At 66.9% G+C, this 55833-nt stretch carries 58 protein-coding genes and 5 tRNA genes (2 of these 63 cut by a window edge); 32 read left to right on the forward strand and 31 right to left on the reverse strand.

Going from position 1 to position 55833, the window contains the following annotated elements; all coding sequences use genetic code 11:
• Positions 1-520 carry the start of a methylmalonyl-CoA mutase family protein gene (locus AC5Y6X_RS03500; RefSeq protein WP_499984553.1) on the reverse strand. Its footprint begins 1058 nt before the window's first position, so the window shows 520 of its 1578 coding nt (coding positions 1-520); the start codon lies at positions 518-520; the stop codon falls past the left edge of the window.
• A 151-nt stretch (positions 521-671) separates the two neighbouring features.
• On the opposite strand from AC5Y6X_RS03500, the gene AC5Y6X_RS03505 reads away from it, so the two are divergent.
• The gene (locus AC5Y6X_RS03505) at positions 672-2210 is read left to right on the forward strand and encodes an amidase (RefSeq protein WP_499984555.1); all 1539 of its coding nucleotides are present in this window, start codon (positions 672-674) and stop codon (positions 2208-2210) included.
• A gap of 2 nt (positions 2211-2212) precedes the next feature.
• Here AC5Y6X_RS03505 and AC5Y6X_RS03510 read toward each other — a convergent pair whose 3' ends face one another.
• The 5 genes from AC5Y6X_RS03510 to AC5Y6X_RS03530 form a co-directional block, all read right to left on the reverse strand.
• Positions 2213-3025, reverse strand: coding sequence for a class I SAM-dependent methyltransferase (locus tag AC5Y6X_RS03510; protein WP_499984557.1), 813 nt, complete (start codon positions 3023-3025; stop codon positions 2213-2215).
• Positions 3026-3052: 27 nt separating this feature from the next.
• Positions 3053-3754 carry a M15 family metallopeptidase gene (locus AC5Y6X_RS03515; RefSeq protein WP_499984558.1) on the reverse strand — a complete coding sequence of 234 codons (702 nt, stop codon included), beginning with the start codon at positions 3752-3754 and terminating at the stop codon, positions 3053-3055.
• A 249-nt stretch (positions 3755-4003) separates the two neighbouring features.
• A complete protein-coding gene (locus tag AC5Y6X_RS03520) occupies positions 4004-4435 on the reverse strand; it encodes a type II toxin-antitoxin system VapC family toxin (RefSeq protein ID WP_324673760.1) in 432 nt (143 codons plus the stop codon).
• On the reverse strand, positions 4422-4679 hold the full coding sequence (locus AC5Y6X_RS03525; protein WP_324673759.1) for a ribbon-helix-helix protein, CopG family: 258 nt from the start codon (positions 4677-4679) through the stop codon (positions 4422-4424). Before AC5Y6X_RS03525 ends, AC5Y6X_RS03520 begins: the two co-directional genes overlap by 14 nt.
• Positions 4680-4936: 257 nt before the next feature.
• Positions 4937-5004: transfer RNA gene (locus tag AC5Y6X_RS03530), tRNA-Phe, on the reverse strand.
• 302 nt (positions 5005-5306) lie between these two features.
• Between AC5Y6X_RS03530 and AC5Y6X_RS03535 the strand changes: the two genes are divergently transcribed.
• Entirely contained in the window at positions 5307-6680 is a 1374-nt protein-coding gene (locus tag AC5Y6X_RS03535; RefSeq protein WP_224097131.1) for a rolling circle replication-associated protein, read from the forward strand.
• 59 nt (positions 6681-6739) lie between these two features.
• Positions 6740-7051, forward strand: coding sequence for a hypothetical protein (locus AC5Y6X_RS03540; protein ID WP_131806047.1), 312 nt, complete (start codon positions 6740-6742; stop codon positions 7049-7051).
• 57 nt (positions 7052-7108) lie between these two features.
• On the opposite strand, the gene AC5Y6X_RS03545 is transcribed toward AC5Y6X_RS03540, so the two are convergent.
• Positions 7109-7690, reverse strand: coding sequence for a TetR/AcrR family transcriptional regulator (locus AC5Y6X_RS03545; protein ID WP_014710943.1), 582 nt, complete (start codon positions 7688-7690; stop codon positions 7109-7111).
• Between the two features lie 83 nt (positions 7691-7773).
• Here AC5Y6X_RS03545 and AC5Y6X_RS03550 point away from each other — a divergent pair, with 83 nt between their 5' ends.
• Positions 7774-8967: a cytochrome P450 gene (locus AC5Y6X_RS03550; RefSeq protein ID WP_014710942.1), complete on the forward strand. Its 1194-nt coding sequence runs from the start codon at positions 7774-7776 to the stop codon at positions 8965-8967.
• 58 nt (positions 8968-9025) lie between these two features.
• Here AC5Y6X_RS03550 and AC5Y6X_RS03555 read toward each other — a convergent pair whose 3' ends face one another.
• Entirely contained in the window at positions 9026-9661 is a 636-nt protein-coding gene (locus tag AC5Y6X_RS03555) for a TetR/AcrR family transcriptional regulator (RefSeq protein ID WP_014710941.1), read from the reverse strand.
• A gap of 796 nt (positions 9662-10457) precedes the next feature.
• Between AC5Y6X_RS03555 and AC5Y6X_RS03560 the strand changes: the two genes are divergently transcribed.
• Positions 10458-13544: an MMPL/RND family transporter gene (locus AC5Y6X_RS03560; protein WP_024636820.1), complete on the forward strand. Its 3087-nt coding sequence runs from the start codon at positions 10458-10460 to the stop codon at positions 13542-13544.
• Positions 13541-14437, forward strand: coding sequence for an alpha/beta fold hydrolase (locus AC5Y6X_RS03565; RefSeq protein WP_014710939.1), 897 nt, complete (start codon positions 13541-13543; stop codon positions 14435-14437). The genes AC5Y6X_RS03560 and AC5Y6X_RS03565 overlap by 4 nt, the downstream gene beginning before the upstream one ends.
• A 28-nt stretch (positions 14438-14465) precedes the next feature.
• Here the strand turns inward: AC5Y6X_RS03565 and AC5Y6X_RS03570 are convergent, their stop codons facing one another.
• On the reverse strand, positions 14466-14912 hold the full coding sequence (locus tag AC5Y6X_RS03570) for a DUF6188 family protein (protein ID WP_014710938.1): 447 nt from the start codon (positions 14910-14912) through the stop codon (positions 14466-14468).
• Positions 14913-15176: 264 nt separating this feature from the next.
• On the opposite strand from AC5Y6X_RS03570, the gene AC5Y6X_RS03575 reads away from it, so the two are divergent.
• Positions 15177-16745, forward strand: coding sequence for a hypothetical protein (locus AC5Y6X_RS03575; protein WP_224097130.1), 1569 nt, complete (start codon positions 15177-15179; stop codon positions 16743-16745).
• A 7-nt stretch (positions 16746-16752) separates the two neighbouring features.
• Here AC5Y6X_RS03575 and AC5Y6X_RS03580 read toward each other — a convergent pair whose 3' ends face one another.
• Positions 16753-17184: an NUDIX hydrolase gene (locus AC5Y6X_RS03580; RefSeq protein ID WP_008263949.1), complete on the reverse strand. Its 432-nt coding sequence runs from the start codon at positions 17182-17184 to the stop codon at positions 16753-16755.
• A 79-nt stretch (positions 17185-17263) separates the two neighbouring features.
• On the opposite strand from AC5Y6X_RS03580, the gene AC5Y6X_RS03585 reads away from it, so the two are divergent.
• From AC5Y6X_RS03585 to AC5Y6X_RS03605, 5 genes are all read left to right on the forward strand, one after another.
• A complete protein-coding gene (locus AC5Y6X_RS03585; protein WP_020821582.1) occupies positions 17264-18058 on the forward strand; it encodes a GntR family transcriptional regulator in 795 nt (264 codons plus the stop codon).
• A gap of 99 nt (positions 18059-18157) precedes the next feature.
• On the forward strand, positions 18158-18580 hold the full coding sequence (locus AC5Y6X_RS03590; RefSeq protein ID WP_008263947.1) for a hypothetical protein: 423 nt from the start codon (positions 18158-18160) through the stop codon (positions 18578-18580).
• Positions 18577-19923, forward strand: coding sequence for a hypothetical protein (locus AC5Y6X_RS03595; protein ID WP_020821580.1), 1347 nt, complete (start codon positions 18577-18579; stop codon positions 19921-19923). The genes AC5Y6X_RS03590 and AC5Y6X_RS03595 overlap by 4 nt, the downstream gene beginning before the upstream one ends.
• A gap of 10 nt (positions 19924-19933) precedes the next feature.
• The gene (locus AC5Y6X_RS03600) at positions 19934-20167 is read left to right on the forward strand and encodes a helix-turn-helix transcriptional regulator (RefSeq protein WP_008263943.1); all 234 of its coding nucleotides are present in this window, start codon (positions 19934-19936) and stop codon (positions 20165-20167) included.
• A complete protein-coding gene (locus tag AC5Y6X_RS03605) occupies positions 20168-21325 on the forward strand; it encodes a tyrosine-type recombinase/integrase (RefSeq protein ID WP_008263933.1) in 1158 nt (385 codons plus the stop codon).
• Positions 21326-21357: 32 nt separating this feature from the next.
• Here AC5Y6X_RS03605 and AC5Y6X_RS03610 read toward each other — a convergent pair.
• The 3 genes from AC5Y6X_RS03610 to AC5Y6X_RS03620 form a co-directional block, all read right to left on the reverse strand.
• A tRNA-Phe gene (locus tag AC5Y6X_RS03610) sits at positions 21358-21434 on the reverse strand.
• A 26-nt stretch (positions 21435-21460) separates the two neighbouring features.
• A tRNA-Asp gene (locus AC5Y6X_RS03615) sits at positions 21461-21537 on the reverse strand.
• Positions 21538-21568: 31 nt separating this feature from the next.
• Positions 21569-21642, reverse strand: a tRNA-Glu gene (locus AC5Y6X_RS03620).
• A 147-nt stretch (positions 21643-21789) separates the two neighbouring features.
• On the opposite strand from AC5Y6X_RS03620, the gene AC5Y6X_RS03625 reads away from it, so the two are divergent.
• Positions 21790-21862 (forward strand) — tRNA-Lys (locus AC5Y6X_RS03625).
• Between the two features lie 91 nt (positions 21863-21953).
• Complete coding sequence (locus tag AC5Y6X_RS03630; RefSeq protein ID WP_499984566.1) at positions 21954-22763, forward strand: TIGR04255 family protein; 810 nt, start codon at positions 21954-21956, stop codon at positions 22761-22763.
• On the opposite strand, the gene AC5Y6X_RS03635 is transcribed toward AC5Y6X_RS03630, so the two are convergent.
• Complete coding sequence (locus AC5Y6X_RS03635; protein WP_499984570.1) at positions 22760-23659, reverse strand: SAM-dependent methyltransferase; 900 nt, start codon at positions 23657-23659, stop codon at positions 22760-22762. The genes AC5Y6X_RS03630 and AC5Y6X_RS03635 overlap by 4 nt on opposite strands.
• 85 nt (positions 23660-23744) lie before the next feature.
• On the opposite strand from AC5Y6X_RS03635, the gene AC5Y6X_RS03640 reads away from it, so the two are divergent.
• Positions 23745-24245 (forward strand): nucleoside deaminase, encoded by a 501-nt coding sequence (locus tag AC5Y6X_RS03640; protein WP_499984572.1) that lies wholly within the window; start codon positions 23745-23747, stop codon positions 24243-24245.
• A 35-nt stretch (positions 24246-24280) separates the two neighbouring features.
• Positions 24281-24658: an ArsR/SmtB family transcription factor gene (locus AC5Y6X_RS03645; protein WP_499984575.1), complete on the forward strand. Its 378-nt coding sequence runs from the start codon at positions 24281-24283 to the stop codon at positions 24656-24658.
• A 43-nt stretch (positions 24659-24701) separates the two neighbouring features.
• On the opposite strand, the gene AC5Y6X_RS03650 is transcribed toward AC5Y6X_RS03645, so the two are convergent.
• On the reverse strand, positions 24702-25736 hold the full coding sequence (locus AC5Y6X_RS03650) for an oxygenase MpaB family protein (protein ID WP_499985217.1): 1035 nt from the start codon (positions 25734-25736) through the stop codon (positions 24702-24704).
• Between the two features lie 67 nt (positions 25737-25803).
• Between AC5Y6X_RS03650 and AC5Y6X_RS03655 the strand changes: the two genes are divergently transcribed.
• From AC5Y6X_RS03655 to phoU, 5 genes are all read left to right on the forward strand, one after another.
• Positions 25804-26418 (forward strand): TetR/AcrR family transcriptional regulator, encoded by a 615-nt coding sequence (locus AC5Y6X_RS03655; protein WP_499984578.1) that lies wholly within the window; start codon positions 25804-25806, stop codon positions 26416-26418.
• 115 nt (positions 26419-26533) lie between these two features.
• A complete protein-coding gene (locus AC5Y6X_RS03660) occupies positions 26534-27556 on the forward strand; it encodes an acyl-ACP desaturase (protein ID WP_324673725.1) in 1023 nt (340 codons plus the stop codon).
• A 7-nt stretch (positions 27557-27563) separates the two neighbouring features.
• Positions 27564-28697, forward strand: a complete 1134-nt coding sequence (gene dusB / locus AC5Y6X_RS03665; protein WP_499984583.1) for a tRNA dihydrouridine synthase DusB — start codon at positions 27564-27566, stop codon at positions 28695-28697.
• A gap of 168 nt (positions 28698-28865) precedes the next feature.
• Positions 28866-30875: an LCP family glycopolymer transferase gene (locus AC5Y6X_RS03670; RefSeq protein WP_499984587.1), complete on the forward strand. Its 2010-nt coding sequence runs from the start codon at positions 28866-28868 to the stop codon at positions 30873-30875.
• A gap of 58 nt (positions 30876-30933) precedes the next feature.
• Positions 30934-31623 (forward strand): phosphate signaling complex protein PhoU, encoded by a 690-nt coding sequence (phoU, locus tag AC5Y6X_RS03675; protein ID WP_324673719.1) that lies wholly within the window; start codon positions 30934-30936, stop codon positions 31621-31623.
• On the opposite strand, the gene pstB is transcribed toward phoU, so the two are convergent.
• The 6 genes from pstB to AC5Y6X_RS03705 all read right to left on the reverse strand — a co-directional run bounded on the left by pstB (position 31599) and on the right by AC5Y6X_RS03705 (position 37336).
• Positions 31599-32375 (reverse strand): phosphate ABC transporter ATP-binding protein PstB, encoded by a 777-nt coding sequence (gene pstB, locus AC5Y6X_RS03680; RefSeq protein ID WP_324673717.1) that lies wholly within the window; start codon positions 32373-32375, stop codon positions 31599-31601. The genes phoU and pstB overlap by 25 nt on opposite strands.
• 13 nt (positions 32376-32388) lie before the next feature.
• On the reverse strand, positions 32389-33303 hold the full coding sequence (pstA, locus tag AC5Y6X_RS03685; RefSeq protein ID WP_499984595.1) for a phosphate ABC transporter permease PstA: 915 nt from the start codon (positions 33301-33303) through the stop codon (positions 32389-32391).
• Positions 33300-34337, reverse strand: coding sequence for a phosphate ABC transporter permease subunit PstC (pstC, locus tag AC5Y6X_RS03690; RefSeq protein ID WP_499984596.1), 1038 nt, complete (start codon positions 34335-34337; stop codon positions 33300-33302). Before pstC ends, pstA begins: the two co-directional genes overlap by 4 nt.
• 43 nt (positions 34338-34380) lie before the next feature.
• On the reverse strand, positions 34381-35478 hold the full coding sequence (gene pstS, locus AC5Y6X_RS03695; protein ID WP_499985219.1) for a phosphate ABC transporter substrate-binding protein PstS: 1098 nt from the start codon (positions 35476-35478) through the stop codon (positions 34381-34383).
• Between the two features lie 131 nt (positions 35479-35609).
• The gene (mshD, locus tag AC5Y6X_RS03700; RefSeq protein ID WP_499984597.1) at positions 35610-36554 is read right to left on the reverse strand and encodes a mycothiol synthase; all 945 of its coding nucleotides are present in this window, start codon (positions 36552-36554) and stop codon (positions 35610-35612) included.
• Positions 36551-37336, reverse strand: coding sequence for a winged helix-turn-helix transcriptional regulator (locus tag AC5Y6X_RS03705; RefSeq protein WP_499985221.1), 786 nt, complete (start codon positions 37334-37336; stop codon positions 36551-36553). Before AC5Y6X_RS03705 ends, mshD begins: the two co-directional genes overlap by 4 nt.
• A 196-nt stretch (positions 37337-37532) precedes the next feature.
• Between AC5Y6X_RS03705 and lmeA the strand changes: the two genes are divergently transcribed.
• The 7 genes from lmeA (at position 37533) to AC5Y6X_RS03740 (ending at position 41446) form a co-directional block, all read left to right on the forward strand.
• Positions 37533-38342, forward strand: coding sequence for a mannan chain length control protein LmeA (gene lmeA, locus AC5Y6X_RS03710; protein WP_499985222.1), 810 nt, complete (start codon positions 37533-37535; stop codon positions 38340-38342).
• Entirely contained in the window at positions 38339-38761 is a 423-nt protein-coding gene (locus tag AC5Y6X_RS03715; RefSeq protein WP_499984599.1) for a thioredoxin family protein, read from the forward strand. The genes lmeA and AC5Y6X_RS03715 overlap by 4 nt, the downstream gene beginning before the upstream one ends.
• 5 nt (positions 38762-38766) lie before the next feature.
• On the forward strand, positions 38767-38880 hold the full coding sequence (locus AC5Y6X_RS03720) for an Ms5788A family Cys-rich leader peptide (protein WP_369805001.1): 114 nt from the start codon (positions 38767-38769) through the stop codon (positions 38878-38880).
• A gap of 97 nt (positions 38881-38977) precedes the next feature.
• A complete protein-coding gene (locus tag AC5Y6X_RS03725; RefSeq protein ID WP_499984600.1) occupies positions 38978-39457 on the forward strand; it encodes a DUF4395 domain-containing protein in 480 nt (159 codons plus the stop codon).
• A 31-nt stretch (positions 39458-39488) separates the two neighbouring features.
• Complete coding sequence (locus tag AC5Y6X_RS03730; RefSeq protein ID WP_499984602.1) at positions 39489-40322, forward strand: sulfurtransferase; 834 nt, start codon at positions 39489-39491, stop codon at positions 40320-40322.
• 1 nt (position 40323) lies between these two features.
• Positions 40324-40626: a DUF1416 domain-containing protein gene (locus AC5Y6X_RS03735; protein WP_499984603.1), complete on the forward strand. Its 303-nt coding sequence runs from the start codon at positions 40324-40326 to the stop codon at positions 40624-40626.
• A gap of 151 nt (positions 40627-40777) precedes the next feature.
• Positions 40778-41446, forward strand: coding sequence for a heme-binding beta-barrel domain-containing protein (locus tag AC5Y6X_RS03740; protein WP_499984605.1), 669 nt, complete (start codon positions 40778-40780; stop codon positions 41444-41446).
• Positions 41447-41929: 483 nt separating this feature from the next.
• On the opposite strand, the gene AC5Y6X_RS03745 is transcribed toward AC5Y6X_RS03740, so the two are convergent.
• The gene (locus tag AC5Y6X_RS03745) at positions 41930-42793 is read right to left on the reverse strand and encodes an aminodeoxychorismate lyase (RefSeq protein WP_499985224.1); all 864 of its coding nucleotides are present in this window, start codon (positions 42791-42793) and stop codon (positions 41930-41932) included.
• Positions 42794-42860: 67 nt separating this feature from the next.
• On the opposite strand from AC5Y6X_RS03745, the gene ygfZ reads away from it, so the two are divergent.
• Positions 42861-43955, forward strand: a complete 1095-nt coding sequence (gene ygfZ / locus AC5Y6X_RS03750) for a CAF17-like 4Fe-4S cluster assembly/insertion protein YgfZ (RefSeq protein ID WP_499984607.1) — start codon at positions 42861-42863, stop codon at positions 43953-43955.
• Between the two features lie 148 nt (positions 43956-44103).
• Complete coding sequence (locus AC5Y6X_RS03755; RefSeq protein WP_324673690.1) at positions 44104-44298, forward strand: DUF3073 domain-containing protein; 195 nt, start codon at positions 44104-44106, stop codon at positions 44296-44298.
• Positions 44299-44318: 20 nt separating this feature from the next.
• Here AC5Y6X_RS03755 and purM read toward each other — a convergent pair whose 3' ends face one another.
• From purM to AC5Y6X_RS03800, 9 genes are all read right to left on the reverse strand, one after another.
• The gene (purM, locus tag AC5Y6X_RS03760; protein WP_499984608.1) at positions 44319-45413 is read right to left on the reverse strand and encodes a phosphoribosylformylglycinamidine cyclo-ligase; all 1095 of its coding nucleotides are present in this window, start codon (positions 45411-45413) and stop codon (positions 44319-44321) included.
• Between the two features lie 48 nt (positions 45414-45461).
• Positions 45462-46997, reverse strand: a complete 1536-nt coding sequence (gene purF, locus AC5Y6X_RS03765; RefSeq protein WP_324673687.1) for an amidophosphoribosyltransferase — start codon at positions 46995-46997, stop codon at positions 45462-45464.
• 138 nt (positions 46998-47135) lie between these two features.
• Positions 47136-47525 carry a sterol carrier family protein gene (locus tag AC5Y6X_RS03770; protein ID WP_499984612.1) on the reverse strand — a complete coding sequence of 130 codons (390 nt, stop codon included), beginning with the start codon at positions 47523-47525 and terminating at the stop codon, positions 47136-47138.
• Positions 47526-47579: 54 nt separating this feature from the next.
• The gene (locus AC5Y6X_RS03775) at positions 47580-48221 is read right to left on the reverse strand and encodes an Rv0804 family intramembrane glutamic endopeptidase (protein WP_499984615.1); all 642 of its coding nucleotides are present in this window, start codon (positions 48219-48221) and stop codon (positions 47580-47582) included.
• A gap of 39 nt (positions 48222-48260) precedes the next feature.
• Complete coding sequence (gene purL, locus AC5Y6X_RS03780; RefSeq protein ID WP_499984617.1) at positions 48261-50540, reverse strand: phosphoribosylformylglycinamidine synthase subunit PurL; 2280 nt, start codon at positions 50538-50540, stop codon at positions 48261-48263.
• A gap of 31 nt (positions 50541-50571) precedes the next feature.
• Complete coding sequence (locus AC5Y6X_RS03785) at positions 50572-51687, reverse strand: Rv3169 family protein (RefSeq protein WP_499984619.1); 1116 nt, start codon at positions 51685-51687, stop codon at positions 50572-50574.
• 26 nt (positions 51688-51713) lie between these two features.
• On the reverse strand, positions 51714-52481 hold the full coding sequence (locus AC5Y6X_RS03790) for an SDR family NAD(P)-dependent oxidoreductase (RefSeq protein WP_499984621.1): 768 nt from the start codon (positions 52479-52481) through the stop codon (positions 51714-51716).
• A 34-nt stretch (positions 52482-52515) separates the two neighbouring features.
• A complete protein-coding gene (locus tag AC5Y6X_RS03795; RefSeq protein WP_499984625.1) occupies positions 52516-52863 on the reverse strand; it encodes a VOC family protein in 348 nt (115 codons plus the stop codon).
• A gap of 11 nt (positions 52864-52874) precedes the next feature.
• Positions 52875-54131, reverse strand: a complete 1257-nt coding sequence (locus tag AC5Y6X_RS03800; RefSeq protein ID WP_499984628.1) for a M18 family aminopeptidase — start codon at positions 54129-54131, stop codon at positions 52875-52877.
• A gap of 107 nt (positions 54132-54238) precedes the next feature.
• Between AC5Y6X_RS03800 and AC5Y6X_RS03805 the strand changes: the two genes are divergently transcribed.
• Together AC5Y6X_RS03805 and AC5Y6X_RS03810 are read left to right on the forward strand one after the other, a co-directional pair.
• Positions 54239-55258: a Dyp-type peroxidase gene (locus tag AC5Y6X_RS03805; RefSeq protein WP_499984630.1), complete on the forward strand. Its 1020-nt coding sequence runs from the start codon at positions 54239-54241 to the stop codon at positions 55256-55258.
• On the forward strand, positions 55258-55833 hold the 5' portion of the coding sequence (locus AC5Y6X_RS03810) for a family 1 encapsulin nanocompartment shell protein (RefSeq protein ID WP_499985226.1). 222 nt of this gene lie beyond the right edge of the window; only the first 576 of its 798 coding nucleotides appear in the window; the start codon lies at positions 55258-55260; the stop codon falls past the right edge of the window. Before AC5Y6X_RS03805 ends, AC5Y6X_RS03810 begins: the two co-directional genes overlap by 1 nt.

The raw sequence follows: 55833 nt of genomic DNA on the forward strand, positions 1-55833 counted from the left end.
AGGTCCCGCGGGAGGCGTACTCCTTGAGGATGTCGTTCTGGATGGTCCCGGTGAGCTTCGCTCGCGGTATCCCCTTCCGCTCGGCCGCCGCGACATAGAATGCCAGCAGGATCGCCGCCGTGCCGTTGATCGTCATGCTCGTGCTGATCTTGTCCAGCGGGATGCCGTCGAACAGGATCTCGGCGTCGGCCAGCGAGTCCACCGCGACGCCGACCCGCCCGACCTCCTCGCCGAACTCGGGGTCGTCGGAGTCGTAGCCGCACTGGGTGGGCAGGTCGAGCGCGACCGACAGCCCCGTCCCCCCTTGTTCGAGCAGGTATCGGTACCGGCGATTGGATTCCTCGGCGGTGCCGAACCCGGAGTACTGCCGAAACGTCCACAACTTGCCCCGGTAGCCGGACGCGAAGTTGCCGCGCGTGAAGGGGAACTGCCCGGGCGGTGGAGGTTCCGCGCTGATATCCGCCGGCCCGTAGACGGGGCGCAGCGGGATGCCCGATGGGGTCTGTGCCGCGTTATCCATCGATGAATAACGTACTTGCAAAAAAAGAGAATGCCAATACCACCATGTTGACCTGGACAAACGGGTGTACGTGCGGCGGGTTGTCCGCCGCGGATCGCTGGGTGCACTCTAAGCTGCTGGGCGCGAGGGCCGAAACGACGCGGAGGTCGACATGACGGTTTCCAGGCCATCGGCGGCGGATATCGACGCCGCGGCCGACCACTTCAGCTTCCACCTCGACGCCGGTGCCCGACGGGAGTATCTGGCGGTGGTGGACCACATGCTGAGGTCCTACGACGCCGTCGACGAGCTGTACGACACGTTCGCGCGCCCGCGGGCCCCGGAGCGCGCCTACCGGTTCCCGGCGCCGGGCGAAAACCCGCTCGGCGCCTGGTATGTCACCGCCGAGATCGCCTCCGGTTCCGACGGGCCGCTGGCGGGCAGGACGGTGGCGGTCAAGGACAACATCGCGGTCGCCGGCATCCCGATGATGAACGGATCGCGCGCGGTGGAGGGTTTCGTCCCGAGCCGCGACGCGACCGTCGTCGAGCGGCTGCTCGCCGCCGGGGCGACCATCGCGGGCAAGAGCGTCTGCGAGGACCTGTGCGCCTCGGGGTCCAGCTTCACCTCCGCCTCCGGCCCGGTGCGCAACCCGTGGGACACCGCCCGGGAAACCGGCGGGTCGTCCAGTGGCAGCGCAGCACTCGTTGCCGCCGGCGCGGTCGACCTGGCCCTCGGCGGCGACCAGGGCGGGTCGATCCGGATCCCGGCGGCGCTGTGCGGGGTCGTCGGGCACAAGCCGACCCACGGGCTGCTGCCCTACACCGGCGCATTCCCGATCGAGCGGACCATCGATCACCTCGGTCCCCTGACTCGCACCGTCGCCGACGCCGCGCTTCTGCTCACGGTGCTCGCCGGGCCCGACGGCCACGACCCACGCCAGCGCGTGGAGGCGGCCACGGTCGACTACGGCGCCACGCTGACCGGTGACGTGGCCGGGCTGCGGGTGGGCATCGTCACCGAGGGCTTCGGGCAGCCCGGCTCGATGCCGGAGGTGGACGACCTGGTGCGGACGGCCGCGCAGCGGTTCACCGAGATCGGTTGCGCCGTCGGCGAAATCAGCGTGCCCTGGCACCGCCACGCCATCGACGTCTTCACCGTCATCTTCACCGACGGCACCACCTACCAGATGCTGGACGGCAACGCGTACGGCCTCGGCGCGGACGGGCTGTACGACCCGGAACTCATGGCGCACTTCGCAAAACGGCGCATCGCGACGGCCGATCAGTGCGCCAACACGGTCAAGGCGACGGCGCTGTGCGGGCATTACGGCCTGAGAACACTTGGCGGCGTGTCCTATGCGAAGGCGCGCAATCTGCTGCCCCGCGTGCGGGCCGCCTACGATGCGGCGCTCGACCAATACGACGTGCTGGCGATGCCCACCGTGCCCGGTACGGCCGACACGCTGCCGACGGGCGACCCGCAGGACGTCGCGCTGCTGGGGCGCGCCCTCGGCAAGGCGTACAACACCGCGCCCATCGACATCACGGGCCACCCCGCGATCTCGGTGCCCGCCGGTCTGGTCGGCGGGCTACCCGTCGGAATGATGCTCGTGGGCAAGCGATTCGACGACGCGACCGTGCTGCGGGTGGCCGACGCGTTCGAATCCCTCTGCGGCGGTTTCCCCGAGGCCCCGGCCACTGAAGCGTAAGGCTATGCCCGGCAAAGGATTTCACCGTGCGGGATCGCCAACCAGCCGTCCGGGGCCGCGGCCCAGGCCCGCCACGCCGCGGAGATCTCTTCGAGCTGCGCGGCGGTCGCGAGGCCCAGCTGCAACAGGTCGCGCGCCAGGTCGGAATGCAGGATCCGGTCGGCCCACATCCCGCCCCACCAGTCGCGGGTCTCGGCCGTCGCGTAGCACCACAGGCTGCCCGTCGGCGTGACGTCATCGAATCCCGCCTCGAGGGCCCACGACAACAGCCGCCGGCCCGCATCCGGTTCGCCGCCGTTGGCGCGAGCCACCCGCCCGTAGAGGTCGCGCCAAAGGTCCAGTGCCGGCAGCCGCGGAAACCAGATGAATCCGGCGTAGTCGGCATCGCGGGCCGCCACCGTTCCGCCCGGGCGGCACACCCTGCGCGCCTCGCGCAGCGCGGCTACCGGATCCGCGACGTGCTGCAGCACCTGGTGAGCGTGAACGACATCGAATGTGTCGTCGGCAAAGTCGAGGTTGTGCACGTCGGCGGTGGCGAACGAGACGTTGGACAAGCCGCGCCGCTCGGCCTCGGCGCGCGCGACGTCGAGCACGCCGGCGGATTGGTCGACGGCCGTCACCGGGCCCGGCGCGACCCGGGCGGCGAGGTCCGCGGTGATCGTCCCGGGCCCGCAGCCGATGTCGAGCACCGATGATCCCGGCATCAGGTGGGGCAGCAGGTAGGCCGCGGAGTCCTCCGCCGTGCGGCGCTGATGACCGCGCAGCACCGATTCGTGATGCCCGTGCGTGTAGGTGGCGGGACGCCCGTCGCTCATGGTGTCGAAGCTTACTGGCGGTGATCGCTAGTCGACCGGGACGTTGAGGATCGGGCGGTCGGCGCCGGCGCCGGGACCGTCGAAATGCCACCACTCCCCGGAGTACGGGGTCAAACCGCCATACTTCATGGCGTCCCGCAGCCGCGCCCGGTTCGCCTGGGCGTCGGCGCTTACCCCCTGGGTGGCGAAAGCCGTTGCGCGCGGGGAGAAGTCGTCGAAGTCGGTGCCCATGTCGGCCAGGCACAGCCCGTCGGCTTGCCGCTCGGGCGGGCACTGCTGTTGCACGCTGGTGAAGGCCACATCGACCGAACGCCCCGACTCGTGGCTGTGCGCATACGGGCCCGGACGGGCGACCCAGGCCGGGTTGGGGACCACGTTGAACATCCTGACCTGAACGTCGTGTGGCCGGTAACAGTCCCAGAACACCATCAGATGGCCCTGGGGACGCAGCGCGGTCGCGGCCGTCGCGAGGCCCGAGGCCATGGATTGGTGCACGAGGCACCGGGCGTCGGACGGATACAACTGGGTGTGGGTGAAGTTGTTCGTGGTCGCGTAGCGCAGGTCGATCACGGCATCGGGAACCACGGTCCGAACGTCGACGAATCCGGCCGCACGCGCCGCGTCGCTGACCGGCGGCACGTTGGGGTCGGCCTGCGCGGCCGCGGCACCCGAAACCGCGACCAGACCCGCCGCGGACACGAACAGACAGAACCGCCGCAAGCGACACATTCGACCATTGTCCCGGTTGGCTACTTCCGGATCGCATGAGCCACACCGATCACTGCGAAACTTCCGCTGAGTGCTTCTGCAAAGCGCCCGGCGGCCTGGCATTGCGCCCACTGCCGCCTTCGTCCGCTGAACGCCTGACATCCGCGGGGTAGGGAGTGCTGGATTTCGCTGCGCCCCAAGTGCTTTGCGTGCGCCGCGCGGCGCGCCGGCAGGTACACGATTCCGCTACACTGGCCCGGTCCACTACTGCTAGAGATCGAGTGGGTGGCTCCACCGGAGACGTTGGAAGCGGGCGAATCCGCGGTCGGCACTGATCCAGGTCGCGTTGTTCTCAAGCGCATAGGCGGCGAGATAGGCGTCGGTGATGTCGTTGCCGCGCGCGTCGATGTCTCCCGCAAGCCGGCGAAACAGCGGCCAATGGCGCTCGCCGGGGCGAAGCTGTACGGCGGCAGGGGCCGTTAGCAGCGCGTCGATGGCCTGCCATACCTCCGGCGAGCTGGTCGGCTTGTTGAAAATCCGACGGGCGGTCATTACTCGCGCGAAGCCGCTGAGGACGGCGTCGGGCAGGCCAAGCGGTTCATCCTCGTTGGCGAGCCGCTCCAGTAACGGCCGGTACTTCGCATGCTCAGGAAGGTCCGCCCGGTGCGCATAGACGAGGACATTCACGTCAACGCAGAGCATCGAACGGCACGCCCTCGTCCATCGCCTCCGCGATCGCAGCGTTAGAGGTGAGATCCACGCCGGGGCGAAGTCCTCCCGCTCCCGTCGGCCGGACCGTGTACCTACGCCCGGACGCGCGGTCCGCCGGGTTGAGGCCGCGTCGGACCGCGTCCTCGAGGACGGCGGCCACGGTCCGTCCCGAGCGGGCGGCCCTCGCCTTCACCTCGCGGTACAGGTCGTCGTCGATGCGGATCGTCGTCCTCACGTTGGCATCTTAGCATCAGTGTCTGATGTTAAGACGCGTCGAGGAGGCATCAACACCTGAAGCGAGCACGCAAGGTCAGCGCAAGTAATTAAGTAGTAGTCCTGCCGAGTTCCGCGGCGGCCGAATGCGCTCAGGGCACAACCGTTGGATGGCGTACGAGACTAGGTAGTTCCCAAGCCCTTCGGTGCCGGCGTTTTCCGCACGCGTCGATGCGCGACCGCCTGGCGCGCGAGGGAATCGGCGGAGGTCCGTGATCGTGGTGGCCAGGGGCGGGATCGAACCGCCGACCTTCCGCTTTTCAGGTGGATGGAACGGCCGCTGGCCTGCGGTTTAATGACTCCCATACGTCAAATACGCCGCGCTGAGCGCGTCTGACGCAGGCTGCTCGTCCGGCGATCGGACACAGACCGGACACGGTGACAGCACTCCCGACAAGGGACCCTTCATCGCCCGTCACTCAGTGATGCGCGCTGGGGGCTCCCGGGGAGCAGGTACCCGATGCCCGGCATCACGAGGTCGAGCGCGCATTCAACGAGCTCGATTGCGGAGCGACTCACCCTTCGGCCGGACACAACCCGAACGGCCAGCCGGAACACGGACGGAGCGGCGGACGCCGGTAGACCGCGAGTGCCCGAGGCCGGCAAGGCCGCAGGGCGCGAGAGCGGTAGCGGTCGGTCGGACGGCGGGAGCGGCGTAGACCGTGTTCCGGCTGGGACCAACGGGCTTGTTATATGCGCCAAAAGTGTCCGCGACACCGTCGACGGCATTGTTGATGCGGAACTGTCGGCCTCGGATGCCTTGGGGCTGCGGTTCCCGAGGCCCAACATGGTGGCCTCGGCAGCGGCGCTGTTCGAACCGGCCGAACCATGGGCGCATGGACGGGACCGGCTGGATGTCGAACCTGAGTGCGGGCGATTCCGGATCACGATCGGCCCGGGCGTCGTCCGTCTCGGCTGGACCAATCCCGTTCGCGCGGAGAAGGCATCTGAGCGGACCGTGGGCCAGCACATGCAGGACGTAGCGGGCGAGGTAGACCGCATAAAGGCCGGTCGTGATGTGCCTGACCCGTCGGGCCGTGCGATCACCGAATGGTCCCGCAAGTCGCGTGCGGCGATGTGCCGCACCTTCGCCGAGCTGGACTACACGCCGATGGTGGAAAGCGGACGGGTACCCGCGATGGTCACGCTGACCTACCCCGGCGACTGGGAATCGGTCGCACCCGATGGAGCCAGCGTAAAGCGACATATGATGCTGTGGCGCAAACGATTTCAGCGCGAATGGGGTGAACCAGCGCGCTACATCTGGAAGATGGAATTTCAACGCCGCGGCGCACCACACATTCACCTATGGATGGCTCCCCCGTATACCGTCGGTCGATCAGGCCGTAGGTTCAGCGAATGGTTGTCGCAGGAATGGGCGGAAGTCGTCGCCCATCCCGACCCTGAACAACGCACACGCCACTTGCGCGCCGGTACGGCTATCGACAGCCTCAACGGATTGCGTGCTTGCGACCCCAAACGCTTGGCGATCTACTTCACGAAGCACTCATCACCGAATAGATTGGGCGACAAGGAATACCAGCACATCGTTCCGGAGGCCTGGCGGCGGCCGGGCCGCGGACCGGGTCGCTTTTGGGGGGTCCACGGGTTGGAACGAGCAACCGCAGTCGTTGAGATCGCCCAGGACGCATACCTGACGGCCCGAAGGATCATCCGTCGGTGGTCTCGCTCACAGGCCATTCATAGCGATTGCACCCACTGCTTCCCCACCGCACTCGTTCCGCGAATGACCCGCGTCGCAGTTCAACGAACAAACTCCAAGACTGGCAAAGTACGCCACCGCAACGTCTGTCGGAGGCGACTTCTCTGCCGCCAAGGCGGCTTCGCGGGTGGCTACGCCCTTGTGAACGACGGACCAGCGTTCGCATCCCAGCTCGCGGCAGCGTTATCGGCGGATCGGGCGAAGGCGGTGCGCGACGAACAACTCGCGGGCCGTAAGTGATCTAACGCAATTCACCTCTGACCGTCGCATTGCAGCAACCGGCTACATACGCTTAGCACGTGACCATCGAACTGTCGCCGCGCCTGCCGGATGGTGAGCGGCCGAGGAATCATCAGGAATTGGCCGCTGAGCAGATGGACCTGGACAACGTGATCAACGAGCTACTCCTGCGGCTGGAGGATCATAAATATCGTTGGGAGCTTTATGAATTCGGACTTTCCGACACTGAAGAGCGACGTCAGGTGCACACAGTCATTGAGCAGCTGCGGCTGGCGGTGCATACGGGTGGGCCAGCCGTACTTCATCCGCTGCGTCACGCGCTGTCTGTAGCTCACTCCGACGACCCCGCGTCGCCTGGATGCTCCGGATAGTCCGAGTCGCGGGCCATGCTCAGCTGCGCACTACCGTCCACGCGGTGCGGGGGACGGCTAGCGCGGTCGTAAACCGACAAAAACGAGGTCGTGAATTGTTCTGGCAATTCGATCTTCGTCGAGCGCATCGTCAAGCACTAGGTAGGTCAGTGCGCTGGTCGTGACGGCACCGAATAGCGCGATCGCGGCAACTGCTGGGTTGTCGAGGGTCACGAGTGAGCCGTCGCCGGCGCCAGCGCGAAGTAACGTCTCGACGGGTGCGAAGTATGCGGCGCTGATCATGTCGGCGATGACGGGCATGCGGGCGGCGCGGCCCAGTTCCCCGATGAGAGCGCGGCAGACGGCGGGTCTCTGTGCCATCACGCGCAGCTGGGCACTGATGACTGCGTGCAGGCGCTGAGCGGCGGAGCCTTCTGCCTCCACGACTGCGGCGACCTCGTGCGCGACTTGCTGTAGGACGTCTTCGAGGAGGAAGGCGAGTATTTCCTCTTTGCCGGCGAAGTAGTAGTAAAGGGTGGCCTTGGCGATGCCGGTGGTGGCGGCGACGTCTTCGATCTTGGTGTCGTTGAGCCCGCGGTCTGCGAAAAGTGCCGCCGCCGGCGGCAGGCGGTCGGCAATTTTTCGCGGAACCTCGCGCATTGACGCTCCTCTCGGTTGGACTTACAGTCTAAACTACTGGATTAGACAGCCGTATAATTAGATTCACAGCGGTAGGAGCTCAGATGACGACGGTGCAACTTCGCTACGACCCGTTCGATGCGACGATTCAGGACGATCTCTACCCCATCTACCGGCAGCTGCGCGACAAAGCCCCGCTGTATCGCGCAGCCGATTCCAACACGTGGGTTTTCAGTCGCCACGAAGATGTCGTCAGCGCGCTGCTTGACCATCACACCTACTCATCCGTGGACGGCATATTTCCAACTCCACCGGGCTCAGATTTCCACGCATCGTTCTTGCCCATGATGATTTTGATGGATCCCCCGCGACACGATCAGCTGCGCGCGTTGGTAAGCAAGGCGTTCACCCCGCGGCGCATCGCGGCGTTAAGTAGTGGGATTGAGGACCTGGCGGAGGATTTATCAGATTGCCTTGACCGGGGCGCAGGGTCGGTTGACTTTGCCGCCGACTTTGCCGCCGTCCTGCCGGCCATGGTGATCGCTGATTTGCTCGGCATTCCTCGCGAGGACCGCGCACAGTTTCGGCAGTGGTCAACCACGATGGTCCAGTCCAATCCGGCGCGCGGTGAGATGGGCGAGGGGCTGGCCGCGGCTGCGGCCGTCTATGCCTACTTCACCGACTTCCTCGCCGAGCGTCGACGCGAACCGCGCGGCGACTTGATGTCGGCCTTGGTGTCCGCCGAGATCGACGGAAAGCGTCTTACTGACGAGGACCTCCTTGGCTTTTGCCTGTTGCTGCTCATCGCAGGCCATGAGACCACCTCGAACCTGCTCAGCAACGCCGCAGTAGTGCTTGCGAGCGATCCCGACATTCGCCGACGACTAGTCGCCGATGACAACTTGCTTGGTCCCGCAGTTGAGGAGCTCCTCCGGTATGACTCACCGGTGCAAGGACTTTCACGAACTCTGACCCGCGACGTCACGCTGCATGGCGTCACGATGTCCGTCGGTGATTCAGTGCTGCTGTTGTTCGGCTCGGCTAACCGTGACGAACGAGTGTTTGCTGATCCCGACGTGTTCGATATCGGGCGCAAACCCGAACATCAAGTGGCGTTCGGCCGAGGTATCCACTTCTGTCTCGGTGCGTCATTAGCGCGGATGGAGGCCCGGATAGCGTTGCGCGCCCTGCTGGCCCGAGTGCCCAACTGGGAAGTCGACCTAGAGAACGCGCAGCGCCTGCGGTCGGGCCTCATCCGGGGCTATATGTCTTTGCCTATCTCGTGGTCGGCAAATTAGCCGAACTGCGCGTCAGGCAGAGCGGCTGGGGCGGCGCCATTCCCGCGGAGCGGGATCACTACGATGCGGGCTCGTCGACCTTGCGGCGGTGCGCGGCGAGGAAGTCATCGACGATGCGCTCACAGTCTTGACGATCGATGGCACGCAGCCCGGTGAGGCGCGCGAAGGCGACCGGCCCCACGAGTTGGCACAGGATCAGCTCGGGGTCGAATTCATCGAGGTCGGCGCAGGCTTCGGGGCTTTGCAAAAGTAGATCGAACGGCTGGCGATACTGCTCGATGATCCGGGTCCGCAGCGCGTGCCGATCGTAGGTCTCCTGAGTGCTGTTTGATGTTGGGCCAAGCGCGACCCAAGCCAGTGTGGTGACGTGCAGCGGCGCCTCCTGGAACAGCGTGGCCTGTCGGCTCAACAGTTCGATGAGTTGGTCGCGCAACGATCCCGTCGCCGGCGGAAGGTGAACCTGCGGCAGCAGCCGTTCAAATGTGGCGGCCAGTAGTTGAGTGGAGCTGCTGAAGTGGCGATAGAGGGTCGTGCGCGCAACTTTAGAGGCCTTGGTGACCGCGTCTATGGTGACGGCTTCAATCCCGCCGGCGCTGAGGAGTTTGGTGGCTGCATCTAATAGCCGGGTCCGGGAGCGCACCAGGCGCGGATCGACATCGTCGTCGACCGGCATGTCAAAACCGTCGCGCTCCATATGGTCACCGTAAACCCTACGCATACCTGGCCCGCACCGAATCGCATCTGCATTGGCGATTGATCCAGCCACTACCCAACTAACGCTACTGTTGGTAGCATAGCGCTACCAATAGTACAGTTATTCGTAGGGGTTTGTGCGTAGTAGGGGGATTCGTGATCAGGCAACGGCTCGAACAACCCGTGGTCCAAAAGGCCACCAATGCACGGCTGGCATGTCGGTTCATGAGGCCATCCCACGAACCCTCCCAACTTGTGCGGCAGGGACTCGCACACGCCGAGGATGGCGTTCTGCGATGAATGCGCTGCTTGCGCTAACCAGGACCCAAGTGTGGATGAGTGCGGCTCGCGGTTTCAGGCTCAGCGGCCGCACCATTACCAGTGACATCCACCGAACGCCGCCGGACCAAGACCGCGTTCGTCCTCGGCATTACCCGCCTCGCTACTGCTCATACCTGGACGACAATTTGATGAACCGGGAAATGTACAACCACGTGCACGACGATCCCACCAGGCTAACTTCCCGGCTGGCTTTTCGTCTGCGGCGTTCATGAACCTTTCAGAATTTCGGCGACGGTGCGTCGTCACGGTCAATCAACCTGCGCGCCGAGGGGCACGTCGCGCCAGGCGCGAAATGCTGGTCCGTCGCCTGCGGGGTGCTCTCGGGCCAATCCAGGTGAGTAGTGCGGTAGCGGTCGACGGGTGCACGCCTGTCGCGGTTTCGGCGACGAAGCGAAAGGGTACTAGCGGTACTGTTCCGACACCGTTAGTTTCTTTTGGGATAACGGAGGTGGGGGATGGCGGACAACGGGTGGGTTTCCTCGGGGGTGGCGACGCTGAGTCGCCCAGTTCGGGAGCAACTTCGCAAGGTCGCGGCGGGCGAGGGCGCATACAGTGATCGACTAGCTCGCCTGGCGGGGTTCAGCATCCGACATAAGGTGCTGGTCATCGGGGCGTGGGTGGTGACCGCCGGCGTCCTGGCGATGCTGTTCCCCCAGCTGGAAACCGTTGTGAAACAGCAGTCGGTGAATCTGGTCCCCCCTGATGCTCCATCGCTGCAGACGGTTGACCGGATGGGCACGGCATTCGGCGAGCAGGGGTCCAAGACCACCGTCTTTGTTGCATTCGAGGACCCGACGGGCCTGACTGCGCCGGTGCGTCAGCGCTACAAAACGATGGTTTCGCGGTTGCGTGCCGACTCCCAGCACGTGCGACTGGTTCAGGATCTGTTAGCCGACCCCGTTACTGCGGGTCAGGCGATGAGCCAGGATGGCAAGGCGTGGTATGTGCCGGTCGGGGTAGCTGGCACGCTCGGCGATCCTAGAGCGGCGGAATCCGTTCGGGCGGTGCGCGCTATTGTCGCCGAGTCGTTTAGCGGTACGTCCACGATCGTTCGTGTAACCGGACCTCCCGCGACATTCAGCGATCTAATCGATTCGGCTGAGCAGGATTTGATTGGCATCTCCATCGTGACAGCCGGTCTGATCGCGGTGATTTTGCTGGTCATCTATCGGTCACTAGTTACCGCGTTGCTGCCATTGCTCGTGATCGGTGTGAGCCTGGCGGTCGGGCGCGGGGTGCTCTCGGCGCTGGGCGAATCAGGAATGCCGGTGTCGCAATTCACGATTGCGTTCATGACTGCCATCTTGTTGGGTGCCGGCACCGATTATTCCGTGTTTCTGATCAGCCGGTATCACGAGCAGCGCCGCCAGATGATTTCGGCTGACCTGGCTGTGATTAACGCAACCGCCACCATCGGGCGGGTGATCATGGCTTCCGCCGCGACTGTGGCGTTTGCGTTTCTATCCTTGGTCTTTGCGAAGCTGAGCGTATTTAGCGCATTAGGCCCGGCGTGCGCGATCGCTGTCTTTGTCGGAGTCGCAGCTACAGTAACGTTGTTTCCTCCGGTATTGGCGCTTGCCGCGAAACATGGCATTGGCGAACCCAAAGCTGACCGCACGCGCCGATACTGGAACTGGATCGCCGTGGCCGTGGTCCGCCGACCCGCCCCACTGCTGGCCGCCAGCCTGGCACTTGTATTAGGCCTCGCGGCTGTCGCGCTGACTATGCACATCAGCTACGACGATCGGCAAGGACAGCCGGCGACGACCACCAGCAATGAGGGCTATCGCTTGCTGGATAGGCATTTCCGCAAAGATATCGTCATCACACAGTTCATGGTCGTCGAATCACCCACAGATATGCGCACCAGTAAAGGCCTAGCCGACCTAGATGAAATGGCGTCTCGAGTGTCGCAATTGCCGGGCGTCACCAAGGTTTCCGGTGTCACTCGGCCCACCGGTGCACGCCTCGATCAGGCACAGCTCTCGTGGCAAAACGGCCAGATCGGCAACAAGATGGCCGGCGCGGTCGCCAAGGGAGACGCCCATAAGGACGACCTGGCCAAACTCACCAGTGGCGCCGACCAACTCGCCGGCGGCCTGGCGCAACTTGACACCACCCTGCGCACGGCATTGACACCGCTGACCGCGGTCCTTACCCAAGCCCAGTCCAGCGGATCGCAATTTCAACACTTTCGCCCTCTGCTGCAGCAACTTTCGGCTACCACACCAACCATCGATCAAGCGATCCGAACCGGGCCGGGACTGCGTCAAGAAGCTCAACAAGCCCAAAACGCGATCGCCACGATCGATCCGCTGGTTGGTGCGCTCAACACCTCCCCGTGGTGTGCCACCACACCCGAGTGTGCCCAGATCCGCGATCAGGTGCAGATTCTGGTGACCTTGCGCGATGGCGGCTTTTTCAGCCAGCTCGCCAACCTGGGCGACATGTACCAGCCGGGCAGCGACAATGCGGCGGGCACCGTAGCAGATCTGCAGAGCACGGTCACCTCGCTGAACAAGGCTTTCGGAGCACTCGGCGATCCCGCCGACATGGCCGGCAATATCCGCCGCCTCCAAAACGGCATCAGCCAGCTCGCGTCGGGTGCACAAGCCCTGGCCACCGGCGTGCACACCCTTGCCGACAGCAACATCGAAATGTTGTCCGGCATGAGTCAGGTCGCCACCCAATTACAAAATTCCGCGCGGTCCAGCGCCGGTTCGGACAACGCCAGCGGCTTTTACCTGCCCGCCAACACCTTCGAGAATCGCCAGTTCGCCGATGTGGCAAAACATTTTATGTCGGCCGATGGCAAGACCGCCCGCTTCGCGATCGAATCGAGCTACAACCCCTACAGCAGCCAAGCGATGGATCTCGCTCAGAAAATCACCGAAGTTGCCGGGGCCGCACGCCCGAACACCTCCCTGGCCAACGCCACGATATCGATGGCCGGTTTCCCCGCCGTCAACTCCGATATTCAGCGCCTGCTGTCGGCCGACTTTCATCTGCTGGCGATCGCCACGCTCGTCATCGTCGGAGTGATCCTTGTCCTTCTCCTGCGTGCCTTGCTGGCCCCGCTCTACCTCCTCGGTACGGTCGTACTCAACTATGGCGCGGCACTGGGCATTGGGACGCTCGTCTTCCAATACGGCCTGGGTAAGGAAATCGCCTGGCCCGTACCGCTTGTGGCGTTCATCATCCTGGTCGCCGTCGGCGCCGACTACAACATGCTGCTGATCTCGCGGTTACGCGAAGAATCCGCTCACAACATTCGCGTCGGCGTGCTACGCACGGTCGCAAACACCGGTTCAGTCATCACCTCAGCCGGGCTCATCTTCGCCGCGAGTATGTTCGGCCTGATGGTCGGCTCTGTCGGAATCATGATCCAAGTCGGATTCATCGTCGGCTGCGGCCTACTACTCGACACCTTCGTCGTTCGCACCCTCACGGTGCCCGCGATCGCTACGCTCCTGCGCGAGGCCAGCTGGTGGCCGCAACGGAAATCCTCGACTCACAACGGCCGACCACACCGGACCACATGACAATTGGCCGAGAGCGCATCCGCACCAGCGACGGGATCACTCTCGTGGCCGATTGCTACCGGCACGCCGCGACTCACCCCGTCGTGTTGCTGCTCCATGGCGGCGGCCAGAACCGTCACGCGTGGGCCACCACCGCCCGTCGACTCTATTCCCACGGCTACACCGTCGTCGCCTACGACACACGAGGTCACGGCGACAGCGACTGGGACCCGAGCGGACAATATGACATCGAACGGTTTGTGTCCGATCTGATCTCGGTACGAGGACACGTCAGCGCCGACAGTCCCCCCGCCGTCGTCGGCGCGTCGCTGGGTGGGCTGATCATCCTCGCTACCCATCTGCTGGCCCCACCCGACCTCTGGGCAGCCGTTGTCCTGGTCGACATCACCCCGCGAATGGAATTTCATGGGGCCCGTCGCATCCTGTCATTCATGGCCGGACACCCCGACGGATTCGGCACGCTCAATGATGCCGCCGATGTCATCGCCGAATACAACCCACGCCGCGCGCGACCCGAAAATCTCGACGGCCTGCACAAGGTTCTGCGCCAACGTAGCGATGGCCGATGGATCTGGCGCTGGGACCCGGCCTTCATCAGCTCCAACTTCGATGTCCTCCAAGGCAATCTCATGACGGGCAGCGAGGAGTTCGACGCCATCAGCGGATTCCTCGCCGAAGGAGCACGTCGAATCACGGCCCCAACGCTGTTGGTACGCGGGGCACTTTCAGACGTAGTCTCCCAGGAAACCGTCAGCGAATTCCGCCAGCTCGTCAGGCACGCCGAAACGACGGACGTCACCGGCACCGGTCACATGGTTGCCGGCGACAACAACGACGCGTTCACCGCCGCGGTTACCGACTTCCTCGACCGCGCCATGAGGACCCTGACATAAGCATCCAGCGAGTCTTCAGCCACCCGGGCTACTGATGTGCCATGGCTTTGGGTTGTGTTGCGTCTGAGTCATTCTCGTCGACAGGAAGGTCGTGCCGAATCGCTCGGACGCGACCTCGCGGCAGACACGCCACGTATCCGTGACACTTGCCATAGAGTTCCCACGAGGTCGCCGCTACATCCGGGTCGACGTCGATGCGGTGGCCGGGGGAGAAACAGAGATGTAAGGCCCCGTCGTCGTCGCACCAGGCGCGCGTGCAGATCGCTCCGGCAAGGTCCAACAGTGGCCGCTCCTCGGGCGAAAGGTTGATGGGGTCGATCAACACTTCATCCGACGGCCAGGCTCCTGCCGGCGGGAGGGTCAGTCGCAGCGGTCGGGAAATCACCAATTCGTTGTAACCGTCGAGGTCGAGTATGAGCCCTTCGTGCAGCGAGACTCGCTGAACGGTGCATTGCTCAATCCATTGCGTGTGCATAACCGCCCCCTTCGACGCGTCGGTGAGTCCCATCTATGCTACCGATAGTAGCGCAACGATACTATTAGTATTCCTATGCGCTATCGCGGGCGTTCCATGCATCAAGAATGCGCTGCAAACCTCGATCAATGCGCTCGCGCGCCTCCCCTGCCGTGCGGCTCTGGTGTGGCTGCGGTCGGTTGACCTGCCGTATGCATGCAGTCGTCGGAATGCGAACACTACGGACCGATCTGAGTTGTCATCCCCAAGTGCGACCATCCCAATATGGCGATCACCATCCCATCCGGCCGGCCCAACTGGCGCTTCATGCGCTACGTTCGGCCGCCGACGAGAGACTCGAAGTTGGAGCCTCTGTACCCATTGAGGCCGGCAACGCGCCCGGTGCGGCTGGGCATTGATGTCGGGACCATCGCGGAGCCGCCGGAGGAGGGCTACATCACCGGGTTCCTGACGCGCGACGAGATCGAGGTGCACCTATTGATCCCGGCGGCAACGGAAGCTCCGAGCGGGTGGACCGAGTTGCTCGATGAACCGCCTTGCCACACCGTCAATTTCACGAACGTAGCTGACGCAGGCAAGTTCTGCGACGCGGCCGAGTTCTCCGTCAGCACCGCTCGTGGCGAGAGCTACCGTGCCTGGTCCAAGGCTCGGTTCTTCGCCGCGTACCAGCAGCTCGATGAGCACGATGCGCCGGACGGCCTCCCCCCGTTGACGCTCGATCAGCGACATCGTGCAGCTGCCTATGCTGCCGCCGCCGGGGCTGTTGGCATCGATGCCATCGTCACCACCGCCCCCACTGCGGGACGAACAGATGTCGCCGACAACGATGTGGTCGTCAGCGTGACACCCGACGCGGCTGTACCACTCATCGGTCACTACTTGCGGGTGACTAGCAATCCGGTTGTGACGGTCGAGCGCGGCATGTTGGTGGGTGGCGGAAGCTGGGAGACGACGGAGTCGACTGCGACCATCGTCAATCTTTACGACTGGGGCACGGTCAGCGGATTGCCATACTTCGATGCCGCTTCAATGTTTGCGGCTGCCGCTAAAGGTGGACCTGAGGCCGCAGAGGCATTCACGTCGGTTCGCATCCGCCTGAGACGTGCAGCGCGCGCGTTCGACGATCTGCTGGCCGCGCTGTCGAACCCGCTGGACGGGAAGCGGAACGAAGATGTTGCCGAGGCTACCGCTGAAGCTTTTGACCGTGAATTACTCTATCTTGCAGCAGTTTTCGATATTTTCGGGCGTGCTTACCAAGCGATGGTCGACCCGTCAGTTGATCGGAAAAAGGCTCGGGGATCACTCGACTCGCGGACCTTCATCGACAAGGAAGTGCGAACGCAGTACGACCAGTCACTTTTGGGTGACGTGACGCGCCTGCGGGTGTATGCGTGGCTCTGCAAGCAGTTGAGGAATCACATCCACGATGGCGTTCTTGCCGTCGACACCCACCCTGGCCGCAGCTACGGCAACACGATGAACGTGGCGCTGAATCTCAGTGTGATTCCCGAGTTAGCCCTCGGTGCCGACAATGAGATGACTCAGCACCACTACGACGCGCTGGGAGTGTGGCAGACCGAACCTGTTTCGCCCTTTACCGGTTCGTCAATGGTGGCCGACCTTGCGACAACCGGTTTCACCCTCATCCGAGCGGCGCTCGAGTACATCGAAGCGTTCACGAAACTTATCGTCCGGAACAAACCGGCGAATGCGCCGTCGTCTAGTGCGTTCCTGGGATGCGTGCAGGCTCGTCCGGGCGAGGTCGAGCCAGCGCCCCCAAAGCGAGCAGTGTTCTATCAAGCACTGTTCGGATTACATCCGGACAGCGTGTAGTGGACCCCTAGCAGCCCGACACGAGGTTGACGCCGTCATGGACCCGCGAATGAGTTTCTTCGTCGAACGCGTCCAGTACACGCACCGCGAATGCAGGATTCATCGCTGACTGAACTTCCTCCCTTGTCATCCAACGAACCTCGCGGGCTTCCGCAGTGGGGTGAGTGTCCCCATCGGCCGGATGGCAGCGGTAGACCAGAGCGACAATCCCATGGGTCAGGTTCTTGTAAACGCCGGTGAGACGTTCTACCTTCACCGTCAATCCGGTTTCCTCAAGGACTTCGCGCCGAACACCGTCCTCAAAAGATTCGCCTAGTTCGAGTACACCACCAGGGGCTTCCCAGTGGCCGTTGTCGTCCCGCCTGATCACGAGAACGCGATCATCGTCACGCACTACGATGCCGGCGACACTGACCGAGTGCTTAGGCGAGGTTGCCATTTCTGGGGTCCTCCTTGTTCGATGCCGGCAGAAGAGACACGGGTTGACTGGCTTCCTAGACTAGTCGTCTAGACATGTGATGGAAGGCCAGCGGGTGCTGCAACTTGGACAAATCGACAGAGCCGATGACAAGCCGCCATATCGGCAGATCGCGGGCATGTTGCGAGAAGCGATCCGTTCCAACCGGCTAGCTCCCGGGGAACGACTGCCGTCTGAGACGGAACTTATCGAGCATTTCGGTGTGGCACGCATGACGGTAAGACAAGCTGTGCAGGAGCTTCGTTCCGAGGGACTGGTCGTCTCGCAGCATGGCCGCGGGGTGTTTATTCGCCCGACGCCCCCCATCCGCCGGCTCGCGTCGGATCGATTCGCGCGACAGCATCGCGCGGCAGGCAAGGCGGCGTTTACCGTCGAGGCCGAGAAATCGGGTTACTCGCCGCAAGTCGACAATATTGCGGTGAGCCGCGAGAAGCCGAATTCGTTTGTAGCGGAACGACTTCGATTATCACCGGACGATGACATCGTCGTGCGATCGCGCCGCTACCTGGCGAATGGCCGACCGGTTGAAACGGCGGTCTCCTTCATCCCGGCTGCTTTCGCCGAAGGCACGAGGATCGAGCAGGTGGACACTGGGCCCGGGGGCATCTACGCCCGACTGGAAGAGAATGGCCACGTACTCGGTCACTTCACCGAGGAGGTCGCAGCCCGAATGCCCACTCCCGAAGAACGGCGGCAACTGGAACTCGAACCAGGCGTTCCCGTATTGACAGTGCTGCGAACCGCATATGACGCGAATGACGTGGCGGTTGAGGTCTGCGACACGGTGAAAGTTGCTTCCGCCTACCTGCTCGAATACGAGTTCCCGGCCCGCTGAGCCCAAAGTCTTCGATCAACTGGGCGTCGACCGTTGCACTCCTCTAGACGACTATGTAACCTCAACTTGTCTAGAGCAGTTCTCATGAAAGGTCGACAAATGTCTGTGCCGAAATGGCTCAAGGTGTCACACCAGCAGGTTTTCCCACGCAAAGCGTTTGTGGTGTCCGACGTGACGGCGGTGATCGATTACGAGCGGTCGACGAAGGACAACAAGGTCCAGGCGACTGATCGAGAATCAGGCGCTCCGTTGTGGCAGGTCGAAGTCCTCGACGGCGACCCGACAGCTAGTAAGCGAGCGCGCACTCTCACCGTCAAGTTCGCAACGCCCAAGCAGCCTGTGTGCCCACCGAACACTGCCGGAATGCCCTTCACACCAGTGATTTTCGAGGAACTATACATATTGCCGTACGTAGACCGTTCGAGCGAATCCGGCCGCATCGCGTGGTCGTTTCGGGCCTCGGGTATGACTGCGGACACCGGCAAGGCGGGGTCCTCAGCGGGAGACCGGGTGTCAGCATGAGTCCGTACGACCCCGTAGTACCTAGCGATCCGTATTCGATTCCAGATCCCGACGCCGGCATCGACTTCTTTGACCTCACGCACCTGCTGGCGGTCGGCGCCATGTGGCTCATTGCGGTGATCGGCGTGGTCGCCGTTTCGCTCGTCGTTTGGAGAGTGCGTTCCCCCGCCACATTTGGGCGTTATGTTGCAACACCAGCATGTCGGGCCCGATGGCTGATCTGGGCATCGATCTCCTGGCCACGGGTTGCCAAGGCCTGCGGGTTGTCGACTCCCGAGCACGTCACACGCACGGACGCACAGGGCAAGAGCAGGACGAGGACAGTTTGGACTCATCCTCGCCTTCTCGGGGTGAGCATGTTCGGCGACTGCCTACGGATGACAGTCCGAACACGGACCGGCCAGACGGTGGACGACCTCGAAAACGCGGTCCCCGCAATTCGTGACGCTGTCGGGGCGCATTCCGCCCGCTCGACACTGATCGGCCCCGGCACGGTTCGCGTGGAATTCGTTATGAAACAATGCCTTTCAGAGGCAGAGACCGCTGCATTCCCAACCAGCGTCGAGCCGACGGGCGTCGAGGTCGGCCGGCGTGAGAATGGGTCGGCATGGACTCTGCGCGTCGCCGGCCTGCACACCCTCACTGTTGGGTGCTCGGGTGCGGGCAAGGGCTCCGTTTTTTGGGGCATTGCAGGCGGATTAGGCCCAGCCATCAAGGCGGGAACCGTGCGGCTGTTCGCCGTGGATCTCAAGTACGGGATCGAAGTGTCAGTCGGGTCTGCACTATTCAGCGGCATTGCGACGACCGAGGCCAACGCCGCGAGACTGCTGACCAACTTGGAGGAGCTACTAGACAGCCGCGGTCGCAGGATGGCCGGCCGAGCGCGTTCGCACACACCGAGCACCGCCGAACCGCTCGTCGTGCTGCTCATCGATGAATTCGCGGGCTTGACCGCATACATGACGGACGCGGCACTGAGGAAGCAAGTTGCGGGCTCACTCTCACGCATCCTGACAAAGGGTAGGGCTGTAGGCATCGTGGTCGCCGCATTCATGCAGGACCCTCGCAAGGAGATTCTGCCCATGCGCGGGTTGTTCACCCAAACCGTCGCACTGCGGCTGCGCTCACGCGACGAAGTCGCCATGGTCTTGGGTGACGGCCTCGCCGACGCCGCCCCCGCGCATCGGATCAACCCAAATGAGCCTGGTACCGGATACGTCATCGCCGAAGACGGGTCAACGATGCGAGTACGCGCCGACTTCTGGCCCGATTCGCTAATCCGTTCTGTCGCACAAGAATACGGGCCTACAAGCTCAAGTCGCGCTGGTTCAGCAGAGAACTGAGGACATCGGCATGACAACCCTCGGCATCAAAACCAGCGCCACCGCGACAGCGACCTTTCCAGAGCTTCTAACAGCGGAGCAGGTGGCCGAGCTGCTTGGCGTGTCCGCTGCGACGGTGAGTCGATGGGGCGCATTGCGCGAACACGGCGCAGACGTGGGACCGCCCTGCTACACGCTATCTGATCGCGTAAGACGTTGGGACGCAGCTGAAGTCCGCGCATGGCTTCGTAAGGTGCGTCGCTAAGTGGCCGGATCGGTCCCGCGCGGTATCCGAAAGCGGATCAATTCGGCCGGTCTGCCGCGCTATCAAGTGCGCTACCTGGTGCGTGATTCAGACTCCCCGTCGGGATGGGCTGAGACGTCGTCGACGTTCGCCACCTTGCGAGAAGCGCGGGCATTCAAGGCCGACCGGGATGGCGAAGCGGCGATCGGCGCCAGACGCTTCGACCCCCGACTTGGCCGGGCCAAACTCGCCGCTGTCTGGACGCAATACAGCGCGTTGAAACGCCCCGCAGTGTCGCCCAAGACCTGGAGCGGCTACACCCAGCATTGGGAACTACGCATCAGTCCGCGTTTCGGCCACGTCCCGGTTGATGAAATCAGCCGAAAGGATATACAGCAATTCATCGATTCCATGACCGTCGGTCCCTGGGCCAAACTCGCCACGCTGCGGCTGCTGCGGTCGATTCTCGACATGGCGCGCGAGGACGGTCGAATCCACAGCAACCCGGCTGACGGGGTGTCATCCGGGCGGATACCCACCCGAGAACGCCACCGCTATCTGACCGCCACCGAAGTCGCCGCCCTGGCAGCCGCATGCGGCGACCACGGCGACGTGGTGATCATCCTCGCCTTCACCGGCCTGCGCTGGTCCGAACTCGTCGGCCTGCGGGTCGGCGACATCGACCTAACTGCGCGTCGGCTCTATGTCCGCCAGGCCGCGCCAGAAGTGGAAGGCCGGATCATCGTCGGGCCGCCAAAAACTCGCGCCGCCGCCCGAACCGTCCCACTCCCCCAAATCGTCATCGACGCGCTCAAACCAAGGATCGATAATCGCGCGCCCACAGAACATGCAATCACCTCGCCAAATGGCGGGTTCCTCAGATCAAACAACTGGCGCCGGCATACCGACTGGAACGAAGCCCTAAAGAAAACCGGACTGGTGCCGCTGACGATTCACGACCTGCGCCACACCTACGCCAGCCTGGCCCGGGCCTCCGGCGCCGACCTCCGCTACGTCCAGAAGACGATGGGGCACTCGACGCCGACCGTCACCGCGAACATCTACAGCGACCTCTATTCAGACGAACTCGACCACGTAGCCACGAATCTCGACCGGCTTCAGGACGTCGCCAAAAACCGGGCGAACGGACAGGAACCGGACACACCGAACCATCCATAGAGTGCCATCACCGCGTCCGTGCAGCTCAAGACTGGTGGCCAGGGGCGGGATCGAACCGCCGACCTTCCGCTTTTCAGGCGGACGCTCATACCGACTGAGCTACCTGGCCGGAAGGCAGCTAGTGCCTCGCCGCGCTGGCGACCCTGACGGGACTCGAACCCGCGACCTCCGCCGTGACAGGGCGGCGCGCTAACCAACTGCGCCACAGGGCCTTGCTGCTGCTCCGCGTCACCGCGTCGCACGTACCCCCTACGGGATTCGAACCCGCGTTACCGCCTTGAAAGGGCGGCGTCCTAGGCCGTCTAGACGAAGGGGGCCAGAACCGAATCTCTCCGGGGGCACTCGCAACGCAGTTACCGTTGGGAGCCACGCCAGCTTAGGTTACCGCGGGCAGAATCCTCAAACGAGCGCCGTTCGAGCGCCGTTCGAGGGCCGTTTCGAACCCAGTATCCTGATTCTTCGCGGCCCCTATAGCTCAGTTGGTAGAGCTACGGACTTTTAATCCGCAGGTCCTAGGTTCGAGTCCTAGTGGGGGCACCGAAAGCCGCGTGACCTGAGGAAATCGGGCGCCGGCGGCGGTGGAAGGGCACCCGACGCGGCCGGGGTGTAGCCGACGACCCGCTTGGCTATGCTTCGCAGGATGAGCGGCGATGCGGCCTACCCAAACGCCCCCGTAGCCCTGGTAACCATGGAAATCCGTCACCCCGCAACGGATTCCCTGACCGAGTCGTCGAGCAAAGAGCTGAGGAATCTGCTCTTCGAATACCTGCCGATCGAACGTCAGGCCCAGGACATGGCGTGGGCGATGGGCGCCGGTGGAAGCCCGACACCCACCGCGGAGCGGTTCGCCCGTTTCGTCAACCGCGACAACACGCTCGCCGCCTCGATGAAGACCCAGGCGCTGGTCGTCGAGACCACCGCCTACACCAGCTTCGAGTCGCTGGTCGACGTCACAATGCGGGTCATGGACGCCCGCTCCCAGGTCTCGTCGATCGTGGGCGTGGAGCGCATCGGCCTGCGCTACGTCCTCGAAGTCCGGGTCCCCGTGGGCGCGGACGGCCGCATCGAGTGGGCAAACTGGATCGCCGAGCCGCTGCTGGGGCCCCAGCACGTCGCACCCGGCGGCCTGACATTGACCGAGTGGCAGGGCGCCGCGGTCTACCGCGAAGCGCAACCGGGCAAGTCGATCATCGTGCGCTACGGGCCGGGCCTGGGTCAGGCGCTTGACCCGAATTACCACCTGCGCCGGACGATACCGGTGCAGCCCGGGCCGTTTTTCCTGCTGGACATCGACAGCTTTTGGACGCCGGTCGGCTCGATACCCGAGTACAACCGGGACGCGGTGCTGGGCACCTTTCAGGACCTCTACGAACCGGCCCGGGCCGTGTTTCAGGAGATGCTCGTCGGGCGCCCGCAGGACGACCTGCTCCGCTCCTAAGGGCTGAGTTCCGCGCCTGTGTACGTCACGTCGGCGAACGCCGCGGCGACGTCGTCGTCGGGATAGGTGAAGCCGTTGGCCGCGTGCAGCTCCCTGACCGTCTGGGTCGAGGTCTGCCACCCGCGCCGGTTCAGGTGGTCGATGATGTGGCTGCGCTGGCCGTGATAGACGAGCTCGTTGAAGTCGATTTCGAACCCGAGCTCACTCATCCGGTCATGGTGGGCGCGCCACCGCTCGTCGGCGAAAACGGCTGTGTCAGGCACGAATTCGAATGCGAGCCGGCTGCCGGGAGCGCTCAGCGCGGTGATGTTGTCGAACAGCGCGTCCTGGGCGTCATCCGGCAGGTACAACAGCAATCCCTCGGCGCTCCAGGCCGCGGGCGCCTGCGGGTCGTATCCCGCCGCCTGCAGCGCGGCGGCCCAGTCGTCGCGCAAATCGACGGCAACGGTGCGTCGCTCGGCGGTCGGCTCGGCGCCGAGATCGCCCAGCGTCAGCGTCTTGAACTCGATCACCTCCGGCATGTCGACCTCGTAGACGACCGTGCCCGCCGGCCAGGGCAGCCGGTAGGCGCGCGCGTCGAGACCCGCCGCCAGGATCACCGCCTGCCCGACGCCCCCTCGCGCCGCGTCCAGAAAGAACCGGTCGTAGAACCTGGTGCGGCAGGCCATTCCCCGGGCCATTCGTTGCGGATCGAACTCGGAATCCCCGCCCACCGGGATCTGGCCGTTCACCAACCGGACGTAGACGTCGATGCCGACCGCCCGCACCAACGGCGCCGCGTACGGGTCGTCGATGTACTTCGCGTCGGAGGACAGCGCCCGCTGGGCGGCGACCATGGTCGCCGTCGCCCCGACGCTCGTCGCGAGGTCCCAACGATCGCTATCGGTGCGCGCCATGCATTCCCTCATCCCGAAGCTCAAACAATATAGACAGTCTAGTTAACACGATGCTTCCGGCCCGTCCGGGACTACCCTGCGAGCTGTGACCGACTTCGCGCAGCGAACGATCGACCTGGCCCGCCAGAACGTCGCCGAGGGCGGTCGTCCGTTCGCGACGGTGATCGTCAACGACGGCCGCGTTCTCGCCGAGAGCGCCAACAAGGCGGCCCAGACCAACGACCCGACCGCCCACGCGGAAATCCTGGCCATCCGGGAGGCGTGCACGAAGCTGGGCACCGAGCACCTGGTCGACGCCACCATCTACGTGCTGGCTCACCCGTGCCCGATGTGCCTGGGCTCCCTGTACTACTGCTCGCCCAAGGAGGTCGTCTTCCTGACCACCCGCGAGTCCTACGAGCCGTACTACCTCGATGACCGCAAATACTTCGAGGTCTCGTCGTTCTACGACGAGTTCGCCAAGAGTTGGGACCAGCGGCGCCTGCCGATGCGCTACGAACCCCGGGACGGCGCGGTGGAGGTCTACCGGTTGTGGAACGAGCGCAACGGCGGCCAGGCCCGGTCCACGGTCGTCCCGACGACCTGAATCAGGCCCACCGCCGTTCCGGCTACCATCTGCGTATGCATGCAGGTAATGGTGAAGACCGGTTGCCGGACGACCAGGCCGGCCTGGTGGTCGAGGTCTTCCGGATGCTGGCCGACGCCACCCGCGTGCAGGTGCTCTGGTCGCTGACGCATCGCGAGATGTCGGTCAACGAACTCGCCGAGCACGTGGGCAAGCCGGCGCCGTCGGTCTCCCAGCACCTCGCGAAGCTGCGGATGGCACGTCTGGTGCGCACCCGTCGCGAGGGCACCACCATCTTCTACAGCCTGGAGAACGACCACATCCGCCAGCTCGTCATCGATGCAGTCTTCAACGCCGAGCACGCCGGTCCCGGGGTTCCGCGCCATCACCGCGGTGACGGTGACCTGAAGGCGGTCGGCGCGAAAGGCCGGTAATCACAACGCATTCCACGCGCACGGGTTGCTCGCAAACGTAAGCTCAGGAGACCGCCGGGCAGTAGTGCTTCGGGTCGTCGCGCTCGTCCACCGGCGGAAGGTTACGCGCGGGCGTCTGCACCAACGGGGCGTCGGACGGGATTCTGCCCGCGGCGCGGTCCCAGCCGGCGCGGGCCCGCGGGTGCTTTCGGAATCGGCTGGGCACCACGGCGAAAACCAGGCGAACGAGGTCGCCGAAGCGGCGGTGCAGCCATTCGTCGCGGCGTGACCAGCGGTAGCCCATCAGCTCGCGCACCGGCGGATCGTAGAGGCCGACGGTGAGCCACACGAAGAACGGCGCCAGCAATTTGCGTTGCGCGGCCCACATCCAGTCCGGAACCCATTGGGCGAACGGCGGTTTGGGCAGCTCGGTCAGGTCGAGCACGGCGCGTGCCGCCTCGTTGTTCTCCAACACGTTGCGGCACATGTGGTCCCAGTAGGCCTGGAATTCCTCCCAGGAGGCCGGCACCGGCCGCATGCTCATGCCGTACATCCGGTACCACTCGATGTGCTCGTCGAACAGCCGGCGCTTTTGCGCCTCGGTCAGGCCGCCGCAGAACCGTTCGGCCACATGGATCGTGCCGACGAAGAAGGTGGCGTGCGCCCAGTAGAAGACGTCGGGGTTCAGGGCGTGGTAGCGGCGACCCTGATCGTCGACCCCCTTGATGTTGGTGTGGTAGTCGCGGACCTCGCCGCCGGTGACCGGCGCGCGTTCGCCGTCGAAAACGACGCCGCCGATCGGGTACAGCGAGCGCAGCAGCCGGGGCCAGCGCTCCCGGAAGAAGGTCGAGTGATCGATCACCGCCGCGCCCAGTTGCGGGTGCATGTTCTGCATCGACCCCGCCCAGGGGCCCTGCAGCATGCCGCGCCAGTCCCCGAAGTACCGCCAGGTCAGGGAGTCGGGCCCGAGCGGCGTCGGCGGCGCGTCGTAGCCGAGCGGCGACACCGGGCAGCCGGCGGCCACGCCGCCCTGCGTGCTCGGGCCGCTAATGGCTGCGGCGCTGGTCAGCGGGCAGGCTGCGGACGTATGTTGAGTCACTGTCACGGATTCCCCGGTATCGGTAATTCTGACTACATGCGTTGTCAGTTTTCAGCTTAGGAGGCATGTGCAGTCCGGTCAACGCCGGGGCCGCTGGACCGGCGTCCCCCTCGAGAGTCGCCTCGCCCTCCGCCGCGACAACCTCATCGACGCCGGCGTGCAGTTGCTGGGCAGTGACCGTGGGCCCGCGCTGACCGTCCGGGCGGTGTGCCGCAAGGCCGCGCTGACGGAACGCTACTTCTACGAAAGCTTTTCCGACCGTGACGAATTCGTGCGCGCCGTCTACGACGACGTGTGCACCCGGGCGATGGACGCCCTCACTTCGGCGAAGACACCCCGCGAAGCCGTCGAGCAATTCGTCGAGCTGATGGTCGACGACCCGGTGCGCGGCCGGGTGCTGCTGCTGGCGCCGGCGGTGGAGCCGATACTGACCCGGTCCGGCGCGGAGTGGATGCCCAATTTCATCGAGCTGTTGCAGCGCAAGCTTTCGCGAATCGGCGATCCCGTGCTGCAGAAAATGATTGCGACGAGCCTGGTCGGCGGCCTGTCGAGCCTGTTCACCGCCTACCTCAACGGTCAGCTCGGGGCCAGCCGCAAGGAATTCATCGACTACTGCGTCAACTTGCTGTTCAACACCGCGGCCCCCTATGTCCGCTCGCCTGAGCTGCGGCAATCCGAGTGACGGTTTTCTTCCTGGGCGGCTCGGGAAACCGCCGACGTGCGGCGAGGGAACTTGTTGCTACTGGGGTACACAGATATATTGGTGCAACCATCAGACACAGATAACTGGAGGACCTATGTCAGCCGAGCTGACAAACCTACAGCTGTTGCAGGAACTTGAACCGGTCGTCGAGAAGTACCTGAACCGGCACGAAAGCATGCACAAGAACTGGAACCCGCACGACTACATCCCGTGGTCGGACGGCAAGAACTTCTACGCGCTGGGCGGGCAGGATTGGGAACCCGGGCAGTCCAAGCTGTCCGACGTCGCCCAGGTGGCGATGGTGCAGAACCTGATGACCGAGGACAACCTGCCCTCGTATCACCGCGAGATCGCAATGAACTTCGGCCTGGACGGCGCCTGGGGCCAGTGGGTCAACCGCTGGACCGCCGAGGAGAACCGGCACGGGATCGCGCTGCGCGACTACCTGGTGGTGACCCGCGCGGTCGACCCTTACGAATTGGAGAAGTTGCGCATCGAGGTGGTGAACCGCGGCTTCAGCCCCGGCCAGAACCACCAGGTTCGCGAGGACCTGTTCGCCGAGAGCCTGTTCGACTCGATCACGTACGTCACGTTCCAGGAGTTGGCCACCCGGATCTCGCACCGCAACACCGGTAGAGCCTGTAACGAGACGATCGCCGACCAGATGTTGGCCAAGATCTCGGCCGACGAGAACCTGCACATGATCTTCTACCGCGATGTCACCGAGGCCGGCTTTGCGATCGCGCCCAACCAGGCGATGAAGTCGCTGCACAAGGTGCTGCGCAACTTCCAGATGCCCGGCTACCAGGTGCCCGAATTCCGGCGCAAGGCCGTGATGATCGCCGTCGGCGGCGTGTACGACCCGCGCATCCACCTCGACGAGGTCGTCATGCCGGTGCTCAAGAAGTGGCGCATCTTCGAGCGCGACGACTTCACCGGTGAGGCCGCCGCCCTGCGCGACGACCTCGCCCTGCTGATCAAGGAGCTCGAGACCACCTGCGACAAGTTCGAGATCTCCAAGCGGCGCCAGCTCGAGCGGGAGGAACGCACGGGCAAGAAGACCACCGCGTTCGAGCTGCACCAGACGGCGGGCACGCTGACGATGAGCCGCCGCTAATCCGGCCTTGCGCATAGGTCCGATCACCCTCGCCAGCCCGGTGGTGCTGGCGCCGATGGCGGGCGTGACCAACGTCGCGTTCCGCACGCTGTGCCGTGAACTGGAGCAGTCGAAGGTCGGCACCGTCAGCGGGCTGTACGTCTGCGAGATGGTGACCGCGCGTGCGCTCGTCGAGCGCCATCCGGTCACCATGCACATGACGACGTTCTCCCCGGACGAGTCGCCACGCTCGCTGCAGCTCTACGCCGTCGACCCGGCCACCACCTACGCGGCCGCCAAGATGATCGCCGACGAGGGCCGGGCCGACCACATCGACATGAACTTCGGCTGCCCGGTGCCCAAGGTGACCAAGCGCGGCGGGGGCGCGGCGCTGCCGTTCAAGCGGCGGTTGTTCGGCCGGATCGTCGCCGCGGCGGTGCGCGCCACCGAGGGCACCGAGATCCCAGTGACGGTCAAGTTCCGCATCGGCATCGACGACGACCACCACACCCACCTGGACGCCGGCCGCATCGCCGAAGCCGAGGGCGCCGCGGCGGTGGCGCTGCACGCCCGCACGGCGGCGCAGCGCTACTCGGGCAGCGCCGACTGGGAGCAGATCGCCCTGCTCAAGGAGCAGGTGACGACGATTCCGGTGCTGGGCAACGGCGACATCTACGACGCCAGCGACGCGCTGGCCATGATGGCCAGCACCGGGTGCGACGGCGTCGTGATCGGCCGCGGCTGCCTGGGCCGGCCCTGGCTGTTCGCCGAGTTGTCGGCCGCGTTCACCGGCAGCGCGCCGCCCACCCCGCCCACCCTGGGCGAGGTCGCCGACATCGTGCGGCGCCACGGCGAGCTGCTGGCCGCGCATTTCGGCGAGGACAAGGGCATGCGCGACATCCGCAAGCACATCGCCTGGTACCTGCACGGTTTCCCCGCGGGCTCCGAGCTGCGCCGGGCGCTGGCCATGGTCGCCACGCTCGACGAGCTCGACCGCCTGCTGGACCGGCTCGACGGCGCCGTTCCGTTCCCGGACGCGGCGACGGGACCTCGCGGCCGGCAGGGCTCGCCCGCCCGGGTGGCGCTGCCCGACGGTTGGCTGAGCGACCCCGACGACTGCACCGTGCCGGCCGGGGCGGACGTCATGCACTCCGGCGGCTGAGCCGACGCGGTCTCGGCATCGCGTCCGGCGCGATAACTCAGTACGATGTGGGCCTTGTTGCATTGCGCTCGGCGGCGGATCGGTTCACCCCGCCGCCCGGGCCCGCGTTGGACGCACGCACACGGACACCGTGGGCGTCCGCATCAAAGATTCGGAGGCCGGTAGACATTGGGTGACGGCGAGTACGACGCCGCTCTTGGCTATCGGCGCGCGGGCGGCAACGGCACGCGCCCGTCGCTCCGCGCCGCCCCGTGGGAGCGGTTCTACGAGCCGGAGCGCAACGACGCCGCCCACCGATGGCAGGTCGAGCCGTCGCTCATCGAGCCGCCCGTCGAGCACGACGCCGGTGACGACGACGCGCCGGCCGGATGTCACACCGCCGGTGGGATCAGCGTCGCCGACCTGATCGCCAAGGTCGGCGCCCCGCCCGCCGGCCGGCCCCGCCACCATCACCTGGCCCCCGAGCCCGCTCCCGAGCCGGACTCGCCCGTCGTCCCCATCGCCTTGCAGGAAACCGAGGTCATCGACACCCCGGCCTACTCGCTCGCCGCCCCCGAGCCGCCCGAGCCAGACGACGCCGTCGACGAAGCGCCGGCGCCCAAGTCACGCCGGCGGCCGCTGCTGCTCGCCGGGCGCTCGCTGACGGCGATGTTCGCGGTGCTCTCGCTGGTGCTGACGGGCGGGGCATGGCAGTGGAGCACGTCGAAGAACAGCCGCCTCAACACCATCAGCGCGCTCGACCCGGACTCGAGCGACATTCGCGACCCCGGTGGGCAGTACGGCGACGAAAACTTCCTTATCGTCGGGGTCGACTCGCGCGCCGGGGACAACGCCAACATGGGCGCCGGCGACACCGAGGACGCCGACGGCGCCCGGTCGGACACGGTGATGCTGGTCAACATACCGGCGAACCGCAAACGCGTCGTGGCGGTGTCGTTCCCCCGCGACCTGGCGATCACCCCGATGCAGTGCGAGGCCTGGAACCCGAGCACCGGCAAGTACGGACCCCTGTACGACCCGAAGACCAAGACGTGGGGTTCCCGGATGATCTACACGGAGACCAAGCTGAACTCGGCGTTCGCCTTCGGCGGGCCGAAGTGCCTGGTGAAGGAGATCCAGAAGCTGTCCGGGCTGAACATCAACCGCTTCATCGCCGTCGACTTCGCCGGGTTCGCGAAGATGGTCGATGCGCTGGGCGGTGTCGAGGTCTGCTCCAGCACGCCGCTGCACGACTACGAGCTGGGCACGGTCCTGGAACACAGCGGGCGTCAAATGCTCGACGGCCCAACGGCATTGAACTACGTGCGGGCCCGGCAGGTCACCACCGAGACCAACGGGGACTACGGCCGGATCAAGCGGCAGCAGCTGTTCCTGTCGTCGCTGCTGCGTTCGTTGATCTCCGAGGCCACGTTGCTCGATCCCAACAAGCTCAACAACGTCGTCAACCTGATCATCGGCGACACCTACGTCGACAACGTCAAGACCAAGGACCTGGTCCAGCTCGGTCAATCGTTGCAGGGCATGGCCGCCGGCCACATGACCTTCGTCACCGTGCCGACCGGCGTGACCGACCAGAACGGCGACGAGCCGCCGCGGATGGCCGACATGCGGGCGCTCTTCGACGCGATCATCAACGACGACCCGCTGCCGGAGGAAAACGACCAGAACGCAAAGAATTTGGGGACTTCCCCGACCTCGGGGCCGACGACGGCGCCCACCACAAAGAAGACGCCGCCCACCACCGCGGCTCCGGAGGCGCAGCACCAGCAGGTCACCACGACCTCGCCGCACGACGTCACCGTGCGGGTGTCCAACGCGACCGCGCGGAGCGGTCTCGCCGCGACCGCCACCAGCCAGCTGAAGCGCGACGGCTTCAACGTGATGACGCCGGACGACTACCCGAGTTCGGTGAACACGACGACGGTGCTGTTCTCGCCCGGCAACGAGCAGGCCGCGGCGACGGTGGCGTCGTCGTTGGCCAACGCGAGGGTGCAGCGGGTGTCCGGTTACGGGCAGGTCGTTCAGGTGGTGCTGGGCCCGGACTTCAACGCGGTGAGCACCCCGGCGCCCAGCGGCTCGCCGATCAGCATGCAAATAGAACGCGGCTCCGGCAGCTCGCCCACCAAGCTGCCCGAGGACCTTGCGGTGACCAACGCCGCCGACACCACCTGCGAATAACCGGTTCTCGCGGTCGGTCGACCGCCTTTTTGGGACTCGAGAACGTAGGCTTGGGGACATGCGCACCGCCTACCACGAGCAGCTCGCGGAATTGTCCGAGCGCCTCGGCGAGATGTGCGGGCTGGCCGGGGCCGCCATGGAGCGGGCGACGCAGGCCCTGCTGCAGGCCGACCTGGTGCTGGCCGAACAGGTGATCTCCGACCACGAAAAGATCGCCCGGCTGAGCGCGCAGGCCGAGGAGAGCGCCTTCGTGCTGCTGGCTTTGCAGGCACCGGTCGCCGGCGATCTCCGGTCCATCGTGAGCGCCATCCAGATGGTGGCCGACATCGACCGGATGGGCGCGCTGGCCCTGCACGTCGCCAAGATCACCCGCCGGCGCCACCCTCAGCACGCGCTGCCCGAGGAGGTCAACGGTTATTTCGCCGAGATGGGCAGAGTCGCAGTCGAATTGGGTAACAGCGCCCAAGAGGTGGTGTTGTCCCGCGACCCGGAGAAGGCCGCCCGGATCCGCGAGGAAGACGACGCGATGGACGACCTGCACCGGCACCTGTTCTCGGTGCTGATGGACCGCGAATGGAAGTACGGGGTGGCGGCCGCCGTCGACGTGACGTTGCTGGGCCGCTTCTACGAGCGCTTCGCCGACCACGCGGTGGAGGTGGCCAGGCGTGTCATCTTTCAGGCGACCGGAAGATTCCCGGAGGACGACGCGGCGCCCGCCCCGCGTCAGCCGAAGCGGCCGGAGATGTAGTCCTCGGTCGCCTTCTGCGTCGGGTTGGAGAAGATTTTCTCGGTGTCGTCGATCTCGATGAGCCGGCCGGGCTTTCCCACGGCTTCGAGGTTGAAAAACGCCGTCTGATCGCTCACCCGGGCGGCCTGCTGCATGTTGTGCGTGACGATGACGATCGTGTAGTCCTGCTTCAGTTCGCTGATCAGGTCCTCGATGGCCATCGTCGAGATCGGGTCCAGCGAGGAGCACGGCTCGTCCATCAGCAACACGTCGGGCTGGACGGCGATGGCCCGCGCGATGCACAACCGCTGCTGCTGGCCCCCGGACAACCCGCCGCCCGGCCTGTCCATCCGATCCTTGACCTCATCCCACAGGTTCGCACCGCGCAGCGAGTATTCGGCGGTGTCGTCGAGCAGCTTGCGGTTGCGCACGCCCTGCAGCTTCAGGCCGGCCACCACGTTGTCGCGAATTGACATGGCGGGGAACGGGTTTGGCCGCTGGAACACCATCCCGATCGCGCGACGGACGCCCACCGGGTCGATGTTGGGCGCGTAGATGTTCTCGTCGTCGAGCAGCACGCTGCCCTCGACCCGGGCGCCCGGTATCACCTCATGCATCCGGTTGAGCGTGCGCAGCACGGTCGTCTTGCCGCAGCCGGACGGGCCGATGAAGGCCGTCACGCTGCGGGGCAGGATCGACAATGACACATCCGCGACCGCGTGGAACGTCCCGTAGTAGATGTTGACGTCCTTCAGGTCCAAGCGCTTGGCCACCGACTACTCCTGCCTACGCCTTCTTGGGGGCGAAGATCTTCGCGACCGCCCTGGCCGCGACATTGATAACCGCGATCATCAGAATCAGGGTAAGCGCCGCACCCCACAACCGCCCGGTGGTAACCGGGTTGACGCCCGCGCCGGCCGATGTCTGGTGGTAGATCATGCCCGGCAGCGACCCCATGAACCCGCTGAAGATGTTGAAGTTCATGGCCTGCGCGTAGCCGACCAGGACCAGCAGCGGCGCCGTCTCACCCATCACCCTGGCCACCGCGAGCAGGATCCCCGTCAAGATGCCCGACATCCCGGTCGGAATCACCACCCGGGCAATGGTTTTCCACTTCGGGACGCCGAGCGCGTAACTGGCCTCGCGCAGGTCGACCGGGACGGTCCGCAGCATCTCCTCGGTCGCCCGCACGATCACCGGGAGCATCAACAGGACCAGCGCCAACGACACCGCGAATTCCGAACGCGGAAAGCCCAGGGTCGCCACCCACAGCGCGTAGATGAACAACGCGGCCACGATCGAGGGCACCCCGGCGAGGATGTCCACCATGAACGACGCCAACCTGCCCAGCGGGGTGCTGCCGCCATATTCCACCAGGTAGATCGCGAGCATGACGCCGATCGGGATGGAGATGATCGCGCACACCAGTCCCTGCAGCACGGTGCCGACGATCGCGTGGTAGGCACCGCCGCCGGCCGCGAACGCCGTCATGCCCGCCTGTGAATGCCACCACCACACGATCGACGTGATCGCCTTGTACCCCTTGGCGGCCACCGAGCCCAGCACCCACAGCAACGGCATCAGCGCAATCACCACCGAGCCCGACACCAGCACGGCAGCAACGATGTTCGCGACCCGACGGCGCCGGCTCACCACCGAGATCGTCCTCGGTTTCAGGGGGCGGTCCAGGATCGAGGTCACGGGTGCAACCCCGCGGTTCTGGTCCCGGTGAGGGCACCGCGCGCCACGGCGTCGACCACGAAGGTGAGCAGAAAGAGCACCAGCCCCGCGGCGATGTAGGCGCCGGCCCGGTATTGGTCGTTGAACTCCGACGCGGCCGCCGCGATCTTGGTCGCGAGGGTCGAACCGCCGTCGAACAGCGACCAGCCGAACGCTTTTTGGGTGCCGCGCAACAGGATCAGCAGCGCGACCGTCTCGCCCATGGCACGCCCGAGACCCAGCATGGCGGCGCTGACGTAGCCGGACCGCCCGAACGGCAGCACGGTGGTCTTGACCACCTCCCACCGGGTGGCGCCGAGCGCCAGCGCGGCCTCGATCTGATCGCGCGGCGTCTGGGCGAACACCTCGCGGGTGACCGCGGCGATGATCGGCAGGATCATCACCGCCAGCACGATCCCGCCGGTGAAGATGGTGCCGCCGCCGGCCACGGATGCATTCCCGGTGGCGAACAGGAAGCACCAGCCCAGGGTGCGGTTGAGCCACGTCGCGATGGGTCGCAAATGCGGCGCCAGCACGTGTAACCCCCAGGCGCCGTAGATGATCGAGGGCACCGCGGCCAGCAGGTCCACGGTGTAGGCCAGGACCACGGCAACGCGCCGCGGCGCGTACTGGGTGAGACAGGTGGCGACGCCGAGGGCGACCGGCATGGCCAGGACCAACGCGAACAGCGACACGGCCACGGTCACCTGCAGCAGGTCCAGGATTCCGAAGTGCATGGCCGAGGTATCGGTGGTGACCCAGTTGCCGCCGTAGCCGAAAAAGTTCTCCCGGTTGCGCTGCAAGGCGGGTATCGCGCGCAACAACAGGAACCCGCCGATCGCGACGATGAGGACGACGATCAGGACACCGGAGCTCTGCGCCAGCCGGCGAAATATCTGGTCCCCCAGGCGTGGTCGGTGCACGCCCCACGGGCTGATGGGGATGATCGGCGCCGCCCGGGAGGGCGCAGCGACGACCGCACCCGAACCCGCGTCGGCCGGGTTCGGCGTTGTCACGGTGATCCCGTCACTTGCTCTCACGCTCCCCTACACCCGGCGGCTACTGCAGCGCGTTGACCGCGTTGACCAATCGCTCCTTGACCTTATCGGGCAGCGGAACATAGCCGGCCGACGAAAGCCCGGCCTGACCGTTGTTGGCGGCCATCGTGATGAACGACTTGATCGCCCGGGAGGTGTCCGCGTCGTAGCCCTTGGAGCACACGATTTCGTAGGTGGCCAGCACCAGCGGGTAGGCGCGCGGTTCCTTGGTGTCGTACATCGGGTTCAGGTCCAGCACCAGGTCGTTGCCGTCGGCCACGAAGCGGGCCGCGTTGACGGCGTTGCTCGCGGTGTCGGTGCGCAGCGGCACCACGCCATTGCCGGTGTCGATCTGGGCGTAGGGCAGGCGGGCCTGGTCGGCGAAGCCCTTCTCGACGTATCCGATGCCGCCCGGTGTGGCCAGCACCGCCTGGATCACTCCTCCGGACTTCGTGGCCCCCTCGCCGACACCACCCTGGAACTCGGTGCCGACCCCCTTGGTCCAGGTCTGCGGCGCGGCGGCCGTGAGGTATTTCTGCAGGTTGTCGGTGGTGCCCGACGAATCCGACCGGTAGATCGGCGTGATCTTGGTGTCCGGCAGGGCGACGCCAGGATTGAGCGCCGCGAGGATCGGGTCGTTCCAGGCGGTGATCCTGCCGCTGAAGATCCTCGCCAGGGCGTCGCTGCTCAGGACCAGCCCCTGAATGCCCGGCAGGTGATAGACCAGCGCCACCGGCCCGAACACCAGCGGCAGGTCCCACGCCGGGTTTCCGCCGCAGCGCTTGGCGGCCGGGCCGAGCTGGTCGGCGACCAGCGGAGAGTCCGCGCCGGCGAAGTCGACGTGCCCGGCGATGAACTGCTCCCGGCCGGCGCCCGAGCCGGTCGGGTTGTAGGCCACGCTCTTGCCCGGGCAGTACTGACCCCACGCCTGGTTGAACAAAGCCATCGCATTCTGTTGGGCGGTCGACCCCTCCGCCGTCAGCAGGTTCTTCCCGGCGCAGGCCGCGGCGCCGGCCGGTCCCGAGCCGGCGGTCGTCGACGCGGCGCGGTTGTTGTCGCTGCCGCAACCGGTCAGGGCCGCAGCACCGATCACCGTCGTCAACGCCGCGGCCCCCAGCATCCTGCCAACCCTGTCGCGGCTCACCGATCTCGCTTTCTCACGCATCGCGGCGCACGCGGCGCCGCCGGGCCATCCCCAAAGGGAGGTTGCCAAGTCACCGCGAAAGTATGCGTCGGCGCCGGTGTTTCCGTTCAGGCGGGGCGCGGTGCGTAGGCGGTGTCGACGCTGTAGGTGGTGAAACCCGAACGCACGTAGGTCCGCATTGCCGCGACGTTGTCCGACTCCACGTACAGCATCACGGTCGGTTCGGCCGAGCCGGCGAGCCGCCGCGCCAGCGATTCGATGCCGACGGCCGTCAACAGCTGGCCCAGGCCGCGGCCCTGCGCCGACGGGTCGACGCCCAACACGTAGACCTCGCCCAGGCCCGGCCGGTCGAGGTGCACCTTGGTCCAGTGGAAGCCCAGCAGCCTGCCCGCCTGCTCGCTCGCGGGGTCGGCGAACGCCAGGAACAGGCCCGTCGGGTCGAACCACGGTTCGCGGCGCCGCTCCGCCAGGTCGGCCTCGGTCCACCCGCCCTGCTCGGGATGCTCGGCGAACGCGGCGTTGTTGACGCGCAGCAGCTCGGCGTCGTCGCCGGGGCCCGCGTAGGGGCGCACCGTGACGCCCGGCACCGGGGGCACGGTGTCGGGAAGGTCGCGCAGCGGGCGGCGCATCTGGACCAGTTCGCGGACCGGCACCAGACCCAGCGCCGACGCGGTGGCCCGCGCGGGCTCGAGGGTGCCGTGCGCCCAGAACTGGTTGCGCCCCCCGGTCTTGGCCAGCGCCGCGCGAGCCATCTCGGCGCCGATGCCGCGTCGGCGGGCCCGCGGATGCACCACCAGCTCGGCCATCCCGGCGCCGCCGTCGCGCGGCGGGCTGAGATTGAGGTAGCCGACGATCGTGGGCCCCGGCGGGTTTTCGGAGCCGGTGACCAGCAGATGGTCGGTGCGACCCTGGTCGAGCTCCCGCAGCACCTGCTCGCCCACGGGCGCCACCCCATCGAATTCGGTTGCCGCAGTGATTAATTCGCGCACGCCCCGTTGCTCGTCGGCGCTCAGCGCCGAGCGCCAGTCGGGCTTGGGATCCGACGACGTCACTGACTGCGTAACGGATCGACCAGCGGGTCCTGCAGGCCGTCGGTGTCGGGTTCGGCTTTTTCGGTGTCGGCCTCTTCGGTGGGCTCGGGCTCGGCCACCGACGCCCGGCCGCGGGCCGGCCGGACGGCCTTGTAGCCCACGTTGCGCACGGTGCCGATCAGCGCTTCGTACTCGGGGCCGAGTTTGGCCCGCAGTCGCCGCACGTGCACGTCGACGGTGCGGGTGCCGCCGAAGAAGTCATACCCCCACACCTCGTGCAGTAGCTGAGCCCGGGTGAACACCCGGCCGGCGTGCTGGGCCAGGTACTTCAGCAGCTCGAATTCCTTGTATGTGAGGTCGAGCGGGCGACCGCGCAGGCGCGCGGTGTAGGTGCCCTCGTCGATCACCAGCTCGCCGAGGCTCACCTTGCCGGCGCTTTCCTGATCGGCCAGCCCGCCGCGGCGGCCGACCACCAACCGCAGCCGGGCGTCGACCTCGGCGGGCCCGGTGCTGGGCAGCAGGATCTCGTCCAAACCCCAGTCGGAGCTGACCGCCACCAGGCCGCCCTCGCTGACGACCGCCAGGACCGGGACCGACCGGCCCGCCGTGCTCAATAGGCGGCACAGGCCGCGCGCCGAGGACAGGTCGGTGCGCGCGTCGACGAGCACGGCGTCCGCGGTTCCGGCCTCCAGCAACGACGACGGCTCGGGCGGCGCGGTCCGGACGGAGTGCGGCAGCAGCGTCAACGACGGCAGGACCGGGTCGGGGTGCAGCTCCGAGGTCAGCAGTAAAAGCTCCAACAGGCCCCTCCAGCTCGTGGGAAAGGCATCTCCCAAATCGACAACGCAATGCGGCGTTAGCGGCCAGGTCATCTAACGATAACTTGCCACCTGGTGGTTCGCCCGGTGACGAAGCCCTTCGGCGCGGAGTGTGACCAACCGCTCTGCCGGGGGTGCGGGCGCCCGCCGTGCGGCGGGCCGGCGATGGACAGGCCACAATATCCGGATGCGCAGGGTGCTGATCGGCGTGATCGCGGCGGCGGCGACGGCCGTGATCGCCATCGGGGCCCTCGGCGTCGACTACGGGGCCAGCATCTACGCCGAATACCGGCTGTCGTCCAACGTGCGCAGGGCGGCGGATCTGGGGTCGGACCCGTTCGTCGCCATCCTGGCCTTCCCGTTCCTGCCGCAGGCGATGCGCGATCGCTACACCCAGGTGGAGATCAAGGCCAACGCCGTCGACCACGCGATGGTCGGCAAGGCCACCCTCGAGGCCACGATGTACTCGGTGGACCTGACCCATGCGTCCTGGCTGATCAGGCCGGACGCGGACCTTCGGGTCGGCCGGCTGGAGAGCCGCATCATCATCGACTCGACGCACCTGGGCCGGTACATGGGGATCAGCGACCTGATGGTCGAGGCCCCGCCCAAGGAAACCAACACCGCCACCGGCGGCGTCACCGCGTCGGGCATCTCCGACAGCCACGGCCTGGTGTTCACCGGCACGCCGCACTCGGCCGGCTTCGAGCACCGGGTCAGCGTCTCGGTCGACCTGTCCATCGCCCCCGACGACCAGGCGACGCTGGTGATGACCCCGACCGGCGTGCTGACCGGGCCGGACACCGCCAATCAGGCCGTTCCCGACGACAAGCGGGACGCGGTGCTGCACGCCTTCAGCGGCCGGCTGCCCAACCAGCGGCTGCCGTTCGCGGTCGCGCCCACCAGCGAGGGAGCGCGCGGCTCCGACGTCATCATCGAAGGGGTTGCCCGGGGAGTAACGATCAGGCTGGACGGGTTCAAGCAATCATGACCACCGTCGTTGTCGCCGCCGTCGCGGCCGTCCTGGTGGCAACCCTCGCGGGATGGTTGCTCACCCGGCGCACCGGAACCGTCCGCGAAGTCGATTCCGGGCCGCACCCGCTCGCCGCCGCGGACGCCGCCGACCTCGGGCTTTCCCGCGCCGGCCCGACCGTCGTGCATTTCAGCGCGCCGTGGTGCGGGCCGTGTGATCGCGTCCGCCGGGTGGTCGGCCAGGTCTGCGACGACCTGGGCGACGTCGCCCACGTCGAGGTCGACCTGGACGCCAATCCGCAGGCCGCGCGCCGATTTTCGGTGCTGTCGCTGCCCACCACGTTGATCTTCGACGTCGACGGGCGGCAGCGGTACCGGGCCTCGGGAGTGCCCACGGCCGCCGACCTGCGGTCGGCGCTGGAACCGCTGTTGGCTTGAGCACTATGTCATTGGGTAAGCTTGCCGACGTGTCAGCCCGCCTCGAGCCCATGCTCACCAAGCGTCGCGCAGTCGATCTGTGCCGCATCGCGGGTTGTTGCTGTTGCTGTAGCTGCTGAGTAGCCGCGCCCTTCCGCGTAGCTCGGAGCAGCCCGGAGCCCCACCGTGGCATGCCTCCCATCGTTTCCGTGCAATAGGCGTACCTAGGAGTCGTTCGTGTCAAGCAGCACCACCAGCACCCGGCCGGACCGCGTCGACGTGCGCGGGCCCAGGTTCACCGCCTGGGTCACGACCGCGGTCCTGGTCGTCACGCTCGTCGTCTCGGCGGTCAGCCCGTTGGCCGCCGCGGTCCTGCTGGGCCTGCAGGCGGTGGTCTTCGCCGTCGGCGCCGCGGGTGGGCCCCGCCGTCACCCCTACGGGCGCGTGTTCGCCACCGTGGTGGCGCCCCGGCTGGGACCGGTCACCGAACGCGAACCCGTGCCGCCGCTGAAGTTCGCCCAGTTGGTGGGGTTGGTGTTCGCAGTCGCCGGCGCCGCCGGATTCGCCGGCGGCGCAACCCCCCTGGGCATCGTCGCCACCGCCGCCGCTTTGGTGGCCGCGTTCCTGAACGCGGCCTTCGGCATCTGCCTGGGCTGCCAGCTCTACCCGCTCGTTGCGCGCTTGCGGCCGACCGACCGTCGCACGCAACCCGTCTGACCACGAGAAGAAAACCGAAAGGATCCCTCCCATGGCACGCTCCGACGTCCTGGTCTCCGCTGACTGGGCCGAGAGCAATCTCGACGCTTCGAACGTCGTCTTCGTCGAGGTCGACGAGGACACCAGCGCTTACGACGGCGGCCACATCCCGGGCGCCATCAAGCTGGATTGGCGCACCGACCTGCAGGACCCCGTCAAGCGCGACTTCGTCGACGCCCAGCAGTTCTCCAAGCTGCTCTCCGAGCGCGGCATCTCCAACGACGACACCGTGATCCTCTACGGCGGCAACAACAACTGGTTCGCGGCCTACGCGTACTGGTACTTCAAGCTGTACGGGCACGACAAGGTCAAGCTGCTCGACGGCGGCCGCAAGAAGTGGGAGCTGGACCGGCGCCCGCTGTCCAGCGACCCCGTCAGCAGGCCGGAGACCTCCTACACGGCGGCCCCGCCGGACAACAGCATCCGGGCGTTCCGCGACGAGGTCATCGCGGCGATCAACAACAAGAACCTCGTCGACGTGCGCTCACCCGACGAATTCTCCGGCAAGATCCTCGCGCCGGCGCACCTGCCGCAGGAGCAGAGCCAGCGCCCCGGACACATCCCCGGCGCGATCAACGTCCCGTGGAGCAGGGCCGCCAACGAGGACGGCACCTTCAAGTCCGACGAGGAGCTGGCCAAGATCTACGCCGACGCCGGCCTGGACGGCACCAAGGAAACCATCGCGTACTGCCGAATCGGGGAACGCTCGTCGCACACCTGGTTCGTTCTGCAGGAATTACTCGGGCATCGGAATGTGAAGAACTACGACGGCAGTTGGACGGAATACGGCTCCCTGGTGGGTGCCCCGATCGAGTTGGGAAGCTGATATGTGCTCTGGACCGAAGCAAGGACCGGCGTTGCCCGCCAGCGTCGACCTGGAGAAGGAAACGGTGATCACCGGCCGCGTCGTGGACCGCGACGGCCAGGCCGTGGGTGGCGCATTCGTCCGCCTGCTGGATTCGTCGGACGAGTTCACCGCCGAGGTGGTCGCGTCGGCCACCGGTGACTTCCGGTTCTTCGCCGCGCCGGGCTCGTGGACGGTGCGCGCGCTGTCGGCGGTCGGCAACGGCGACGCCGTGGTGCGGCCGTCCGGCGCGGGCATCCACGAGGTGGACGTCAAGGTCGCCTGACCGAGCGGCCCGACCGGGACGCCCCCGCACACCGCGGGACGAATAGACTTGTCCCCGTGGTGCTCTTCTTCGAGATCATCCTGGTCGCGATGACCGTGCTCATCTCATGGTTCGCGCTGTACACGCTCTACCGGCTCATCACCGACGAGTCGTGACGCCCGGCGACGATCCCGATGGACTGCCCGGTCCCGCGGGTTCCGGCGATCGTGCCGTGGCCGCCGCCGCCGAACGCGCGAAGGTGACCGCAGCCCGCAACATCCCCGCCTTCGACGACTTGCCCGTCCCCGCCGACACGGCCAACCTGCGCGAGGGCGCCAACCTGCACGACGCGCTGCTGGCGCTGCTGCCCCTGGTCGGCGTGTGGCGCGGCGAAGGCGAGGGCCGCGCGGCCGACGGCGACTACCGATTCGGTCAGCAGATCGTGGTCTCCCACGACGGCGGCGACTACCTGAACTGGGAAGCGCGCTCCTGGCGACTCGACGACGCCGGCAACTATCAGGAACCCGGCCTGCGCGAGACCGGGTTCTGGCGCTTCGTCAACGATCCCGACGATCCCAGCGAGTCCCAGGCCATCGAGTTGCTGCTGGCCCACTCCGCCGGCTACGTCGAACTGTTCTACGGACGCCCGCGCACCCAGTCGTCGTGGGAGCTGGTGACCGATGCGCTGGCCCGCAGCCGGTCCGGTGTGCTGGTCGGCGGCGCCAAGCGCCTCTACGGCATCGTCGAGGGCGGCGACCTGGCCTACGTGGAGGAACGGGTGGACGCCGACGGCGGCCTGGTGCCGCACCTGTCGGCGCGCCTTTCGCGGTTCGCCGGATAGCCCGCGACCGGCCCTTCTGCGTGGTCCTCGACGTCCGGGCGTGCGCTCCGAACATCGCGGATCAAGGGGGTCAGACCGCCGCAGTCACCCACAAACTTGGCCCATCTGTCCGTCGAACGGGCTCGCCCCCTCGCAATCGCCCAGTCGGTATTTGCGCACCGGGTTCATCGCACAGGAATTCGTCGATGCCTGCCTGGGATCGGTGATACCGCCACAAGCACCTGCGGGGTCGGCGTGGGCCGGTGGAATGCACAGGGGTGCCAGTGCTATCGCCGCTGCCGCCGATGCGCCGAGTAGTGCCCTCTTCATCGACTCTTCCTTCTTCCGAAGTGCGTGATATGGGCGGTGCTCCGTTGATTTTGGAGGCGAATAGATACCCGCCTGTTACCGGGTGATTGCTTGCCTGTTGCGCTGCATCTAATTCCGGTTAACCGGATTGGGGCGTAGTTACCCGTATCGTGCCGCCTTGGCGATGACTTGGGCTCAACGATCGCTGACGATGGCGACGTCGACCAGTTCGGCGAATTCCGCGGCCATCGGCGATCGAGGCAGCGGCCGGCCGTCGAGCGTGTGCACGCGCGCGGCCAGCGTCATGCTCGATACCAGCCAGATCCCTTGTGCGGCAAGCAGATCCGCGACTCGCAGCGCCCGGTAGTCACAGTCGTAACCCTTGGCCCGGGCGACCTCGAACAGGGCCTGCTGGGTGGTGCCGCGCAGGATCGGATACCACGGCGGCGGCGTCAGCAGGCACGGATCACCATGTTCGGAGGCGGTCGCGATCACCACCGTCGAGCGGGGGCCCTCCAGGATGTAGCCGTCCGAGCTCACGAAGATCACGTCGCCGGCGCCCTGCCGGGCTGCGTGGCGCAGGGCGGCCATATTGACCGCGTACGACAGGGTTTTGGCGCCGGCCAGCAGCCACGGCATCGCGTCGGCACCGGTGGCGGGCAATCCGCGATCCAGCGTGACCGCCGACAATCCGTCGCGCCGAACCGCCGCGACCCTGTCCGGGACGGGATTGACCATCACGTAGGCGGTGGGTGGCGAGCCGCCCTCGCGGCCCCGGCTGTAGATCAGTCGCAGCGCGCCCTCGTCGGCGGTGTCCGCGGCCCACTGCCGCGTCGCCACGTCGATCGCGCGCCGCCAGCTCGCGAGGTCCGGCTCGGGCAGGTCCATGTATTTGGCCGATTGGGTCAGCCGCTGCAGATGGGATTCGACCAGGCACGCCGCGCCGTCGCGGACCAGCAGCGTCTCGAAGATGCCGTCGCCGCGGACCGCGGCGAGGTCGTCGGCGTGCAACAGCGGCGCCCCCGGCGGATGCATCGCGCCGTCCAAGGTCACGATCACAGCCATGGTCCTGAAGCTTAGCCGCGAGCATCACCCTCGTTGGACGGGCGATCCGTAGAGTTGACACATGACTGCAGTCCCCGCGCCCGACTCCGGACCCGACGCGGGCGCGATCTGGCACTACGGCGATCCGCTGGGTGAGCAGCGGTCGGCCGAAACCGATGCGGTGGTCGTGGACCGCTCGCATCGCGCGGTGCTCACCCTGACCGGCGGCGACCGGCAGGCGTGGCTGCACAGCATTTCGACCCAGTACGTCAGCGAGCTGCCCGAGGGCGCCAGCACCGAGAACCTCAGCCTCGACGGCCAGGGCCGGGTGGAGGACCACTGGATCCAGAGCGAGCTGGGCGGCACCACCTATATGGACACCGAGCCGTGGCGGGGTGAGCCGCTGCTGGACTATCTGCGCAAGATGGTGTTCTGGTCCGACGTCACGCCCGCGGCTACTGACATGGCGGTGCTGTCGCTGCTGGGGCCGCGGCTGGCCGACCGGGTGGTGCTCGACGCGCTTGGCCTCGACGCGCTGCCCGCCGAACTGACCGCGGTTCCGGTGGCCGGTGGCGGCTTCGTGCGGCGGATGCCCGCCGCCACCGCCGGCGACATCGAGCTGGACCTGCTGGTGCCGCGCGGCGAGTCGGCGGACTGGAAGGACCGGTTGGCGCGGGCGGGCGTGCGACCGGCCGGGGTGTGGGCCTACGAGGCTCACCGGGTCGCGGCCCGGCGTCCCCGGCTCGGCGTCGACACCGACGAGCGCACCATCCCCCACGAGGTGGGCTGGATCGGCGGTCCGGGCGCCGGCGCGGTCCACCTGGACAAGGGATGCTATCGCGGGCAGGAGACCGTCGCGCGGGTCCACAACCTCGGCAAACCCCCGCGGATGCTGGTGCTGCTGCACCTCGACGGTTCGGTTGAGCGCCCCGCGACGGGTGACCCCGTGGTGGCCGGCGGTCGCACCGTCGGGCGCCTGGGAACCGTGGTCGACCACGTCGACCTCGGGCCGGTGGCGCTGGCGCTGCTCAAGCGTGGGCTGCCCGCCGACACCGAACTCGCGACCGGCGACCAGGCGGCGGTCGCCGCGGTCATCGACCCCGACTCGCTGCCGTCGGCCGACCAGATCGGTGCGGGCCGACTGGCCGTTGAACGGTTGCGGGGCGGTACGCGATGATGAGAAATGCGGTCCGCCACGGCGGGCAGGGGGCACCGACGCCCAACCGTGAGGCACGGTAAACTGTCGGCAGGACAATAACGACACCAAGAGATCGGAGCCGCCTACATCGTTAGGCCGCTCCGTTATTGCGCGAGGGGGTTCCCCCATGGGCCGCGGCCGGGCTAAGGCAAAGCAGACCAAGGTTGCTCGAGAACTCAAGTACAGCTCCCCGCAGACCGACTTCGAGAGGCTCCAGCGCGAGCTGTCCGGGACCGGTGCCGACGATTCCGACGAGCTGGACGGCTCGGACGATCTAGCCGCGGACGATGCCTGGGCCCGCGAGGACGACTGGCGTCGTTAGTCCCTTCACCCGTTAGCCCCCTAAAACCTGGGGTGTTGCCCGACCAACCGTGCCCGCGGGGCCGCTTTCCCGCCCTTGCAGACCGTCCCCAGCACCCAGCAGTCCAAGTGCCGCGCGGTCAATATGGCCAGGGCGCGGTCGGTGTCCTCGGGCGCCACGACGGCGATCATGCCGACGCCCATGTTGAACGTCTTTTCCATCTCCTCGCGCGAAACCCGGCCGCGCTGCGCGATCATCGCGAACACCGGCGCGGGCGTCCAGGTGCCCCGGTCGATCTCGGCGGTCAGGCCGTGCGGGATGACCCGCTGCAGGTTGCCGGCCAGCCCCCCGCCGGTGACGTGGCAGAACGTCCGGACGTGGGTTTCGGCGGTCAGGGCCAGGCAGTCCTTGGCGTAGATCCGGGTCGGCTCCAGCAGCTCCTCGCCGAGGGTGCGGCCGAACTCCTCCACATAGCCGGCCAGGTTCATCCGGTCGATCTCGAGTAGTACCGAGCGGGCCAGCGAGTATCCGTTGGAATGCAGGCCGGACGAGCCCAGCGCGATGACGACGTCGCCCGGTTTGACGCGATCGGGGCCCAGCACGTCGTCGGCCTCGACGATGCCCACGCCGGTGGCCGAGATGTCGTAGTGGTCGGGCTCCATCAGGCCGGGGTGTTCCGCGGTCTCGCCGCCCAGCAGCGCGCAGCCGGCCCGCACGCATCCCTCGGCGATGCCGCTGACGATCGCGCTCAGCCGTTCCGGGACCGTCCGGCCGACCGCGATGTAGTCCTGCAGGAAGAGCGGTTCGGCGCCGCAGACCACGAGGTCGTCGACGACCATCGCCACCAGGTCCAGGCCCACGGTGTCGTGTTTGTCCATCGCCTGGGCGACGGCCACCTTGGTGCCCACCCCGTCGGTGGAGGCCGCCAGCACCGGTTCCCGGTAGCCGCCGCGCAGCGCGAACAGTCCCGCGAATCCGCCCAGCCCGCCGCGCACCTCGGGCCTGGTGGCCTTCGTGGCCAGCGGCTTGAACAGTTCGACGGCGCGATCACCGGCTTCAATGTCCACCCCGGCCGACGCGTAGGTGATGCCCTGGCTGCCCGGGTTGCGTCCGGGGCTTTTTCCGGGATCCGTCATCGCGATAAAGGCTACCGGGCGGCGCTCACCGCCGGTATCGAACTGCGGTCAGTGCGCGATCGGCACTTCGGGTACGTCGCCGGGCGCGAGATCGTCGAGCCCGGATCCGCGCGCGGCGTTGGCGAGCATGTGCTCGATGACGTTCTTGCCGAGCGCGGTTTCGCTGGGCAGCTCGATCGGATACTTGCCGTCGAAGCAGGCGGTGCACAGCCGCGAGGCCGGCTGGTCCGAAGCGGCGATCATGCCCCGCAGCGAGATGTAACCCAGCGTGTCGGCGCCGATGGCGTGCCGCACCGCCTCGAGCATTTCTTCCTCGTCCTCGACGGCGTTGGCGATCAGCTCCGCCGGTGACGGGAAGTCGATGCCGTAGAAGCACGGCCACTTCACCGGCGGTGAGGCGATGCGCACGTGCACCTCGACGGCCCCGGCCTCGCGCAACATCCGCAGCAGCGCGCGCTGGGTGTTGCCGCGGACGATCGAGTCGTCGACGACGATAAGCCGCTTGCCCCGGATCACCTCCCGCAGCGGGTTGAGCTTGAGCCGGATACCGAGCTGGCGGATGGTCTGCGACGGCTGGATGAAGGTCCGTCCGACGTAGGCGTTCTTCATCAGGCCCTGCCCGTAGGGGACGCCGGACTCCTGCGCGTATCCCACCGCCGCGGGGGTGCCCGACTCCGGCACGCCGATCACCAGGTCGGCGTCGACCGGGCATTCGCGGGCCAGCCGGCGACCGATCTCCACCCGGGCGGCGTGCACGGATCGGCCGGCGATCGTGCTGTCCGGCCGCGCCAGGTAGACGTACTCGAAGACGCAGCCCTTGGGCGTGGGGTTGGCAAAGCGCGTCGACCGCACCCCGTCGGCGTCGATGGCCAGCAGTTCACCCGGTTCGATGTCGCGCACGAACGAGGCGCCGACGATGTCGAGCGCAGCCGTTTCGGAGGCCACCACCCAGCCGCGATCCAGCCGCCCGAGCGAAAGCGGGCGCACCCCGTGCGGGTCGCGGCAGGCGTACAGCGTGTTCTCGTCCATGAACGTCAGGCAGAACGCCCCCCGCACGGTCGGCAACAGCTCCAGCGCCGCCTGCTCGAGGGTGGCGTCGGCGGCGCCGTGGGCCAGCAGCGCGCCCAGAATGTCGGAGTCGGTGGTCGCCGGCGCGGGGCAGCGCTTGGCGATCAACCCCGCGTCGCGGGCACGGGCGGCAAGCTCGGCGGTGTTGACCAGATTTCCGTTGTGGCCCAACGCAACTCCGGTGCCCGCCGCGGTGTTGCGGAACACCGGCTGGGCGTTTTCCCACGTGGTGTCGCCGGTGGTGGAGTAGCGGCAGTGCCCGATGGCGACGTGGCCCTGCATGGCCCCCAGCGTCTGCTCGTCGAAGACCTGACTGACCAGGCCGAGGTCTTTGAAGACCAACACCTGGGAGCCGTCGGCGACGGCGATGCCCGCGGCCTCCTGGCCGCGGTGTTGCAACGCGTACAAGCCGTAGTAGGTGAGTTTGGCGACTTCTTCGCCGGGGGCCCAGACCCCGAATACGCCACACTCTTCACGCGGTGAGTTCAGGTCCTGCTGGGGTTCCTGGACGGTCACGGGTCGGCGGCTCCCTGGGGAACGGGTGGTGACGTAACGGAGTCTACGGCCACGGCGGGCCCGGCGCCGAATCCGACGGGCGTGTTGAGCGCCGAAAATCCCGCTTCTTCAGGCTTAACCTGCAGTTCAGGGTTATATTCAGCCGACGGCGACCAGGGGCAGCCAGTGTCCGATCTCACCCGCCCGCGAGCCCGATAGCGTCAGGTCACCGGCGCTTTTCGCGTCCGCCAGCGACAGCATCCCGGTGGCCAGCAGCAGCCAGGTCCGCGGATCGGTCTCGACCACGTTGGGCGGTGTGCCGCGGGTGTGCGTCGGCCCGGAGACACACTGCACCGCGGCGAACGGTGGAATCCGGACCTCGACGGCGGCGCCGGGCGCCGCGGCGGCCAGCGTGCGCGCGGTGAGCCGCACCGCGCTCGCCAGGGCGTCGCGGTCGGGCGCCGGGCGGGTCTCGTCGCGCAACCAGTCGGCGACGGCGAGCACGGCCAGTCGGGTCTTGGCCGGATCGGCCTTCTGACGGGCGGCCATACCCCAGGGTCGCAGACGACCGCCTCCGGGCTCAGCGAGGCCGCCGCTGCACGGTCAGCACCGCCGCCGCTGCACGGTCAGCACCGCCGCCGCGCCGGCCTCGTTGATGGCCAGGTGCACCAGCATCGGGGCGGCCAGGCTGCGACAGCGGTCGGCCAGCCAACCGAACAGCCAGCCGGCGATCCCGGTGGCCAGCACGGTGACAGCCACCGGCTCACCGATCGCGCGCGCGTCCGCGACATGGGAGAGCCCAAAAGCCGTGGCCTGCAACAGCCTTGCGCCGGATTTACCGAAGGCGCGCGAACCGGCCGTGGCAAGCGCCCCGCGAAAGGCGGCCTCCTCGGACCACACGGTGCCGATGGGTATCCGCAACAACAGCCAGCCCGACGCGGGCACCGGAATATCGCGGGCGGCCATCGACAGCCGCACCGGCGGCAGCGGGGTCGTCGCGGCGATGGCCGCCACCGCGGCCGCGCCGGCGGCCGACCCCAGCCGCAGGCCCGCCCACAGCCGCGGCGGACCCAGGCCCAGCGGCGCGCGGGTGGCAAGCACCAGCAGGCCACCAATGCCGGCCTGCAGTGTCACCCGCCACGCGCCCGGCAGCCGCGGGCTGACGAAGCTCCAGCCGACCAGGCCGGCCGCTAACGACAGCGCCCGTATCCGACTGCCGCGCTTGGCCGTTGACTCTGCGCTCATGGCGAAGAAGTGCGAGTAGCCCGCGCCATCAGCGCAGAGTCAATTCGAGAAGAGTCGCGGCAGCACCGACTCGGAGGTATCCCGCAGTTCGGCCAGCGAGACCGTGAACAGGCCCTGCACCTCCACGGCGTCCGAGCCCTGATCGACGACGCCGATCCGCGCGGCGGGCAGCCCCCGCACCTCGCACATCGAACGGAACCGGCTCTCCTCGGTGCGCGGCACCGCCACCAGCGCGCGGCCGGCCGACTCGGAAAACAACATCACGAACGGATCGCTGCCCTCGGGAAGCACTATGCGGCAACCGATTTCACCGGCCAGCGCCGACTCGACGACGGCCTGCGCCAGGCCGCCCTCGGACAGGTCGTGCGCGGCCGACACCAGCCCATCCCGTGACGCCGAGGAAAGCACCTCGGCCAGCAGCTTCTCGCGGGCCAGGTCGACCGCGGGTGGCCGCCCGCCCAGATGGTCGGCGGTGACCTGCGCCCAGACGGAACCGTCGAACTCGTCGCGCGTCTCGCCCAGCAGCAACAGCGTCTCGCCCGGCTCGGTGCCCAGTGCGACGGGGAGACGTCGACTCACGTCGTCCAGGACACCCAGTACGCCCACCACCGGTGTCGGCAGGATCGCCGCCGAGCCGGTCTGGTTGTAGAAGCTGACATTGCCGCCGGTCACCGGAATCCCCAGGGCCGCACAGCCATCGGCCAGGCCGCGCACCGCCTCCGCGAATTGCCACATCACGCCGGGGTCCTCGGGCGAGCCGAAGTTGAGGCAGTTGGTCACGGCGACCGGGGTGGCACCGGTGACGGCGACGTTGCGGTACGCCTCGGCCAGCGCCAGCTGGGCGCCGAGGTAGGGATCCAGCAGCGTGTAGCGCCCCGAGGCGTCGGTCGACACCGCGATGCCGCGGCCGTTCGACTCGTCAATGCGCAGCACCCCACCGTCGGCGTGCTCTGCCAGCACGGTGTTGCCGCGCACGTACCGGTCGTACTGCTCGGTGATGAACGCCCGGCTGCACAGGTGCGGGCTGCCAAGCAGCGCAAGCAAAGTCGCGCGCAACTCCTCACCGGTGACCGGGCGCGGCAGCCGGCTCGAGGTGTCGGCGTTCAGGGCGTCCTGTGATTCGGGGCGGGCGATCGGCCGTTGATACACCGGGCCCTCGTGGGCCACGGTGCGCGGTGGCACGTCGACGACCGTCGCGCCGTGCCAAGTGATCTGCAGCCGGTCGCCGTCGGTGACCTCGCCGATGACGGTGGCCAACACCTCCCACTTGCGGCACACCGCGAGGAAGGCCGCCACGTTCTCCGGCGCGACCACGGCGCACATCCGCTCCTGCGACTCGCTGGAAAGAATCTCGGCGGGCGTCATATTCGCGGCCCGCAGTGGGACGTTGTCCAATTCGACCCGCATGCCACCGTCGCCGGCGGATGCGAGTTCCGATGTGGCACAGGACAATCCGGCCCCGCCGAGGTCTTGGATGCCGATCACCAGGCCCGCCGCATACAGCTCGAGGCAGCACTCGATGAGCACCTTCTCGGTGAAGGGATCGCCGACCTGCACCGAGGGCAGCTTCTTGCGGCCGGGGCCCTCGCCCTCGTCGCCGCCGAAGGTTTCCGACGCCAGCACGGACACCCCGCCGATGCCGTCGAGCCCGGTGCGCGCGCCGAACAGGATGATCTTGTTGCCGGCGCCGGACGCGAACGCCAGGTGCAGATCCTCTTTGCGCAGCGCCCCGACGCACAACGCATTCACCAGTGGGTTGCCCGCGTACGAGGCGTCGAACACGGTCTCGCCGCCGATGTTGGGCAGGCCCAACGAGTTTCCGTAGCCCCCGATGCCGCGAACCACGCCGTCGAGCACGCGGCGGGTGTCCGGGGCGTCGGCTGCGCCGAACCGGAGCTGGTCCATCACCGCGACGGGCCGCGCACCCATGGCCATGATGTCGCGGACGATCCCGCCGACGCCGGTGGCGGCGCCCTGGTAGGGCTCGACGTACGACGGGTGGTTGTGCGACTCCACCTTGAACGTGACGGCCCAGCCGTCGCCGATGTCGACCACCCCGGCGTTCTCGCCGATCCCGGCCAGCATGCCGGCGCGCATCTCGTCGGTGGTGGTCTCACCGAAGTAGCGCAGGTGGACCTTGGAGGACTTGTACGAGCAGTGTTCACTCCACATCACCGAGTACATCGCCAACTCGGTGTCGGTGGGCCTGCGTCCCAGGATCTCGCGTATCCGCTGGTACTCGTCGTCCTTGAGGCCCAGCTCGTGGAAGGGCTGGGGCTGATCGGGGGTGCTCGCCGCGTGCTCGACGGTGTCAATCACGGACACAGTCTAGGGACTTCTCGTCGAGTGTTCAGGGGTGCCCGTCGAGAAAACCGGTGAGGCCGCTGGGCTGATGCGGCCCGAGCGCGATCTGTTCGACGACGCCGACGCCGCGGCGCTCGCCCATGGTCGCGATGACGAGATTCTGCAGGTGGATCGATCCGAAGTCGAGGGGGTCGAAGTCGTCGAGTCGTATTGATTCGCGGCCGGTTTCGAGCTGCCCGTGGTTGCTGCCGTGGCCCCAGAGCGGGTGCCAGTACCCGATGCCGCGCATCCGGAAGGTGAACTTCTTCTCGACCTCGATAAGGGTCTCGCCCTCGACCGGGTCGTGAAACCACAGTCGGGCCCGCCGCATCTCGCGGCGCCCGGGCTCCCAGTCGATCTCGTAGCCGACGTCGTGGCACTCGCGCACGCCGGCGGTGCCGCACGCCGAAGCGCCGGCGGGAATGGAGTCGAGGACAAGCGCGGTCTCCAGCCAACGGCGGCCATCCTCGTGTTCGTGAAAAGCCAAGTGGGTGAAGCGATCCCCGAAGTGCAGCGGCGCCCAGAGCCAGAACACCTGGAATCCCATGGGCTGGCGAAGGACCGGGATCTGCTCGCCGACCGGCCGGATGCCCCACGAGCGGTCGCGCGTGCCGGATACCTCGGCGGGGTCGACGCGCAGCTCGTCGCCGTCGACGACGACGGTGCCCTCCCAGGTGCCCCACTGGGTGAGCCGGGTGTGGTCGGTCAGCAGGATCCCCTCCGGGCTGCGGCGTTGCTGGCGGGGCTCCTCGACGGCGACGGTGGTGGCCCGGAAGGTGAGGTCGCAGGCGATGCCGTGCTCGTTCGGTTCGACGACGTAGCGGATGGTCCGCATCGGCTCGGGAACCTCCACGCGGATCGGGCCGATCGTCGTCGACCGGTCCAGCGGCATGGCGCCGGAGGCGAAGATCGAGTGCTCGACACCGTCTTTGACCAGGCTGAAGGCGGCGTCGATGATGCCGCGGACGGGATAGTGGCCCATCGCGGCGCCGAGGTAGAAGTCGCCGTCGCGCTGGTGGCCGTTGAACCAGTAGCGGTCGTAATGGTTGGGGTCGCTGCTGGCCGGCGTGGTGATCGGATCCGCCGACGGATGGATGGGGAAGTCGTCGAAGGGGCTGAGCACGGTGTCTCTCCTGGTTCAGAGCCTGTTCAGAGCTTGACTATGGCGCCGCCGTTGACGTCGAGGACGGCGGCGGTGATGAAGGCAGCCTCGTCGCTGGCCAAGAACGCGACGGCGGCGGCGACGTCTTCGGTGCGGCCGTGCCGCTTGAGCAGCTGAACCTTTTCGTAATGCGACCAGAACAGGCCGTCCTGGCCGAGGACGTCCTCCCATTTGTCGGTGAGGATGCGGCCGGGGCGCACCACGTTGACCCGCACCCCGTGCTCGCCGCCACGGCCCGCGAGGTGGACGGCCAGGCCTTCGATGCCGGCCTTCGACGCCTGGTAGGACGGACACGGCTGAAAGCCGCCCATCTGGTCGAGCTCGTGCTGACCGACGCCCATCCATGCCGAAAGGGACGACACCACAACGATGTTGCCGCCCGAGGCGACCAGGTGCGGCCAAGCGGCCTTACAGGTCAGCATCGTGCCGTTGAGGTTGATGTCGAGGATTTCGCGCCACTGGTCGAAGGGCTCGTCGGGCCACGGGCCGATGTTGGCGACGCCGGCATTGGCGACGACGACGTCGATCCGCCCGTAGCGAGCGACGGCGTCGTCCATCAACGCCGTCACCGAGGCCTCGTCGCTGATATCGGTTGACACGAAAGTGATTCCGGCGCCCGTCGGTTCAGCCGGCTCATGGCGTGCGCACGCCACCACGCTGGCGCCCTCGGCGGCCAATCGCTCGGCGACCGCCTGGCCGATGCCGGAACTGGCGCCGGAGACCACGGCCACGCGATCCGCAAAGCGCTCAGGCATGTGACTAGGCGCCTCTGACCGCCCTCGGCTCACGCTATTGCCCGACGACGCAGAAGACGTTGCCCTCCGGGTCGCCCAACACCACCCAGCGGAAGTTGTCGCCGAAGCTGTGCCGGCCGACCTCGCTGGCCCCGGCCGCCGTCAGCCGTGCCACCTCGGCGTCGACGTCGGCGGCGCTGAAGTCGAGGTGCACCCGGTTTTTCCCGGGCGTGGGGTCGGGCACCTTCTGGAATCCGAGCCGGGGCCCTGCCGGCAGGCTCACCGCGGTGAACTCGTCGGCGAGCAGCTCCTGGGTCGTGCCACCGAACTGCTCGGCCCACCACCCGGCCAGCCCGGCGGGATCGCTGCAGTCGAAGGTGATCATCTCCACGTTGAGCGCCATACCGCCAGACCCTATGCCGTCGGCGACAAAAACGCTTGCAGGGCCGCCGAATAGGCGGCCACGTCGTGGGCTCCCATCAACTCGCGCGCCGAGTGCATGGCAAGCTGCGGAGCGCCTACGTCGACGGTGGGGATGCCGGTCCTGGCCGAGGCCAGCGGCCCGATCGTCGACCCGCACGGCAGGTCGGCCCGGTGCTCGTAGCGCTGCAACCCGACGCCGGCCCGCCGGCAGGCCAGCGCGAACGCCGCGGCCGTGCGTCCATCGGTGGCGTAGCGCAGATTGGGGTGCACCTTGAGCACCGGCCCGCCGTTGACCTCGATCGGATGACCGGGCTCGTGCCGCTCCGGATAGTTGGGGTGGGTGGCGTGCGCCATGTCCGCCGAGGCCAGCAACGAAACCGGCAGGCGGCGCAAATAGTCTTCCCGGCCGCCGCCGGCCGCCAGCACGATCCGTTCCAGGACGGTGCCGAGCAGGTCGGACTGCGCACCGTGGTCGGATGACGAACCGACCTCCTCGTGGTCGAAGAGCACCAACACCGGCACGGCGCCGCGCGGCTCCGCCGCCACCAACGCCTCCACGCCCGCATAGCAACTCGCCTGATTGTCCAGCCGCGGCGCGCTCAGCAGGCCGGCGTCGGCGCCGGTCACCGCGGACGGGGTCAGATCGTGCGTCATCAGGTCGGCCGACAGCACGTCGGCCGGTGCCACCCCGGCGCGCTCGGCGACGTAGTCGACGAAGGACGCGGCGTCGCCGACGCCCCACACCGCGTTGAGGTGTCGTTGCGGGTCCAGCGTGAGGGTCTTGCGGTCCTCGGCCAGGTGGATCGCCAGCTGCGGCACCCGCAGGATCGGGTCGTCTATCCGCACCAGGCGGTGCGTGGCACGGTCGCCGTCGCGGACCGACAACCGCCCGCTGATGCCCAGATCCCGATCCAGCCAGGAGTTGAGCCACGCTCCCCCGTAGGGCTCCAGCGCCACCACCCGCCAGCCGGCCACCACCCGGTCGGGATGCTGCTTGACCCGTAGGTTCGGGCTGTCGGTGTGCGCGCCGACGATCCGAAACGCCCCCACCGGTCCGCCGGAATTCCACGCCACCAGGGAGCCGGCCCGGACGATGAAGTAGCGGCCGGATTGTTCGGGCCAGCGGTCGGCCTCGCTCAGTTCGGTGTATCCGGCGTCGAGCAGCCGCGCGGCCACCGTGGCGCAAACATGAAACGGCGATGGAGACGCGTCGATGAAATCGCAGAGGCCTGCGGCGGTGGCCGGCATGTCGACCATCATGGCTGTCGGCGAGGGCGGAGTTCACGCTGGGCCTGATTGCGCGGCTCCTTACTCGCGCTTCCGCCGCTCGCCGTCGCCACGCTAGGGTCAGCAGAGTGCCTCCGGTTCAGCCGCAGCCCATCCTCGCGCCGTTGACGCCCGCCGCAATCTTCCTCGTGGTCACCATCGACGACGGCGGCGAGGTGACGGTGCACGACGCGCTGCCGGACCTGTCGGGGCTGGTGCGTGCCATCGGCTTCCGCGATCCCACCAAGCGGTTGTCGGTCGTCACCTCGATCGGTTCCGACGCGTGGGACCGGTTGTTCGGCGGGCCTCGGCCCGCCGAGTTGCATACCTTTGTCGAGCTGACCGGGCCGCGACACGTGGCGCCGGCCACGCCCGGAGATCTGCTGTTCCACATTCGCGCCGAGGCGATGGACGTGTGTTTCGAGCTGGCCGGCAACATCCTCAAGTCGATGGCGGGTGCGGTCACCGTGGTCGACGAGGTCCACGGCTTTCGGTTCTTCGACAACCGCGACCTGCTCGGCTTCGTCGACGGCACCGAAAACCCCGATGGCCCAATCGCTGTCAGCGCCACCGCCATCGGCGACGAGGACCCCGACTTCGCCGGCTCCTGCTACGTCCACGTGCAGAAGTACCTGCACGACATGTCGTCGTGGAATTCGCTGCCGGTCGCCGAGCAGGAGCGGGTGATCGGCCGAACCAAGTTGGAAGACATCGAACTCGATGACGAGGACAAGCCGCCGAACTCACACATCGCGCTGAACGTGATCGAGGACGACGACGGCAGCGAGCTGAAGATCGTGCGGCACAACATGCCGTTCGGCGAGCTGGGCAAGGACGAGTACGGCACCTACTTCATCGGCTACTCGCGCACGCCCGAGGTCACCGAACGGATGCTGCGCAACATGTTCCTCGGCGATCCGCCCGGCAACACCGACCGCATCCTGGATTTCTCCACCGCGGTCACCGGCGGGTTGTTCTTCTCCCCCACAGTCGATTTCCTCGACGACCCACCACCCCTGCCCGCCCCGCCGGCGACGGAACGGTCCGCCACATCCTCCTATGGTGACGGCTCACTTTCGATCGGCAGCCTGAAAGGAACCACCCGATGATGAACAACCTCTACCGCGAGCTGGCACCGATCACCGAAGCCGCTTGGGAAGAAATCGAATTGGAGGCGACGCGCACGTTCAAACGGCATATCGCCGGGCGCCGGGTGGTGGACGTCAGCGAGCCCGGCGGACCCGTCACCGCGGCGGTAAGCACCGGTCGGCTGATCGATGTCAAGGCGCCCGGCGACGGCGTCGTCGCTCATCTACGGGCCAGCAAACCCCTTGTCCGGCTGCGTGTTCCGTTCAATTTGTCACGTTCGGAGATCGACGACGTCGAGCGCGGTTCCAAGGACTCCGACTGGGATCCGGTCAAGGCCGCCGCCAAGAGGCTGGCGTTCGTCGAGGACCGCACCATCTTCGAGGGCTATGCCGCCGCGTCGATCGAGGGCATCCGCAGCGCTAGCTCCAACAAGGCGCTGACCTTGCCCGAAGACCCCCGCGACATGCCCGACGCCATCTCCCAGGCGTTGACCGAACTGCGGCTGGCCGGTGTCGACGGACCCTATTCGGTGCTGCTGAGCGCCGACGTTTACACCAAGGTCAGCGAGACCACCGAACACGGGTATCCGATCCGC

This window comes from Mycobacterium sp. NGS26 (assembly GCF_059813025.1).

Coding starts and splice junctions, on each gene's coding strand:
- AC5Y6X_RS03505 (WP_499984555.1), top strand. CDS start 672: ATGACGGTTTCCAGGCCATCGGCGGCGGATATCGACGCCGCGGCCGAC.
- AC5Y6X_RS03510 (WP_499984557.1), bottom strand. CDS start 3,025: ATGAGCGACGGGCGTCCCGCCACCTACACGCACGGGCATCACGAATCG.
- AC5Y6X_RS03515 (WP_499984558.1), bottom strand. CDS start 3,754: ATGTGTCGCTTGCGGCGGTTCTGTCTGTTCGTGTCCGCGGCGGGTCTG.
- AC5Y6X_RS03520 (WP_324673760.1), bottom strand. CDS start 4,435: ATGCTCTGCGTTGACGTGAATGTCCTCGTCTATGCGCACCGGGCGGAC.
- AC5Y6X_RS03545 (WP_014710943.1), bottom strand. CDS start 7,690: ATGCGCGAGGTTCCGCGAAAAATTGCCGACCGCCTGCCGCCGGCGGCG.
- AC5Y6X_RS03550 (WP_014710942.1), top strand. CDS start 7,774: ATGACGACGGTGCAACTTCGCTACGACCCGTTCGATGCGACGATTCAG.
- AC5Y6X_RS03555 (WP_014710941.1), bottom strand. CDS start 9,661: ATGGAGCGCGACGGTTTTGACATGCCGGTCGACGACGATGTCGATCCG.
- AC5Y6X_RS03560 (WP_024636820.1), top strand. CDS start 10,458: ATGGCGGACAACGGGTGGGTTTCCTCGGGGGTGGCGACGCTGAGTCGC.
- AC5Y6X_RS03565 (WP_014710939.1), top strand. CDS start 13,541: ATGACAATTGGCCGAGAGCGCATCCGCACCAGCGACGGGATCACTCTC.
- AC5Y6X_RS03570 (WP_014710938.1), bottom strand. CDS start 14,912: ATGCACACGCAATGGATTGAGCAATGCACCGTTCAGCGAGTCTCGCTG.
- AC5Y6X_RS03575 (WP_224097130.1), top strand. CDS start 15,177: ATGGCGATCACCATCCCATCCGGCCGGCCCAACTGGCGCTTCATGCGC.
- AC5Y6X_RS03580 (WP_008263949.1), bottom strand. CDS start 17,184: ATGGCAACCTCGCCTAAGCACTCGGTCAGTGTCGCCGGCATCGTAGTG.
- AC5Y6X_RS03585 (WP_020821582.1), top strand. CDS start 17,264: ATGGAAGGCCAGCGGGTGCTGCAACTTGGACAAATCGACAGAGCCGAT.
- AC5Y6X_RS03590 (WP_008263947.1), top strand. CDS start 18,158: ATGTCTGTGCCGAAATGGCTCAAGGTGTCACACCAGCAGGTTTTCCCA.
- AC5Y6X_RS03595 (WP_020821580.1), top strand. CDS start 18,577: ATGAGTCCGTACGACCCCGTAGTACCTAGCGATCCGTATTCGATTCCA.
- AC5Y6X_RS03600 (WP_008263943.1), top strand. CDS start 19,934: ATGACAACCCTCGGCATCAAAACCAGCGCCACCGCGACAGCGACCTTT.
- AC5Y6X_RS03630 (WP_499984566.1), top strand. CDS start 21,954: ATGCTTCGCAGGATGAGCGGCGATGCGGCCTACCCAAACGCCCCCGTA.
- AC5Y6X_RS03635 (WP_499984570.1), bottom strand. CDS start 23,659: ATGGCGCGCACCGATAGCGATCGTTGGGACCTCGCGACGAGCGTCGGG.
- AC5Y6X_RS03645 (WP_499984575.1), top strand. CDS start 24,281: ATGCATGCAGGTAATGGTGAAGACCGGTTGCCGGACGACCAGGCCGGC.
- AC5Y6X_RS03660 (WP_324673725.1), top strand. CDS start 26,534: ATGTCAGCCGAGCTGACAAACCTACAGCTGTTGCAGGAACTTGAACCG.
- phoU (WP_324673719.1), top strand. CDS start 30,934: ATGCGCACCGCCTACCACGAGCAGCTCGCGGAATTGTCCGAGCGCCTC.
- pstS (WP_499985219.1), bottom strand. CDS start 35,478: ATGCTGGGGGCCGCGGCGTTGACGACGGTGATCGGTGCTGCGGCCCTG.
- AC5Y6X_RS03715 (WP_499984599.1), top strand. CDS start 38,339: ATGACCACCGTCGTTGTCGCCGCCGTCGCGGCCGTCCTGGTGGCAACC.
- AC5Y6X_RS03720 (WP_369805001.1), top strand. CDS start 38,767: ATGTCATTGGGTAAGCTTGCCGACGTGTCAGCCCGCCTCGAGCCCATG.
- AC5Y6X_RS03730 (WP_499984602.1), top strand. CDS start 39,489: ATGGCACGCTCCGACGTCCTGGTCTCCGCTGACTGGGCCGAGAGCAAT.
- AC5Y6X_RS03735 (WP_499984603.1), top strand. CDS start 40,324: ATGTGCTCTGGACCGAAGCAAGGACCGGCGTTGCCCGCCAGCGTCGAC.
- ygfZ (WP_499984607.1), top strand. CDS start 42,861: ATGACTGCAGTCCCCGCGCCCGACTCCGGACCCGACGCGGGCGCGATC.
- AC5Y6X_RS03755 (WP_324673690.1), top strand. CDS start 44,104: ATGGGCCGCGGCCGGGCTAAGGCAAAGCAGACCAAGGTTGCTCGAGAA.
- purM (WP_499984608.1), bottom strand. CDS start 45,413: ATGACGGATCCCGGAAAAAGCCCCGGACGCAACCCGGGCAGCCAGGGC.
- AC5Y6X_RS03770 (WP_499984612.1), bottom strand. CDS start 47,525: ATGGCCGCCCGTCAGAAGGCCGATCCGGCCAAGACCCGACTGGCCGTG.
- AC5Y6X_RS03775 (WP_499984615.1), bottom strand. CDS start 48,221: ATGAGCGCAGAGTCAACGGCCAAGCGCGGCAGTCGGATACGGGCGCTG.
- AC5Y6X_RS03790 (WP_499984621.1), bottom strand. CDS start 52,481: ATGCCTGAGCGCTTTGCGGATCGCGTGGCCGTGGTCTCCGGCGCCAGT.
- AC5Y6X_RS03795 (WP_499984625.1), bottom strand. CDS start 52,863: ATGGCGCTCAACGTGGAGATGATCACCTTCGACTGCAGCGATCCCGCC.
- AC5Y6X_RS03800 (WP_499984628.1), bottom strand. CDS start 54,131: ATGCCGGCCACCGCCGCAGGCCTCTGCGATTTCATCGACGCGTCTCCA.